Origin of the sequence: Arthrobacter sp. ISL-69, from assembly GCF_018613775.1 — a bacterium.
Classification (GTDB): domain Bacteria; phylum Actinomycetota; class Actinomycetes; order Actinomycetales; family Micrococcaceae; genus Arthrobacter.
This window is the reverse complement of the sequence record NZ_JAGGPO010000034.1, coordinates 32759-84226: the sequence shown is the minus strand read 5'-3', so window position 1 is coordinate 84226 and position 51468 is coordinate 32759. Positions and strand designations below refer to the sequence as shown.

Genomic DNA, 51468 nt, shown 5'->3' with positions numbered 1-51468 from the left:
TGACGCCGCCCTTGAGCATCTCAGCCATGCCGCGCTTCACGCGGCTGCCGCCTGTGATGACAGTGTGCTCGTATGGGAGTGGTTTTCTGGTCATTTCTCGCTCCAAAGGGGCCGGACGCCTGGCCAGGCAGTTATGTTTGCGGTAAAAAGCCCCGGGCATCCATGGAAACCCGGGGCTACAGGTACTTCACCGGTTCAGCACTCGATCACATTCACAGCGAGGCCGCCCCGTGAGGTCTCCTTGTATTTGACCTTCATGTCGGCGCCGGTCTCCCTCATCGTCTTGATGGCCTTGTCGAGGGACACCTTGTGGCTGCCGTCGCCGTGCAGGGCAAGGCGGGCGGCGTTGATGGCTTTGACGCTGGCGATCGCGTTCCGTTCGATGCAGGGGATCTGCACCAGGCCGCCCACGGGATCGCAGGTTAGGCCGAGGTTGTGTTCGATCCCCACTTCGGCGGCGTTTTCCACCTGCTCGGGCGTCCCGCCGAGCACCTCACAGAGGCCGGCGGCGGCCATGGAGCAGGCAGAACCCACCTCGCCCTGGCAGCCCACTTCGGCGCCGGAGATGGAGGCGTTGATCTTGAAGAGAATCCCGACGGCGGCCGCCGCCAGCAGGAAGCGGACAACGCCGTCGTCGTTGGCCCCGGGAACGAACTTCACGTAGTAATGCAGTACCGCCGGCACGATCCCGGCCGCGCCGTTGGTGGGGGCCGTGACGATCCGGCCTCCGGCGGCGTTTTCCTCGTTGACGGCCAGCGCGAACAGGTTGACCCACTCCATGGCCCGGAGCGGATCGGTGACGCCGGTGTCCGCGGTCAGCGTGCGGAACAACGACGGCGCCCGTCGCCTGACGTTCAGCCCGCCGGGAAGGATTCCTTCCGCGGCACAGCCGTTGTCCACGCATGCGCGCATCACCGCCCACAGTGCCAGCAGCTTCTCGCGGAGTTCCGCTTCGCTGCGCCACACTAGTTCATTGGCGAGCATCACGTCGGAGATGGACATGCCTTCGCGGCGGCAGATGGCCAGCAGTTCGTCGGCGGTGGTGAACGGGTAGGGCAGGACGGTGGCGTCGGCCACCACCCGGTCGCCGCCGTCGGCGTCGCCGTCAACGACAAAGCCGCCCCCAATTGAATAGAAGCTCCGTTCGCTGAGGACGGCGCCGGTGTGGTCGAGTGCCCGGAAGGTCATCCCGTTGGGGTGGGCCGGGAGGGACTTGCGGCGGTGCAGCACCACGTCCTCGTCCCAGTTGAAGTCCACCCGGTGGTGGCCGCCGATCCGGAGTTCGGCGTCGAGGGCTGCCGCGGCCACCTGGTCGTCGGCCGTGGAGGTGTCCACGGTTTCGGGGTCCAGGCCCTGGAGGCCCAGCACCACGGCCTTGTCGGAGCCGTGGCCGCGCCCGGTGGCCCCGAGCGAGCCGAACAGTTCGGCCTGGACCCGGACGGTGGAGCTCAGATGGCCATCACCTTTGAGCCCGTCCGCGAACAGTTTCGCTGCCCGCATCGGGCCGACCGTGTGTGACGACGACGGCCCGATGCCAACGGAGAACAGGTCCAGGGCGCTGAGGGCCATTAAGGGACCTCAGGGGAGGCGTATTCCCGCATGGCATCGAGGAGCCAGCGGCCCAGGAACTCTGCGAACGAGGCCCGTGGGAACAGCCGGAAGCTTTCCTCCCCGGTCTTCAGCAGGGTGACCGGGATGTTGCCGACTTCCGTCGTCAGCGCCGTTCCCGGCGTGAAGCTGCGCGGGTGCAGGTCCAGGGCGCAGCCTTTTTCCAGCACTGCCCGCGCCCGCGGGCCGGAGAGTTCAAAGGTGGTGCGGTTGGCGGAGAGGTCCACCACCTGGCCTTCGCCGTCGGCCAGCGCTTCCCGGAGTGCCTGGATCAGGTCGCCGCCGAGGGACTCGTGGGCTTCCAGGGGTGCCACTACCAGGAATTCCTCGGGTCCAAGCCACAGCACGGAGGTGTCGCCGGCACCGCTTACGGCGCCACACGTTGCGGGCAGGCCGCCGGTGACTGACGCGATCCGATGCCCGGCGTCGGTGTCCCGGCCAACCCGGATGCCCACCATGGTCAGGAATGTGATTTCGCTCAGTTCCACGGTTCCGCGGACGGAGCCGGTTTCAAATGCTGCCCTGAGCAGCGCAGCCGGGCTGGTGCGGAGGGCGAGGTTGGTCTCGTGGGAGGTTTTGGGTGCTGCTGTGTTAGCCATCTTTGCGGGTCCCTTCGGGGTCAAAAAGTACGGTTTCGGCGACGATAACGTCGACGAGCTGGTCTCCGGCGGCGGCCACGAGGGTCTCGCCGATCCGGTTACGGCCGTTCTTGATCAGCGCCAGGGCGAACGACCTGCCAAGCGCGGCGCTGTGGTAGCTCGAGGTCACGAAGCCCTGCATCGGGACGGGTCCGTAGGCGGGGTTTGTGGTGATCCCCTTTTCCACGAGCTGGGTGCCTTCCGGCAGCCGCAGCGTTCCGTCCACGGGAAGGACACTGACCAGGTGCTTGCGGTCCTCGCGCCGGGCGTCGGCCCGGGCGTAGGAGCGCTTGCCGATGAAGTCCTTGGCCTTGGAGACCACCCATTCCATCCCGGCGTCCTGCGGGGTGACGGTGCCGTCGGTGTCCTGCCCGACGATCGGGTAGCCCTTTTCGGCCCGGAGCACGTGCATGGTTTCGGTGCCGTACGGGGTGATGTTGAATTCGGCCCCCGCGGCGGCCACAGCTTCCCACGTGTTCAACCCGTACCAGGACGGCACGTTGATCTCGTAGGCCAGTTCACCGGAAAACGAGATCCGGCAGATCCGCGCCTGCACGCCGGAGGCGAGAGTGGTTTCGCGGAAGGTCATGAACGGGAAGGCTTCCGCCTCCAGCCCGCCGCCGGCGGCGAGTTCCGGTGCCACCTTGGCGATCACCGCACGGGATTTAGGCCCGACGACGGCAATGGTGGACCACTGTTCGGTCACCGAGGTGCAGTGCACGTCCAGTTCAGGCCACTCGGTCTGCAGCCATTCCTCCAGCCAGTCCAGCACCTTCGCGGCGCCGCCGGTGGTGGTGGTCATGAAGAACCGGTCCTCGTCGAGGCGGAGGGTCACGCCGTCGTCGAAAATCATGCCGTCCGCCATGCACATCACGCCGTAGCGGGCGGACCCCGGGGCGAGCTTCTTGAACGCGTTGGTGTAGATCCGGTTGAGGAACTCACCGGCGTCCTTGCCCCGGATTTCGATCTTGCCGAGCGTGGTGGCGTCCATGAAGCCGACGGAGTCGCGGACGGCGCCGCACTCGCGCAGCACGGCCGTGTCCATGTCCTCCCCGTCCTGCGGGTAGTACCAGGGGCGCTTCCACTGCCCGACGTCCTCGAACAGCGCGCCCTGTGCCACGTGCCACGGGTGGATCGACGTGACGCGGGCGGGGTCGAACAGTTCGCCGCGCTGGCGCCCGGCGAGTGCCGCGAAGGCCACGGGGGTGAACGGCGCCCGGTAGGTGGTGGTGCCGATGTCGCCGATGCCCCGGGACGCTTCGCCGGCCTGCCGGAGGGCCGCGGCGATGACACCGATCGCGTTGACGCCGGACGTCTTGCCCTGGTCGTTGGCGGTGCTGATGGAGGTGTAGCGCTTGATGTGCTCCACGGACCGCATGCCGGCCCCGGTGGAGCGGAGGACGTCGGCCACGGACTGGTCCCGCTGGAAGTCGACGAAGTGGTGGTGCCAGTCGTCCGGCGTGCCGGCCTGCCCGGGAACCAGCCACAGCTGGCGGGTGGGGCCTAAGGCTTTCGGCTCGCCGAAGACGGACGGCTTGATGGCGGATTCGAAGCCCGCGGCGATGGCGGCCGAGGCTCCGGCGGAGATGCCTTCGGCGAGGCAGTCCCCGAGTTCGAAGCTGCCGCGGCCGGAGCCAATGGTCTGCTGGTTCGGGACCACGGTGCTCGGCACGAAGGCCGCCAGGTCCTCGTCCCAGCGCAGCTTTCCCTGCCGCTGCGAGTGCAGGTGCACCAGCGGGCTCCAGCCGCCGGAGACTGCCAGCAGGTCGCAGGCGATCTCTTCGATGCCGGAGGTGAGTTCACCGTCGTCGTTGATGCTGCGGACGGTGACGGAGTTCAGCCGGCCTGTGTTTGTTCCGGCCGCACCGGACCCGGCAGAGGCGGTGTTGGCCACGGCACTGCCGATCAGCACCCGTGTCCCGGATTCGACGGCGGCGGCAGCCACCGGAGAAATGCCGGGGCGGGCGTCGACGACGGCGGCGACCTTGACGCCGGCGGCCCGCAGGTCCGCAGCCAGGGCATAGGCGCTGTCGTTGGTGGTGCTGATGACCACCCGCTGCCCCGCGGCGACGGCGTAGCGGTTGAGGTAGCTCCGGACGGCCGAGGCGAGCATGATGCCCGGGCGGTCGTTGTTCTCGAAGACCAGCGGGCGTTCGTGGGCGCCGGGAGCCAGGACAACCTGGTTGGCACGAATGTGCCAAATACGCTGCCTCGACACGCCGGGGGCGGCGGGGCTGGACAGGTGGTCCGTGCGGTTCTGGACGGCGATGACGTAGTTGGCGTCGTAGGCGCCGAAGGCCGTGGTCCGGTTCAGGACGGTGCACTCGGCCGCGGAAACGAGTTCGGCTTCGACGTCCGCCACCCATTCCAGGGCCGGCTTGCCCTCGATGGTCTCGGCCAGGCCCGGGGCCGTGGAACCGGAGAGGAGCGTGCCGCCCAGTTCGGGCTGGTCGTCCATGAGCATCACCCGGGCGCCGGTGCGGACGGCTTCGCGGGCCGCGGCAAGGCCGGCGGGGCCGCCGCCGATCACCAGGACATCGGTGTGCAGGTACTTCTTGTCGTACTCGGCGCGGTCTTCCTCCGGGTCCAGCCGGCCCAGGCCGTTCAGCAGGTCAGCCTTCAGGCCGTCCACCAGGGTGACAGTGGTGGCGGGAAGCATGGACTCGGCCACGTCGCCCGGGAACCGCGGTTCGACCCGCACCAGCGCGTTGGGCTCTTCCACGCCGGCGGCCATGATGCCGCGGGGGCGGTTCTCGTAGAGCGAATTGCCGGCGGCCACCCGGCCGTTGGCGAGCAGGGCCGAAGCGATCGTGTCACCGGGGTGTCCGGTGAATTCCTCTCCGTCCACGGTGAAACGCCAGGAGATGCTGCGGTCGATGCGTCCGCCGGCGGCGAGGCGGGCGTTCTGGGAAGTCACTTGGTTGCTCCTTCCGGGGCGGTGGTGCCGGACTGGGTCGTGCTGGTGGCGGTGATGCTGGTTGCCGAGGTGCTGGGGGCGGCGTCCCCGGTGGTGGTGCTGTCAGCCGCGAGACTGGCAGTTCCGGATTCGGCCGCGTTGGGGGCAGCAGTTGCAGGCCGCGGCGTGCCCATCGGGTAGACGGCCTGAATGTCGTAGGTGACGGTGTCGCGGAGCATGTTGAACCACTGGCGGCAGCCGGTGCTGTGCAGCCAGCGCTCGGCGAAGATGCCCTTGGTGTTGTCCCGGTAGAACAGGAACTCGGCCCATTCGCGGTCGTTCAGCTCATTCGGGTTCTCCGGGTAGGGCACGTGGGCCTGGCCGCCATAGTGGAACTCGGTCTCGTCGCGCGAGCCGCAGTTGGGGCATGAGATAAGCAGCATGTGCGTCTTCTTTCTGATGGACGGCGGCTAGTGGGCGACGGCGGCTGCGCCGTGTTCATCGATCAGGGCCCCGGTTTCGAAGCGCTCAAGCGCAAACGGCCTGTTCAGCTCGTGCGGCGTGCCCGTGGCGATGGTGTGCGCGAACGTTAGCCCGGCAGCCGGAGTGCCCTTGAAGCCGCCGGTCCCCCAGCCACAGTTGACGAACATGTTCTCCACCGGGGTGGTGCCCACGATCGGGGAGGCATCCAGCGTCGTGTCCACGATCCCGCCCCAGGTCCGGAGCACATGCGCCCGGGCGAAAATGGGGAAGAGTTCGACGGCGGCAGCCATCTGGTGCTCGATCACGTGGAACGAACCGCGCTGGCCGTAGCCGTTGTAAGAGTCCACTCCGGCGCCCATCACCAGTTCGCCCTTGTGCGCCTGGGAGACGTAGACGTGGACGTGGTTGGACATCACCACCGTGGGGTGGACCGGTTCGTGGAGTTCGGACACCAGTGCCTGGAGCGGGTGGGACTGGATGGGCAGCCGGAAGCCGGCCATTTCGGCCAGGACCGAGCTGTGCCCGGCCGCGCACAGGCCCACCTTTTCGGTGTGGATCGTGCCCTGGTTGGTTTTGACGCCGACGACGCGGTTCCCGTCCTTGAGGAAGCCGGTGACCTCGCAGTTCTGGATGATATCCACGCCCAGCTCATCGCATTTGCGGGCGAAGGCCCAGGCCACGTGGTCGTGCTTGGCGATGCCCGCCCGCGGCTGGTAGGTGGCGCCCATGACGGGGTAGCGGATGTTATCGCTGATGTTCAGGATGGGGCACAGTTCCTTGACCTGGTCCGGCTCCAGCCATTCAGCGTCCACACCGTTGAGCTTGTTCGCTCCCACGCGCCGGATGCTTTCACGGACATCACCGAGGGTGTGGGCCAGGTTCATCACGCCGCGCTGGCTGAACAGGAAGTCGTATTCGAGCTCTTCCGGCAGGATTTCCCACAGCTTCAGGGCGTGCTCATAGATGGCCGCGCTCTCGTCCCAGAGGTAGTTGGAACGGATGATGGTGGTGTTGCGGGCCATGTTGCCACCGGCCAGCCAGCCCTTTTCCAGGACGGCGATGTTGGTCATCCCGTGGTTCTTGGCCAGGAAGTACGCCGTGGCCAGGCCGTGCCCGCCGCCGCCGACAATCACGGCGTCGTAGGAGGACTTGGGCTCCGGGTTCCGCCAGAGGAAATCCGGGTGCTCCGGAAGCAGATCGCCCATCATGCCACCTCGTTCGCGTCAGAGGAAAGGTTGGGGTAGAGCGGGAACTTTCCGGCCAGGATTTCAACCCGCTGCCGGAGTTCCGCCACGGTCTCGTCGCTGAACTCGCGCTTGAGTGCTGCGGCGATAATGTCCGCGACCTCGGTGAATTCTGCCTTCCCGAACCCACGCGTGGCCAGTGCCGGCGTGCCGATCCGAAGACCGGAAGAGACCATCGGCGGACGCGGGTCGAAGGGCACGGCGTTGCGGTTGACCGTGATGCCGATCCGGTGCAGGCGGTCTTCGCCCTGCTGGCCGTCCAGTTCCGAATTGCGCAGATCCACCAGGACCAGGTGCACGTCGGTGCCACCGCTGACTACGGTCACGCCGGACTCTGCAACGTCGGCAGACAGCATGCGTTCTGCGATGATGCGGGCACCTTCCAGGGTGCGTTCCTGGCGGTCGCGGAACGCCGGCTCAGCAGCGAGCTTGAAGGCCACAGCCTTCGCGGCAATGACGTGCTCCAGCGGGCCACCCTGCTGTCCGGGGAACACCGCGGAGTTAACCTTCTTGGCGATGTCGGCGTCATTGGTCAGGATCACACCACCGCGCGGGCCGCCGAGCGTCTTGTGGGTGGTGCTCGTGACGATGTGGGCGTGAGGCACGGGGTTGGGGTGAAGCCCTGCGGCCACCAGGCCTGCGAAATGGGCCATGTCCACCATCAGGTAGGCGCCCACCAGGTCCGCGATGCGGCGGAATTCGGCGAAGTCCAGCTGCCGGGAGTAAGCGGACCAGCCGGCGACGATCAGCTTCGGCTTGTTCTCAACCGCCAGGCGCTCGACTTCAGCCATGTCAATTAGCATGGAGTCCTCGCCGACTCCGTACGGGACCACTTTGTAGAGCTTGCCCGAGAAGTTGATTCGCATCCCGTGCGTCAGGTGCCCACCGTGTGCGAGGTTCAGCCCCAGGATGGTGTCGCCGGGCTGGATCAGGGCGAACATCGCCGCTGCGTTGGCCTGGGCGCCGGAGTGGGGCTGCACATTGGCGAATTCGGAGCCGAACAATGACTTAAGACGGTCGATGGCCAGCTGCTCGACCACGTCAACGTGTTCGCAGCCGCCGTAGTACCGCTTGCCCGGGTAGCCTTCGGCGTACTTGTTCGTCAGGACGGAGCCCTGCGCCTCCATGACGGCACTCGGCGCAAAGTTTTCGGAGGCGATCATCTCCAGCGTGCCCTGCTGGCGCAGGAGCTCCTGCTGAACGGCTGCGTGGATCGCAGGATCGGTCTCTGCGAGCGTACGGGTCAGAACGTCGACCATCTTTTCTCCTCTGCCATCTAATATCCTGTTGATATATTAGTTTCGTGACTCAAGTATGCTATCCAGGCCGGTGGGTGTCAACAGATTTTTCAGGCCGTCCCAGAGGTGACCCAGAGGCGCCAAAAGCGCGGCTGGAAGGGCCGCGCTTTTGGTAACACATGGAGGGGTGGGGCTCAGATCAGGTGAAGAGCGCCTTGCGGACGGCATCCTCGAAGCCACTGACGTGACTCCTCGCCAGGTCACCGGCCCGCGCCTCATCGCCGTCGATCACTGCGCCGAGCAGGTCCAGGTGCTCGTGCACATGGCGGGAAAGATCGGGAAGGCGATCCAGCACCATGCACCAGATGCGGGTGGCGAGATTGTCGTACCGGATCAGCACGTCCTCGAGGTGGGGATTGGCCGCAGCCGCGTAGATGCCTTGATGGACGCGCGCATCAAGGCGCAGGGTTTCAACGACGGAGGCCGCATGGGTATCGAAGGATTCAACAGCCCGCATCACAGCCCGCAGCTGCTCCCGCTGCCGTTCCGTGGCCACCCTGGCGGCACGGGACGCTGCGAGCGGTTCAAGCTGTGTCCGGATTTCTGAAATGAAAGCAAGGTCGGTCACCTCCACGCGGGTGGCAAAGGTGCCCCTGCGCGGATACGAAACCACCAGGCGGTCAAGCTCAAGCCGCTTCAAAGCTTCCCGCACCGGAGTCCGCCCCATGCCGAGGTCCTTGGCGAGGTGGTCGTCGTTAAGGAGAGCGCCGGGTTTGATGTCAAGCATCAGCAGCCGGTCGCGGATGCGCTCGTACGCCACGTCCGCCAACGACTTCTTGACCGCATCTTCCACGATCGCCAACGCCTCTGCTGCCATAACCTGGACCCCTTTCCATTCAAGCCAAACAGGCTATTGACCTCGCCCACTGACCAGTATACGCTGATCCCAGCCCTAATATATCAGTTCATGATCTGAGAATATATCTAACGGGAAGATACCTAAAGGAGGAGACATGACCCTTGTGGCAACAGACTCATCAACCAGCACGCTGACTCAGAACGACCCCCGCGTGAAGGACCAGGCCCAGAAGTTCGTACTCACACTGTCGTGCGTCGAACGTGCCGGTATTGTCCAGGCGGTCACCACTTTTCTCTTCGAACGTGGCTTCAACATCGACGAGCACCAGCAGTTCGACGACGGGCTCCGCGAGACGCTGCACCTGCGCACCGCATTCTCGGGTTCCCCCGAGTACACGCCGGAGCGGCTCCAGGAGGAGTTCAGCGCCATTGCGGACCGTTTCGACATGAAGTTCAGCTTCCATGACCAGACCAAGCAACGCATCCTCGTGATGGTGTCCAAGTTCGGCCACTGCCTGAACGACCTGCTCTTCCGCTGGCGCGGGGGAAGCCTCGGCGGCGACATCGCCCTTATAGTTTCCAACCATGAAACGCACCGGGCCATGGCCGAGGCTGCCGGCCTCCCCTTCATCTATCTCCCGGTAACCCCTGAGACGAAGTCAGATGCTGAACGGCGCCTGCTGGAACTGGTTGACGAGCACAACATCGACCTCGTCGTGCTCGCCCGGTACATGCAGGTACTGTCCGACGACCTCTGCCGCTCCCTGGAAGGCCGGGCTATCAACATCCACCACTCCTTCCTCCCGGGATTCAAGGGTGCACGCCCTTACCACCAGGCGTACGACCGTGGAGTCAAGCTGGTGGGCGCAACGGCCCACTACGTGACCGCGGAACTGGATGAAGGGCCAATCATCGAACAGGAAGTCATCAGGGTCGACCACAGTTACGGACCGAACACCCTTTCAACAGTCGGGCAGGACGCCGAAGCCCTGGCGCTCTCCCGCGCCGTGCGGTGGCACTGCGAACACCGTGTGCTCCTGGACCAAACCAGCACCGTAGTGTTCCGCTAAGCACCACCACCCGCCAGCAGAGACAACACACGAAAATCAGCAGGAGAAACCACATGGCATCGACGCCAAGCATTGTCATTATCGGAGCTGGAATCGTCGGCACAAACCTGGCCGATGAACTGGTCAGCCGGGGTTGGAACAACATCACCGTCCTGGACCAGGGTCCGCTGAACATGCCCGGGGGCTCCACGTCCCACGCCCCCGGTCTCGTCTTCCAAACGAACCCTTCAAAGACCATGGCTACCTTCGCCAAGTACACCGTTGAGAAGTTCTTGTCCCTGACCGAGGACGGCGTCAGTTGCTTCGACCAGGTCGGTGGCCTCGAAGTCGCCACCACCGAGACCCGCCTGGCGGATCTGAAGCGGAAGCTCGGATACGCCGCCGCGTGGGGAATCGAAGGCAAGATCCTTTCCCGCACTGAGTGCAAGGAGCTCTACCCGCTCCTGAACGAGGAAGACATCCTGGGAGGGCTCCACGTCCCCAGCGACGGCCTGGCACGTGCCGCCCGCGCCGTCCAGCTGCTGATCAAGCGCACGGAAGCCGCAGGCGTCAAGTACCTGGGCAACACTACGGTCACGGGCATTGAGCAGTCCGGCCGCCGCGTCACCGGTGTCGAGACCTCCGAAGGCGTCATCCCCGCCGACATCGTGGTCTCCTGCGCAGGCTTCTGGGGCGCCAAGATCGGCGAAATGATCGGGATGTCCGTCCCCCTTCTCCCCCTGGCCCACCAGTACGTCAAAACCACTCCGGTGCCGGCACAGAAGGGACGCAACGAACTTCCCAACGGGGCTTCCTTGCCGATTCTGCGGCACCAGGACCAGGATCTCTACTACCGCGAACACGGCGACCGCTACGGCATCGGCTCCTACGCGCACCGTCCCATGCCCGTGGACCTTGCGGACCTTGACTCCTACGACGCCAACAGCATCAGCGAGCACAACATGCCCTCCCGCCTCGACTTCACCCTGGAGGACTTCCTCCCGGCGTGGGAGGCCACCAAGCAGCTGCTTCCAGCGCTGCGGGAAAGCGACATCGAGGACGGCTTCAACGGCATCTTCTCCTTTACTCCCGACGGCGGGCCCCTGGTGGGCGAGTCCAAGGAGCTCGATGGCTTCTTCGTCGCCGAAGCCGTTTGGGTAACCCACTCGGCCGGCATCGCCCGGGCTGTTGCCGAACTCCTGACCACCGGAAAATCCCAGACCGACCTTGGTGAATGCGATATCCACCGTTTCGAAGAAGTCCAGCTGACCCCGGAGTATGTCAGCGAAACTTCCCAGCAGAACTTCGTAGAAATCTATGATGTCCTGCACCCCCTGCAGCCCAAGCTCTCCCCCCGCAACCTTCGCGTCACCCCTTTTCACGCCCGCCACAAGGCACTGGGCGGATTCTTCTTGGAGGGAGGCGGATGGGAACGCCCATACTGGTTCGAAGCCAACGCAGAATTGCTGAAGGAGATGCCGGCTGAGTGGCAGCCCCCGGCCCGTGATGCCTGGTCCGCGATGTTCAGCTCGCCCATTGCAGCCGCTGAAGCTTGGAAGACCCGCACCGCGGTGGCCATGTACGACATGACTCCGCTCAAGCGCCTCGAGATTTCCGGCCCGGGAGCACTGAAGCTGCTGCAGGAGCTCACCACAGCGGAGATGGACAAGAAGCCCGGGGCAGTCACCTACACCCTCCTGCTGGACCACGCCGGTGGCATCCGAAGCGACATTACCGTCGCCCGGCTGAGCGAGGACACCTTCCAACTCGGTGCGAACGGAAACATCGACACCGCCTACTTTGAGCGGGCCGCACGCCACCAGACGGAAAGCGGAACCGCCAGCGACTGGGTCCAGGTGCGCGACACGACTGGCGGCACCTGCTGCATCGGTTTGTGGGGGCCCCTCGCCCGGGACCTGATCAGCACCGTCAGCAGCGACGACTTCTCCAACGACGGTCTCCGCTACTTCCGGTCCAAGAAAGTTGTCATCGGCGGCGTCAGCGTGACCGCGATGCGCTTGTCCTACGTCGGCGAGCTGGGCTGGGAGCTGTACACGAGTGCAGACAACGGCCAACGCCTCTGGGATGCCCTGTGGAAGGCCGGTCAGCCTCACGGCGTCATCGCCGCGGGCCGGGCTGCCTTCAGCTCGCTGCGTCTTGAAAAGGGTTACCGCTCGTGGGGCACCGACATGACCACCGAGCACGACCCGCTGGAAGCGGGACTCGGTTTCGCCGTGAAGATGACCAAGGAAAACTTCGTCGGCAAGGCAGCACTGGAAGGCCGGACCGAGGAAAACTCCGCCCGCCGCCTTCGCTGCCTGACGGTCGACGACGGCCGCAGCATCGTGCTGGGCAAGGAACCTGTCTTCTACAAGGACCAGGCAGTTGGCTACGTCACGAGCGCCGCTTATGGCTATACCGTGGCCAAGCCAATTGCCTACGCGTACCTGCCCGCCACCGTCTCCGTGGGTGACGCGGTTGAAATCGAGTACTTTGGCCGGCGCATCCAGGCCACGGTCACGGCCGATCCACTGTACGACCCCACGATGACCCGGCTCCGCGGCTAACAGCCGCCGGGCCATTCAAAGGCACGCGGCCCGGACTCATTTCCTCGCAACCAGAGTCCGGGCCGCTGCTTTTCCATGGCCCGTCCCATGCCCCAGGCCAGTCGAGTAGAGCTTCAGCCCAGGAAGACACATGATCAGTTCAGAAACAATAAACGACTACCTCGCCAGGCTTGCCTCGCGCGCACCCACCCCAGGCGGCGGCGCAGCCGCGGCACTCCACGCCGCCCAGGGGGCGGCACTTGTCGCCATGGTGGCCAGGTACACCACCGGCACGAAATACCAACAGCACGCCGAACTCGTCACCAGGATCATCAGCAGCGCCGACGGACTGGTGGCCCAGGCCCTGCGCCTCGCGGACGCCGACCAGCACGCGTTCCAAGGCGTCATTGATGCCTACAAGCTCCCCGCCGGTACCGACTACCTCAAGGCCGAACGGACATCATCCATCCAGGACGCGCTCGTCCAGGCTGCGGAAACACCGGCACAACTGATCCTCCTTGCCCGCGCCATCGTGGATCTTGCCACGGAACTGTTCGAGGTGGCCAATGTCAACGTGATCAGTGACGTCGCCGCCGCCGTCGACGCAGCCCGGGCAGCCGCCACCACTGCACGGGTAAACATCGACATCAATGTGGTGGCCATCAAGGACACCGAGGCACGTTCCCGGCTGGCTGAGCAGACGGACGGCCTTGAGGAAAAGGCCGTCCTGGCAGCCGACTCGCTCGTGAAGCGCGTGCGCGAAAGGATTCTCGGTTGAGTACCACACTCCTCTCTGGACGAAACCTGGCAAAGCTCATTCAGAAGAATGCCCACGATGAAGCCCGGAACCTCGAAACTGAAGGCCTGCGCCCCACCCTTGCAGTGGTTGTGGCCACCGACGACGGCTCCACGCTCTGGTATGTGCGGTCCATCGAACGGGCTGCAGAAAGCGCAGGCATCAGTTGCCGGATCGTGGACCTGGGCCACGACGCGACAGGACAGGTGCTCGCCTCAGTCCTGAAGGACCTCAGCGACGAGCCATCCGTCAACGGCATCATCCTGCAGACGCCATTGCCTCCCGGCGTTGACGCAGATGCGCTGGTTGGGCACATCGCCCCCGAGAAGGACATCGACGGCGCGAACCCTCTGAGCCTTGGCCGGCTGGCTGTGGGCCAGCCCTCGTTCGCCCCTGCCACTGCACGGGCGGTCACCGAGATCCTGGACCACTTCGACATCCCTGTGGCAGGCCGGAACGTCGTCGTGATTGGACGCTCAGCCGTCGTCGGAAAACCGCTGTCCCTGCTGCTGCTGGAACGCGACGCCACCGTCACCGTCTGCCACTCCAGGTCAGGGGCGCTGGAGAAATACACCAAGACGGCCGACGTCGTGGTGGTCGCCGCCGGGCGTACCGGCCTGCTGAACGGCGGCCATATTTCCTCCGGGGCTGTTGTGATCGACGTCGGCACCAACGTCCTTTCCGACGGGTCCCTCGTGGGGGATGTGGACGAAGCCAGCGTCCGGGGCATCGCCGGGGCGCTGACACCCGTTCCGGGTGGCGTCGGCTCAGTCACCACGTCCCTGCTTCTCCTGCACACCACCGAGGCCGCGCGGGAACAGTCACGTGCCTTGGTCCGGGGAACAACCGTGTGACCCACGGCAGGCACCCCTGCTTCGCTTAGGCCCAGTTGTTGTCTTCGCTCCCGTGCAGATCCACGCGATCTGCACGGGAGCGAAGGCCGTGTCCTGCCAATGGGCTACAGGACGGCCCTGATGAGGTTCTCAAAGTCCGTCACATGCTTGGTGGTCAGCCGCGCAGCAGCTTCGGAATCCCCTTCCGCGATGCACTCGAGCAGCTCAATGTGCTGGGCAATATGCTCGGATACCGGAGGAAGTTTTTCCAGCACAAGGCTCCAGATCCGCGTCGCCAGGTTGTCGTACCGGATCAGGACATCCTCAAGATGCCGGCTCCCTGCCGCCCGGTAGATCATCCGGTGTACCCGCATGTCCAGGCGCATCAGGTCCCGCTGGGAGTGCATTACCGGCAGGAGCTGCCCGACTTCCCTGGCAAATTCCTTGATCTCTTGCCGGAGCTGCGGCGATGCCATCCGGGCAGCCCGTGCTGCGGCCGCAGGCTCCAAAAGCTGCCGGATTTCGGAGATTTCAGCCAGATCCGTGATATCAACCCCTGCGGCGAATGTTCCCCGGCGGGGATATGCCACCACCAGATGGTCGCTCTCAAGGCGCTTCATGGCCTCCCGGATGGGTGTCCTCCCCACTCCGAGCCGCCTGGAAATCACTTCGTCATTCAATGGTTCGCCAGGCTTGATGTCCAAAACGATCAGTTCATCGCAGAGCACCCTGTAGGCGAAGTCGGCGAAGGACTCGTCCTCCTGCCTCGTTGGCAGGAAGGGCCCCCCAACTTCCGACGGTAGTTCTCCACCGCTTGTCATTTCCAAGTCTCCTCCCGATCCACGGCTGAGCCTTGACGCGAAGGCCTCCTGTACATAGTATTCCTAGAACTGATATATCAATATCCCATCAAAAAAATGTCACCCTCCGGTGCATGCTCGTTGGAGAATGCGCTCCGGCAGGCAGTGTTGCGGTGATGCCACGAACGGAGAGCAATGAGCACAGAGGCTGTTGCAAGGATACGGCTGGAAGTGGTTCCGTCTGCCGATCTGCTCACGCAACTCCCAGCAGCCTTTGACACCACGGGATCCGTCAGCGTGACGTGCCTCCCGCACCACGGGCCTGGACGGACCGTGGAGGCGTCCGTAAACCTGGCGGGCTTGGGTTACCACACCGTTCCCCATCTCGCAGCCCGCAGCATCACGGGTGAGGCAGAACTCCATTCGCTGCTGCTGCAGCTGCAGGAGGCCGGTGTCTCGGAACTGTTTCTCGTTGCCGGTGACCGGCGCAAGCCCGCAGGTCCCTACGCCTGCAGCGGACAACTCCTTAAGGCGGTCAATGCGTATTCAACCGACTTCTCCATAGGCATCGCCGGTTACCCGGAAGGCCACCCGCAGCTCAGCGAGGAACAACTCAGCAGCAGCCTCGAGATCAAAGCGCCACTGGCGTCCTCCATGGTCACACAGATGTGCTTTTCCGCCGAGGCGATCAGCCGGTACGTCCGGACAATCGGCAAAGGCGGCATAGAGCTACCCGTGTGGGTTGGAGTCCCCGGCACGGTGTCCATCAGGAAACTGGTCTCCCTGGGAGCACGCCTCGGGGTCGGCCGCTCCCTCAAGCTCGCCCGCGGGACCGGGATGGCGGGAGCCCTCTGGCGACGGGACGACTTCCTGAGCTACGACAGCGGACGCCTGATCCGCGAGGTCCACCAGGAGTTGGCGGGCGATCCCCTCTTTGCCGGGTTCCATGTCTACACCTTCAACGACCTCGGCCGCGTGCCTGGCCTCATGGATGATCTGCGGACACTGCAGCCAACCACCACGCTGGCCCCAGGCAGCACCTCCATTCCACTATTTCCTGCCAAGATCTGAAGGGAAGATCACATGGCTTCAAAAGCCCCCAAGCAGAATATCGACGAGTCAAAACTGACCCTAACGAAGCCCAAAACAACTGCCGTCGGCCTTCCGGCTGTAGCGAACGCGCTGAAAATTTCCCTTGAGCAGATGGGCCCGCTGCGCAGCATCCAGACACTCATGGCTGTCAACCAGGTTGACGGCTTTGACTGCATGGGCTGCGCCTGGCCCGAACACGAAAAGCGCAATGCTGCGGAATTCTGCGAGAACGGCGCCAAGGCAGTGGCCGAAGAAGCCACGCTCCGCCGCGTCACGCCTGAATTCTTCGCGCAACACTCCATTGCGGATCTGAAGACGCGCGACGACTACTGGCTGGGCCAGCAGGGCCGGCTGACGCATCCGATGCTCCTCGACGAAGGCGCAACCCACTACAAGCCCATCGAATGGGACGACGCTTATGAGCTGATCGCCCAGGAGATCAGGGACATGGAGCACCCCGACCAGTCAGTGTTCTACACGTCCGGGCGGACATCGAACGAGGCGGCCTTCGCCTACCAGCTCCTCGTTCGCGGCATCGGGACGAACAACTTGCCCGACTGCTCCAACATGTGCCACGAATCGTCCGGCTCTGCCCTGGTCGAAACGATCGGCATCGGCAAAGGCTCCGTTAGCCTCACGGACCTGGAGACGGCTTCGCTGATCTTCGTGGCGGGTCAAAATCCCGGCACCAACCACCCGCGCATGCTCAGCGCGCTGGAGAAGGCGAAGAAGAACGGCGCTGTCATCATCTCCGTGAATCCGCTTCCCGAAGCCGGGCTCCTGCGGTTCGAAAATCCGCAGAACATTTCCGGCATGGTGGTGGGCACACAACTGACCGACGACTTCCTCCAAATCCGCGCCGGCGGCGATCAGGCCCTCTTCCAGGGGCTTGGCAAATACCTTCTCGAAGCCGAAGCCCAGGGGCGCAAAACGCCCGGCCTCCCCACCGTGCTGGACCATGAGTTCATCAAGGACCACACCGTTGGCATCGACGAATACCTGCGGTACCTCGAAAAGGCGGAATGGGACGACATCGTCGAAGCGACCGGACTGACACTGGAACAGATCAAGTCCACAGGCGAGCGCCTCCTGGCGTCGAGCGCCACCATCGTCTGCTGGGCCATGGGCCTGACCCAGCACAAGCACTCGGTTCCGACCCTCCGCGACGTGGTCAACGTACTGCTTCTCCAAGGCAACATCGGCAAGCCCGGCGCCGGCGTCTGCCCCGTCCGCGGCCACTCCAACGTCCAGGGCGACCGGACCATGGGCATTTTCGAGAAGATGCCGGAGAGCTTCCACGACCGGCTTGACCACGAGTTCCAGTTCCACTCCCCCCGGGCGCATGGCTTCGACACCGTGGCCGCCATCCGCGCCATGCGGGACGGCAAGGTCCGCGTATTCATCGGCATGGGCGGCAACTTCGTGCGGGCAGCCCCGGATTCCGAGGTCACGGAACAGGCCCTGGCCAACACACGCCTGTCGGTACAAATCTCCACGAAACTGAACCATTCCCACGTATCGACGGGTCGACGTGCGTTGATTCTTCCGACGCTGGGACGCACCGAGAAGGACACCCAGCGCACCGGCGACCAGAGGGTGACCGTGGAGGACTCCATGAGTGCGGTCCACGCCTCCCGCGGACGTCTGAAGCCCGCAAGTGAGCACCTGCACTCCGAGGTGGCCATTGTATGCAGCATCGCCCGCAAGATCTTCACCGGCAGCGAGAACCTCCCACTGCCCAATACGCCCAAAGCCGACTGGCTCGCCATGAAGGACGACTACTCCATCATCCGGAAACACATCGAAGCGGTCCTCAGCGGCTTCGAGAACTTCGAGGAGCGGATCCAGAACCCTGGAGGGTTCGTCCTTCCCCACCCGCCCCGGGACGCCAGGAAGTTCGATACCGCTTCGGGCAAGGCCCACTTCACAGGCAACGAACTGGAATTCATCAGGGTCCCCGCGGGACGGCTCGTCCTCCAAACCCTGCGTTCCCATGACCAGTACAACACCACCATCTACGGCAAGGATGATCGCTACCGCGGCATCCACGGCGGGCGCCGCGTAGTCCTGATCAACGCCGACGACATTACTGAGCTGGGGTTCACGGACGGGGACATGGTCCATCTCATCTCCGAATTCCAGGGGACCGAACGACGGGCCGAAAACTTCCGCATCGTTTCATACTCGACGCCCAAGGGTTGTGCGGCGGCCTACTACCCGGAAACCAACGTCCTCGTGCCACTTGACTCCGTAGCCGACACCAGCGGCACGCCGACCTCCAAGTCCGTTATCGTGCGGCTTGAGCGGGCCGAAGCGTGAGCTCCGTCCTGACGACGGAAGCGACCATCACCCAGGGTGTTGACGGGCCCAGGGTGGAACGGGCTGTCCGCGAATACCTCCTGGCCATCGGGGAGGACCCCGAAAGGCCGGGACTGGCTGACACCCCGGCCCGTGTAGCCCGCGCCGCCGCGGAAATGTTCGGCGGGCTCCATGAGGATCCCGTGGCAGTCCTGGACAAGACCTTCGACCTCGGCCACGGTGAAATGGTCATCGTTAAGGACATCCCGTTCTATTCCACCTGCGAACATCACCTGGTGCCGTTCCATGGCGTGGCGCACGTGGGCTACATCCCCTCCGCTGAGGGACTCGTGACCGGCCTCAGCAAGCTTGCCAGGCTGGTGGACGTCTTTGCGCGAAGGCCGCAGGTCCAGGAGAGGCTCACCACCCAGGTGGTGGAGGCGTTGGTCACATCGCTGCGGCCACTGGGCGCCATTGTAGTGATCGAGTGTGAGCACCTGTGCATGTCAATGCGGGGCATCCGCAAGCCCGGGGCAAAGACCATCACGTCTGCAGTCCGCGGTGAACTGCGCCTGCCGGCCGCCCGGGCCGAGGCGCTGAGCCTCATCCACGGCCGCTAAAAAATCTCTGGACATGCCCGCGCGGCAGCCATTCGTCAGCGGACACAATTACCCACGCCGCCGCGCCGGTCACAGCCTTCCTGGTCGGATACGCAGCTGGCTTGCGGGGATTGGATGCCTTCGACTCTCTCGCCAGCACTGCCGGCGTCGCGTCCACCTTGTGCGACAGCCACAATAGACGCCATCACACAGGGGAATGACAGGGCGTCGCCCTTGGATGGGTGCTGCCTACCGTCTCTGCTTCTCTACTACTGCGGGGTAGAGAGTCTGTAAGGCTTGCTCGGCGTCCCGCAATAGAAGTCAAATACCGCGAACTCTCTCCGAGCTAAAGGAGGTGGATAAAAGCCACCCCCTGGGACCCGGACTGCGGGATCGCCATGATAATCAGGCCCTTGGAGCCGTAATGGCTGAACTGGTCCGGCAGGGACGCCCAAACGGACCACGTTGGCCAACTCAGCCAGGGCAAACAGGGCCAGGCGGCCGCAATGGCGCTCGGCCCGTTCCTCCAGAGCCTCCGCAATCGCCACGGTCAGCGCGGTAGTCGGGGCGGCAGAGCCGGCGCCTTCCTTGGCGCGATGTAGATCGTTTCCCGGGAAGAGGCGAAGGCTTTGGGATTAAACTGCCGGCGAGAATCTGTGACGACGGTTGTCCCGGTCTCCGGTGCGGCCCAGCGCAGGGTGTTGCGGCTTTTGAGGCATTGGACCATCTTTTCGGCAGTGCCGAAAATACCGTGCCGCTGTTTGTCGGAGAGCTTCAGCGTCGACTCCAGGCCGCCGCTGCAAGCCCCTAGCTGTTCGAAGGTGACTCTCTAACTGCCAGACTCTGAAACTCTGTCGAAGAGACGCCGATAGCTGCGCTTACGTCCAACTAAGTGGACGAAAGGTCCATTGTCGGCACTAAAAGATTGACCGGGAGAGGCTCCGAGGAACCAATCCTGGGCGGCCCATCGGGGCGGGCGTACTGTCAACACGAAGGTTCTCAGTGCGTCAGGCAACCGGAAGTGCCCTTGCCGATGGGGCTCTCCGCGCACACCCGTTCATGGTCAAATGGGAGGGTTGCACCGGCTGCCCGAGTCCGACCACGGCCTCGGCCATATGGAAGGAAGCACATGACCGATCCACAGGAAAACCCCCCGGTCCCCACCCCCGGAAGCGCCCAGGGCCGCGACAGCAATGTTGAGGGTGGATGCCCGGTGGCCCACGGCAGCGTGACCTCGCACGGCAGTGAGAGTGAGAACCCGGCTATCGATTCGCCGCAGCCCAAGGCGCACCGGCCGCGGACCGTCGCGGACTGGTGGCCGAACCAGCTGGACCTCAGCGTTCTCCACACCCACAACCAGGCGGGCAACCCGCTCGGGCCCTCGTTCAGCTACCGTGACGAGTTCCAGAAGCTTAACGTCGAGGCGCTCAAGCAGGACATCATCCAGGTGCTGACCACCTCCCAGGACTGGTGGCCTGCGGACTTCGGCCATTACGGCGGCCTGATGATCCGGTTGAGCTGGCATGCAGCCGGCACCTACCGGGTCCATGATGGCCGCGGTGGTGCGGGAGACGGCAGCCAGCGGTTCGCGCCGCTGAACAGCTGGCCGGACAACGCCAACCTCGACAAAGCCCGGCGGCTGCTGTGGCCGGTCAAGCAGAAGTACGGCCAGAAGCTCTCCTGGGCCGACCTGATTGTTCTGGCAGGCAACGTGGCCCTCGAGTCCATGGGCTTCAAAACCTTCGGCTTCGCTTTCGGCCGCGAGGACGTGTGGGAGCCCGAGGAAATTTTCTGGGGCCCGGAGGACACCTGGCTGGGCGACGAACGCTACATCGGGGAAGGCCAGATGGCGCAGGAGGTCGGCTCCACCGAGATGGGGCTGATCTACGTCAACCCCGAGGGACCCATGGGCAACCCGGACCCGCTGGCGGCTGCGGCGTTCATCCGCGAGACCTTCAAGCGCATGGCGATGAACGACGGAGAGACCTTCGCGCTGATCGCCGGCGGCCATACCTTCGGCAAGACCCACGGCTCCGGTGACGCCGACGCGCACGTGGGCCCTGAGCCTGAGGCAGCCGACTTCGAGGCGCAGGGCCTGGGCTGGCTCAGCACCTACGGGACCGGCAAGGGCCCGGACACCATCACGTCCGGCCTCGAGGTCACCTGGACGGACCAGCCCATCCAGTGGAGCAACCGCTTCCTGGAGATCCTGTTCGAGTACGAGTGGGAGCTGGTCAAGAGCCCCGCCGGCGCCCACCAGTGGGTCGCCAAGGATGCCCCGGAGATCATCCCGGACGCGCACGACCCGGAGAAAATGCACCGGCCGACCATGCTGACGACGGACCTGTCGCTGCGCGTCGACCCCATCTACGAGGAAATAGGGCGGCGGTTTCTGGAGAACCCGGACGAGTTTGCGCTCGCGTTCGCCAAGGCCTGGTACAAGCTGCTGCACCGTGACATGGGCCCGGTAGGCCCGCACATGCTCGGACCGTGGGTTCCGGAGGCCCAGCTCTGGCAGGACCCCGTGCCGGCAGTAGACCACGAGCTGATCGACGAGCAGGACACCGCATCATTGAAGGCCACGCTCCTGGACTCCGGCCTGTCCGTCTCGCAGCTCGCGGGCACCGCGTGGGCCGCTGCGTCCACCTACCGCAAGACCGACAAGCGCGGCGGGGCCAACGGTGCGCGCATCCGGCTGGAACCGCAGCGCGGCTGGGAGGTCAACGAGCCCGAGCAACTTTCCGTTGTTCTGCAGGCGATTGAGACGGTCCAGCAGCAGTTCAACTCCGCCCAGAACGGAGGCAAGAAGGTCTCACTGGCAGACCTGATCGTCCTCGGCGGCTGCGCGGCGGTGGAGAAGGCAGCGCAGGATGCCGGCATCGCCGTAACGGTGCCATTCCGGCCCGGGCGCGCCGACGCATCCCAGGACCAGACCGACGTCGAGTCCTTCCAATACCTGCAGCCGCGGGCAGACGGGTTCCGCAACTACGTACGCCCCGGCGGGAAGCTCCAGCCGGAGACCCTCCTGCTCGACAAGGCGTACCTGCTGGACCTCTCCGCGCCGGAGATGACAGCGCTCGTCGGCGGTATGCGTGCCCTCGGCACCAACATCGGCGGCTCCGGCCACGGCATCCTCACCGACAGGCCCCAAGTCCTGACCAACGATTTCTTCGTCAACCTGCTCTCTCCGGGCACCCGGTGGAAGGCGTCGGAGTCGGAGGAGGACGTCTACGAGATCAGCGACGTCACCACCGGCGAGCTGAAGTGGACCGCCACACCGGTGGACCTGGTCTTCGGCTCCAACTCCCAGCTCCGGGCGCTGGCCGAGGTGTACGCGAGTGACGATGCCGGGGAGAAGTTTGTCAACGACTTCGTGGCGGCCTGGGTCAAGGTCATGGAGCTCGACCGCTTCGACCTGGACTGACCGATGCCTCCAATCCGGCCGCAGATGCAAGCATGTGAACTGCTGCCCGTGTCCTACGACGCGGAAAGTTGCCTACAGTCTAGATGAGGCCGCTGCCCGAGTCGGATGCAGTACTAAGCTCCTGCGGCGCCAAATCGCAAACAGCTATCTGGTAGCGCGCTACGTCAATTCGAAACTACTCATCGCCCATGAAGAATTGGTCGCGTGGCTCAATAGCCTGCCGACAGAGGCCCAGTCGCAGTGGGGACCCGTATCTCAACGACGAAACGCCCCGCCCTCCGTAGGTGGAGGGCGGGGCGTTGGTGTTTGGCTTATGCGGGTACGCGGCCAGGGCGTCTGGATCTGGGTAAGAGCTTCGCTCATTCGTCGCCAGGCTGTCCCAGAGCGCTCCAATTCTTGGCGGCCCAGCTCAGTGAGTGTGAAGTGCTTGCGGCCCGGACCGGCCTGGTCGTGTTGCCATGTGTGCTCGACGAGGCCCTGGTCGTCGAGTCGATTCAGGAGCGGGTACAGCGTCCCGCCTTTGATGCGGGTGAAGCCGTGCGGCTGAAGGAGCGCGGTCACGCGATTTCAGAGATCGTCCTCGGGTCGGGCGGCGAGGATCCGATTGGCTCTGGCCTGCAGGATGCCGAGCGACTCCTGGATCAGGGGCGATGCGATGCTGCCCCTGCGCACCGCAGCGACAATACGGCGCGAGGGCTTCCCCTTGCCAGTAATGCGCAGTCGAACCACATTTTCGGCACTGCGCAGGGGCGCCAGTCGCGGCAGCAGGCCCACGCCCAGCCCCGCACCAACGAAGGCGATCTGGGTTTCCCATTCAACGGCCTCATGGGCAATCCGCGGTGTCACCCCCACTGCCGTGAACGCCGCAGTGAATAGGGAATGGTAGGTGGAACCGGCGGCCTCGGTGATCCAGGGTTCCGACGCCAGCTCTTCGAGCGTCACCGTTTCCCGCGATGCCAACGGATGGTCGGCAGGAATGATCACGTCCAGGGGATCATCAAGCAGAACGGTCTGCTCGAAGCGCGGATCGTCCTCAACATAGGTGTCGGACTGCATGGCGACGATGACAGCGAGGTCGATTCGCTCTGCAACCAACAAGTCGAAACAGCGGGCCGGGTTGGCCTCGAGTACCTGCACCTCCAGCAGGGGGCGTGTTGAGCGCAGGGTGGCGGCCAGCGGCGCGAGCAACTGGGCGGCCGCCGTCGAGAATCCACCGAGGCCAAAACGGGACTGCACCTGGTCGCCGGCCTCCATGGCCGCGGCGCGCAGGCTCTCCCATTCCGCAATGAGGGTGTCTGAGCCGGACACGAGAAATCGCCCCGTGGCGGTGAGGCGCACACCCCGGCCGTCCTTCGTCAGCAGCTGCATTCCAAGCACGCGCTGGAGCTCGCGCAATTGCGCGGAGACCGCGGAGGGGGAATAACCTGTGAGCTCCGCGGTTGCGCCAATGGTGCCGCACCGGGCAAACACCCGAAGTGTGATGAGCCTCGCATCGATCATGCATCTATTGTGCACGGTTATCTTCCAAATCTTGCGCTTTTGTTGCGGTTCAATCATCCCTAATCTCATGAGTACAAGGTTTTTCGACAACGCCGCTCGCACCCACGCAGCCGTGGTCCCGACGAAACACACACTTACCCACGCCTCCCGGGAGGAAACACATGTCTGCTCCAGTCTTGCCCCTCAACTCACGCGGAAAACTCGCTTCTTCCTTGCCTGCAGAGCAGCTGGCGGAAATCAGCGGGTTGTTCGAGTTCCGGCGCAAGGGATATTCCCTCGATGCCCCCTTCTACACCGATCCCACGATTTTCAAAATCGACATGGAAGCCATTTTTGGCCAGCACTGGATCTTTGCCGCCAGCATCGCCGAACTGCCGGAGCCGGGCGACTACGTCACCGTCGATTACGGGCCCTACTCCCTGATCGTGCTGCGCAACGACGACGGCGGCGTGAACGTCCTGCACAACGTATGCCGCCACCGCGGCGCCCGTGTCCTGACCGAACCCGCGGGGTCAACAGGAAACCTGGTCTGCGGCTACCACTCTTGGACATACTCCCCCGACGGCAATCTGATCCACGCCTCGGCACCGGGGGAAACGAAGTTCGACAAGGGCTGCTTCGGCCTCAAGCGTGCCCACAGCCGCGTGGTCGCCGGACTCATCTTCGTCTGCATTGCGGACGAACCGCCGGCGGATTTCGACGAAACCGCTAAGATCTTCGAGCCTTACCTCGCACCCCACGATCTGTCGAAGACGAAAATCGCCTACCAGCAGAACATTATCGAGGAGGGCAACTGGAAGCTCGTCATGGAGAACAACCGCGAGTGCTACCACTGCGACGGCCACCCGGAGCTCGCCTGTTCCCTCTTTCCCACCTGGGGCCTGACGGAGGGCCTGATCCCGGCCCACCTCGAGGAAGTGTGGGACCGCAACAAGGAGGCACAGTCCTCGCTCGAGGAGCGTTGCCGCCGCTATGGCCTTCCCTATGAGGTGGTGGAGGAGCTTGATACGCGCATAGCGGGTATCCGCATCTCACGGGAATCGCTCGATGGTGACGGCGAATCGTTCTCGCCCGATGGCCACCGGCTCTCCAAGAAGCTGCTCGGCGACTTGCGGGACTTCCGCCTCGGCCGCTGCTCGATGCACCTGCAGCCCAACAGCTGGTTCCACTTCCAGAGTGACCACGTCATCACGTTCGGCGTCTTCCCCGTCAACGAGCACCAGACCCTGGTACGCACCACCTGGCTGGTAGCTGACGACGCCGTGGAAGGCGTCGACTACGACCTGGACAAACTCACCTACACCTGGAAGCAGACCAACCTCCAGGACAAGGCGTTCGTGGAGCTGTGCCAGACGGGCGCCGGCAGCCCCGCCTACGAGCCCGGCCCGTACATGAAGAGCGAATACCAGGTGGAGGCGTTCATCAACTGGTACGTGCAGCGCGTGCAGGAGCACTTGGCATGATCGAAGTCCTCACTGAGACGGCAGTCCAGGAGCCACAGCGCATTCGCGGTCTTGAGATGCCGTGGAACAGGGTGATGGGCAGCACCGAGGGACCCGCCGGTGCCGCCCGTGCCTTGGGTCCCTGGCATCCGCAGGAGTTCATGGCCGAATGTGTCGAGGTTGTTCCCGAGGTGGGCGGCATGATGACCTTCGTGTTCCGTCGCTCCGACGGTGCGCCCCTGGCGTTCCGTGCCGGCCAGTACGTGAACGTTGCCTTCCCCGTGAACGGCGAGGACCAGGATCCGGTGGACCGCAGCTACTCGCTGTCCAGTTCGCCCACCAAACCGTGGACCTTCGACATCACAGTCAAATGCGATCCCACGGGACTGGTCTCGCCGTGGGTGCACGAGAACGTCAAACCCGGCACCGTCCTCGAGATGCTCGGACCGGTCGGGGCATTCCACCTGCCCGACGCCGACCGGCGGGCAAGGTACCTCTTGCTGGCCGCCGGCGCAGGCATCACCCCCATCATGTCGATGGTGCGGACTATTCACTCCCTGCCCGGACAGGCCGATGTGGTGGTGCTTTACCACGGAGCGGAGGCCGGAGGCTTTGCCTTCCACAAGGAGCTGGCCTACATCGCATCCGTGGACTCGCGCGTCAAGGTCTTCTACTCCTTGGGCGACCGCAGCATACCCGAGGGGTGGGAAGGGCTCACCGGAAGGCTGACGGCAGCCATGCTCGACGAGGTGGCCCCCGATGCCAACGGCCGTCAGGTCTATGCCTGCGGCCCCGAGGGTTACCTGAACACCACCACGGAGCTCCTGGGGAAGGTGGGTGTCGACGACACCTCCATCTACATGGAATTCTTCTCGGGAGACCGCCAGACGATCCTTGAATACCAGGCGGAGCTCGCGTTTGCAGTGGACATTGCGGAGGAAATCGCCGAGGAAATCGCCGATTCCGCCGAGGACTACTACGAAAGCCAGCCCGCCGCGTTCGGGCTCTACGAGCCCGGCTACGACGCCGAGGGAACCCTGAAGGCCACGGGGCTGCCGCTGGAAACCGTCGACCCGGAAGCGCCCAGTCCTGAAGCCCCCGACGGCAGTCCGGAGGTGGGGCCGGAGGCAGGGACCCCCGATGCCTCGAGCTTCGACACGGTCGGAACGGGAAGCCTCACCCTGGCCTTCATGCGCACCGGCATCAATGTGCGCATCGACCCCGCCGAACATATCCTCGGGGTGGCCCAGCGTGCGGGCGTCAGGATCGGTGCGAACTGCAAGGAAGGCATGTGCGGCTCCTGCAAGGTCGTCAAGCTTTCCGGGGAGGTGGAGATGAACCACCAGGGCGGGATCCGGGCACGGGAAATCGATGCAGGCAAGTTCCTGCCCTGCTGCTCCACCGCACGGACCGATTTGGTGATCGATGCCTAGCCGCTTCCAGCTGCTCTAGGCCGGACAGCATCTGCGATTGTTTTCACGGCAAGAATACAAGTGCGAGGATGCCACGCGTGGCGTTCCCTGCCCCCCAAACCCCCATCCATCGCCACAGTCAGCCTGAACGCCTTCGTTGCCGCGTAGCGGTATGCGCTGCAGGTATCAATTGACCCACTTGCTTCACGGAAACTGACAACAATTACCTCACAGACAGTCTGATGCGACCAACATCACCGTGAGGGTTCGATCGCCAACCCATAGGAGCCATTCAATGTCAGGTAACAAAGCCGTTGCATACAAGGCGCCGGGGATCGTGGAAATCATCGATACCCCGTTTCCCACCTTTGAACTGCAGGCCGGCCCCGGCGTCAATCCCGTCAACGTCGGCCGGAAGGTCCCGCACGGGGTCATCCTGCGCACCGTGAGCACCAACATCTGCGGCTCGGACCAGCACATGGTTCGTGGCCGCACGACCGCCCCGGCCGGTCTCGTCCTGGGGCACGAGATCACCGGGGAAGTCATCGAGACCGGGCCCGACGTTGAGTTCATCAAGGTCGGGGACATCGTCTCGGTCCCCTTCAACATCTCCTGCGGGCGCTGTCGGAACTGCAAGGAGGGCAAGACCGGAATCTGCCTGAACGTGAAACCCGGACCGTCCCGGGTCCGCCTACGGCTATGTCGACATGGGCGGATGGGTCGGCGGGCAGGCGGAGTTCGTCCTGGTCCCCTACGCGGACTGGAACCTGTTGCGGTTCCCTGATCGGGACCAGGCCCTGGAGAAGATCATGGACCTGACCATGCTCTCGGACATCCTCCCGACCGGTTTCCACGGGGCCGTCACGGCAGGTGTCGGCGTCGGGTCCACCGTCTATGTTGCCGGGGCCGGTCCCGTGGGGCTTGCCGCGGCGGCCAGCGCGCAACTGCTGGGGGCCGCGGTGGTCATCGTGGGGGATCTCAATGAGGATCGCTTAGCCCAGGCCCGATCCTTTGGCTGCGAAACCGTCAATGTGGCCAACGGCGACCCGGCTGACCAGATCGAGCAGCTCCTCGGCGTCCGGGAGGTCGATGCCGGTATCGACGCGGTCGGTTTCGAGGCCCGCGGACACGGACACGGTGCCGGGGCCCAGGAGGCGCCGGCCGCCGTGCTCAATTCGCTGATGGACCTCACCGCCGCCGGCGGGTCCCTGGGCATTCCCGGCCTTTATGTGACCGGGGATCCGGGTGCCGCGGACGAGGCGGCCCAGAAGGGCAGCCTGTCCCTGTCCCTGGGCACCGGCTGGGCGAAGTCCCTCTCCTTCGCGACCGGCCAGTGCCCGGTGATGAAGTACAACCGGCAGCTGATGATGGCGATCCTGCATGACAGGATCCAGATCGCCAAGGCGGTCAACGCCACGGCCATTTCGCTCCAGGATGCCCCGCGGGGGTACGCGGAATTCGATGCCGGGGCCGCCACGAAGTATGTCCTGAACCCGAACGGCTACCTCAGCAACTAGTCCGAGGAAATGTGTTGATCCCTGCGGAACGATCGGAGGCTTCCGGCCTTCACCTAAGCAAACCTGATCCCTGACCCCAAAGAGGTGCCCCATGCACAAGGCCCGCACGCTCAGTGAACTTGCTCCCAGGGCGGCGCTACGGCTCGATACTGCTCCGCCAATCGCCGTCTTCCATATTTAAGCCGGCGAGATCTTCGCCATCGATGACACGTGTACCCACCAGGATGTCTCGCTGGCCGGTGGCTATGTAGAGGACTGTTGGGTCATTGCCCGCTTCAGGCCTCCAGGTTCAACCTCCGCACCGGAGCCCCGGATGCACCCCCGGCCAAACTGCCGGTCCGGACGCACGAAGTGCAGATCGTCGACGGCAACATCATGGTCCTTGAATCGGAGGAGGCCCCCAACCTTCCCCCGGGCTCACCCCTCAAGCCCATGTCTTAACCGCAAGCCCATCATCCGCCGAGCAAAGGATTCGCTCATGGCTATAAGCAATGACTTAAAACCCTTAACCCCCGAGGAGTTGCCTGCCGACAACGCTTTGGCAGCAACTCCCCCCAACGAAAAGCCCGAAAGTACGCGAAACACCAAAACAGTCATTGGTGTCCCCTCGGGAGAAAACACCAACCCCGCTGTCCTCGATCCGGAGGACGGAGCCGCAGAGGGCCTGCCGGATTCTGAAGAGTACGAACAGATCCTGGAAGAGCTTCGAACTGCCAGGACCGAGCAGGCCGTTTCGGCACGCCGGAACCATCGGCTCATTCTCGACAAGGTCACGTTCGGGATCACAGGCGTCATCGCCATTGCCTTTGTGGTCTGGGGCTTTGTCGGCCGGGACAGCCTCGCCTCGTCCTCTACGGTTGCCCTGAACTGGGTCATGGAGTACACAGGATGGCTGTTCATGCTCCTGGCCTCGCTCTTCGTGGTCTTTGTCCTGTGGCTGGCCCTGGGCAAGTTCGGCAACATCCCGCTGGGCAAGGATGGCGAAAAACCCGAATTCCGTACCGTCTCCTGGGTGTCCATGATGTTTGCCGCCGGCATGGGCATCGGGCTGATGTTCTACGGCGTGGCCGAACCCCTCTACCACTACATCTCTCCCCCGCCCGGAACCGTGGACGGACGGACACCCGAAGCCATCCAGACCGCCATGGCCACCTCCATCTTCCACTGGACACTGCACCCCTGGGCCATGTACGCAGTGGTCGGCATCGCCATGGCCTACGGCACCTACCGCCTGGGCCGCAGGCAACTGATCTCTGTCGCCTTCACGTCGCTCTTCGGCGTCAGGAGGGTCGAAAGGCCAATCGGGAAGTTCATCAACATCCTGGCCATTTTCGCCACCTTGTTTGGTACCGCTGCATCGTTGGGCCTGGGCGCCCTGCAGATCGGCAGCGGCATGACCTCCAACGGCTGGTTCGGCGAAATCGGCACCCCCGTGCTCGTGGCGATCGTCGCGGTCCTGACCTTATGCTTCGTCGCTTCGGCCGTCTCCGGCATCAGCCGCGGCATCCAGTGGCTCTCCAACATCAACATGGTCCTGGCCGTCGTCCTCGCACTCATCGTCTTCATCGCCGGCCCCACCCTGTTCATCCTCAACCTGATCCCCTCCGCCGTCGGCGACTACGCCCGCGACCTGGCCGAAATGTCATCCCGGACCGAAGCGGTCGGCGATGAGGCCCTTCGGAGCTGGATGACCAGCTGGACCATCTTCTACTGGGCCTGGTGGATCTCCTGGACGCCCTTCGTAGGACTTTTCATCGCCCGCATCAGCCGCGGCCGCACCATCCGCCAGTTCGTCACCGGTGTGCTGCTGGTGCCCAGCGTCGTCAGCGTGATCTGGTTTGGTATCTTCGGCGGAGCCGCTTTCCATGTCCAGCAGGAAGCCGATAAGGCAGGCACGCCCGGGCTGGTAACAACGGTCGACGGCGTCCCGTCCGTCAACTTCGACGGTGCACTCTTCGACCTGGTCAAGAACCTTGGCATGCCCGGCTGGCTTACTGCTGGTGTCATCGTGCTGGCCATGGTCCTAGTGGCGATCTTCTTTGTCACCGGCGCCGATGCCGCGTCCATCGTGATGGGATCGCTCAGCTCCAACGGCGCCGAGCACCCCCGCCGCGGAGTGGTCATCTTCTGGGGCAGCCTCACCGGCGCCGTGGCGGCGGTCATGCTGCTGGCCGGCGGCGACGAACCCTCGGAAGCCTTGGCCGGCCTACAACGCATCACCATCGTCGCAGCGCTACCGTTCGTCGTCGTCATGCTCCTGCTCTGCTTTGCCCTCACCAAGGACCTGCGCCGCGATCCCCTGTCCCTGCGACGGCGCCTGGCCACATCCGTCGTCGAACGGGCCATACGCACCGGCGTGGAACAACACGGCGGCATTCAATTCGACCTCGTCACCAAGCATGACTGCGCTGATTCATGCCCGGACCCGGACTCCCACCAGGGCGGCACCCATACGGGCAGCATCCCCACCGTCAAGGCCCGGCAAGCGGACCGGGACAGTAAATAGACTCACCCTCAGTCGCAACCGCCCCGGTGGCACGCGGCTTCCTAGCCCGTGCCACCCGGGCACACCCACCTCCAACCCATAACAAAGGCTACCTACATGTCCCAGCACCACGACCAAGAACAGACTCTCCGGATCAGCAGCGAAGGGAAGGAGTCCGTGGATATCCAGATGCAGTCCTCAAGTCCAGTGACCGTTCGGCTACAGCTGGATGGGGGCTGCAACTGCCACCACGACAACGGAAACCGCCCCGGCTCGTATATTGACAGCGACCTTGGTCCCCGCTGACGGCGGCGGCACCGCCACGCTGCATCAGCCATAAAACCCACGACCGTTCAACTGGGCATCCCAGTACTGCGCCTTGCCAGGAACAACAATCAAGGGCCCGCACCTACATCACGCCCGGCCGGACTGCCTTCGAAGTTGCTGGACCGTTTTGGCCGCCAAGCAACCGACATGCAGCTGTCCGTCACAGACAAATGCAACCTTCGCTGCACCTAGTGCATGCCGGCAGGTGGCATGCAATGGCTACCGAAGGAAGCCGTCATGACAGCAGGTGAGATCGAGAGAATCGTGGGCATCGGCGTCGAGCGCCTGGGTGTGAGGGAACTCCGAATCACTGGAGGAGAGCCTTTGGTCAGACCGGACCTCGTCGAGGTCATCGCCACACTTCGGGCGCGTCACCCCGGGCTCCCCATGTCCATGACCACCAACGGCGTCGGGCTCGATACGAAGGCGGAGGCGCTCGAGGAGGCCGGGCTTACCCGGGTCAATGTTTCCCTGGACTCCCTGCATGAGGAGGTTTTTACCCAACTGACCCGGCGCCCCTTCCTCGGCAAAGTGCTCGCCGGCGTCGAGGCAGCCCGCGCCGCGGGCCTTGGACCGGTCAAGATCAACGCAGTGCTGATGCGCGGTGTCAACGACCAGGAAGCCCCGGAACTGTTGGAGTGGGCCTTACAGCGAGACATTGAGCTGCGCGTCATCGAACAAATGCCGCTGGACGCGGAACGCGGCTGGACTGAGCACGGGATGATCACGGCCCCTGAGATACACGCCCCGCTGTCCGCAGACTTTGTTCTGGAGCGGGATCGCCGCCAGCGGGACGGAGCACCAGCCGAACGGTTTGAAGTACGACGACGGCACGTGGCTACCGGCGAAGCGTCCGGAACTGTTCTGGGAACCGTAGGGATCATTGCATCTGTCAGTGAACCTTTTTGTTCGGACTGCCGGCGTACCCGCGTCACGGCTGAGGGAAAGATCATGAGCTGCCTGTTTTCACGGGAGGAGTTCGACCTCCTGGCGCTCCTGCGGGCTGGTGCGCAGGACGACGAACTGGTGCACCTTTGGCAGGATGCCATGTGGAAGAAGCCGCGAGCGCACGGCATGGACCACGCTGGTCTCGGAACTGAAGACTTTGTGCAGCCTGACCGCAGCATGAGCGCCATCGGAGGATAAGACCAATGCTCGTTCGATATTTCGCCGCCGCCTGCGCAGCGGCCGGCGTCGAAGAGGAACACCTCGATGTTCCCGACGGCACCACCCTGGACGGACTCATCGCAGTCATGCTGACCGTAGACCGTGGGATAGCGGGAGCGGCTGGCACCCCTCTTTCGCTGGCCGAAGTCATCACCCGGAGCACGTTCCTACGGAACGAGGTCGCACTGCGGGACCGCGGTGCGGCGCTTAGTGCGGGAGATGTGGTGGATGTCCTGCCGCCCTTCGCTGGCGGTTAGTGCATCAAAACCTGCAAGGGTCACACCGGGGACGAGCGCAAACTTGCCCTCCGCCTAGCGCCGCCCGTAGCTGGTTGCCAGTGCTATTGCTTCCGTACGCGAGCTGACGCCCACCTTCCGGAAGATGTTTCCCACGTGGAATTTCACCGTATTTTCACTGATGTTGAGGGCGCCCGCGATTGACCTGTTCCGCTGACCCGACGCCAGATGCTGCAGCACTTCCAGCTCACGGCTGCCCAGGTTCCATGCACTTACGTCGCCAGGAGCAGTCTGCGGGGCGTCCAACGGAAGTGTCACGGACACATCGGCCCCCCCAGCCGGGCATGACATCCACCTGCATTCTTCCATCAAGGGCCTGGACCCTGCGGTCCAGCCTGCCCAAATTGGATGCGTCGGCGGACAGGGCGCCGCCTCCGTCGTCGCGGACATTGATCAGCAAATTTTCGCCGTCGCAGTCCCACTGTGCCCGGACTCTGCGAACCTCGGGCTGGTCCTCGCCAACTGCTTCGTCACGGCCTTTCGCTCAGCCATCGTCAATCCCATCCACCCGGCGTAACCCGGCCCCGCCCACCCGGCAACCCCGAACCAGCCGGAGGATTATTTATGAGGCAGTATGCCACTTCGCGGAGGTTATTTACGAGTCAACGCGCCCACTGGTGTCAGTGGTGCGACCGGCGTAGCGTCGGTTACATCCAAAAGCAGGCGGCAGCGGTCGCGTCAGCCGGTGCACGCCTCAATCCACTGGGGCGCATTCGCTGAAGGAGCCGGGAATGGCTGGATGGAACGCGGACACGGCGGCTGGCCCCCTGGGGGCAGGCACGGTCACCCTCGTTGAAGGCTCTTCGTTCTGCATTTCCTCGTCCAACGGGGACATCTACGCGGAGCTTCCGCACGGGGTCTTTTACCGGGACACTCGAATATTGTCCCGCTGGTTTTTGACCGTCAACGGGCAACCGCTGGAACCTCTGGCGGCACAGACCAAGCAGCCTTACCGGGCACTGTTTGCCGGACGCGTCCCCCGTACGGACGGATACGCGGACAGCCCATTAATCGTGGAGCGGCTGCGCGAAGTGGGAGCCGGGATCCTGGAAGAGATCACCATTCGAAACTACTCGTTACATCCGGCCGAGTGCGAGATCACGTTGGTCGCCGAAGCGGATTTTGCCGATCTGTTCGAAGTAAAGGAGGCCCGGACCCCTCAGCGCTGGGACCAGACCCGTGAACATCGTGGCGACTCGCTGGAAATACGCGCTGAATGGCAGGGCATACGGAAGGGCGTCGTCATCAAGGCTGAGGGTGCCAGCGCCACCTCCAAGGCCGTCACGTTCGGAACCACGATTCCGCCCTTCGGGAAATGGAGCACCCACGTCAGTGTGGTGCCGAATTTTGAAGGATTCGGACCCACAGCACCGTTTGCCCATCCTGCTCCTGGCGAAATGTCGCCCCGCGATCGGCGCCGCCAGGAGTGGGTGGCGAAGATTCCCGCACTCCAGATTGGCAACCGCTCCATCGAACGCACGCTCCGGCGCAGCTACGAGGACCTTGGGGCGCTCCGGATCCAGGATCCGGATTATCCGGAACGGGTGGTGGTGGCTGCCGGGGCGCCCTGGTTCATGACCCTGTTTGGCCGGGACTCCCTGTGGGCATCAGAAATGGCGCTGCCGGTTGACCCCTCGCTGGCGCTGGGCACCTTGCGCACGCTGGCAGATCGCCAGGGAACGGTGGTGGAAACGATGAGCGAGGAGGAACCGGGCAAGATCCTCCACGAGGTCCGGCTCGATATCTCCAGTGGTCTGGCCCTGGGCGGAAGGTCGGTTTATTACGGCAGCGTTGATGCCACGCCGCTCTTTGTGGTGGTCCTGGGATCGGTTAGCCGCTGGGGATTTGATAGGGAGATCATCTCCGCCCTGCTCCCTAACGCCGACCGGGCGCTCTCATGGATCCGCGACTACGGTGATCGGGACGGTGATGGCTTTGTGGAGTACGGGCGTCCCAACGAGCACGGGCTGATCAACCAGGGATGGAAGGACTCCTGGGACGGCATCAACTTTGCCGATGGCACCATTGCAGAGCCGCCCCTTGCGCTGTGCGAAGTTCAGGCGTATGTCCACGGCGCCTATATGGCGCGCGCCTGGATGGCATACGACGCCGGCGACCTCGCCTTGGCTGCGGAGCTTCGGGACCGCGCGGCCACGCTGAAGAAGCGGTTCAACGAAGAGTTTTGGCTCCCGGACAAGGGCTATTACGCCGTCGCATTGGACCGCGACAAGCGGCCCGTTGATGGCTGCGCCTCGAACATGGGTCATTGTCTTTGGTTTGGCCTGGTGGATGAGGACAAGGCACCGCTGGTGGTGGAGCGCTTGATGTCCCCCGAGATGTTCAGCGGCTGGGGTGTACGAACGCTGGCAAGCAACATGGGCGCTTACAACCCGGCCAGTTACCACAACGGTTCGGTTTGGCCACACGACAATGCACTAATTGTGGCCGGGCTGCTCCGCTACGGGTTCATAGAGCAGGCACAACAAATCTCCACAGCACTCCTGGAAGCCGCTGAATACTCCGGAGGTCGCCTGCCTGAGCTCTTTTGCGGCTTCGACCGGGAACAATATGCCGAGCCCGTCCCTTATCCCACGGCCTGTTCCCCGCAGGCATGGGCCGCCACCACCCCGATCCATCTGATCACGAGCTTAATGCGCTATGACGCGCACATTTCTCTCGGCGGACTGTGGCTGGACCCGGTGGTGCCGCCGTCCTACGGGGACCTGCACATCAGCAATGCACCCATGGGCAGCGGCCGGATCACCATCGACGTCTCGGGATCGGCTTACACCGTACATGGCATGCCGGAAGGTATAAAGGTCCACCACGGGCAGCGGCCATGGATTACCGACCTCGTGGAACAGGCACACCTGCATCCTCCGGGAAAATAGGACGGGCAGGGTTCAGGCCCAAATCTGATATCCGGTGGATTTGTCGAACAGCTTCAGCTTTCGCGTATTGGCTCCTACTCGGGCTATCCAGAGGACCGAGTCATCGTCGGCGGCTTGATCGACGACGCCGGTAACGATGTGCTCCCCCAGGAGCCACACCTCCACGGTGCGGCCTGTCAGCTGTGCCCAGTCCTTGCGCAGGCCACGTGGCGATAGGCGCGGCCGCAGAAACCGAACTGCCCCGCCGAGTTGGCGGACTCCCCCGTCATCAGCCGGCACGTCTACCGCAACAGAGCGCTGAGCTAGGCTGAATGCGCAGATTCTCGTGAGTCCGCATTAGGGAGGGAAATGAGCAGCTTCGACAATGGGAGCTTGGGCAGTGATCTGTTTGGGAACAGCGGCGGTACTGGGGCCGTGAGCTGTCCTGCGGTACTCGGGCGTTCAAGAATCAGACGGGCCTTGCTGTGCATCGGCGGGCTGATGAGCGTTGTGCTCGGGTTGAGCATTCGCACGCTCAGCGATGCGGCGTGGACCGGCCCTGCCGGTGATGGCCTGTACGCGGTTCTGGTCTATATTCTCGTGGCCCTCCTGATTCCGTCGAAGTCCAAGGCACTGATTGCGGCCGCAGCCCTTACGGTCTGTATGGTGATCGAGCTGTTCCAGCTCACTGGTCTTCCAGCCGAACTCGGAGAATCCTGGCCACCCCTTCGCCTGGTCCTTGGAACCACGTTCGGCTCCGCGGATTTGTTCGCCTACGCCGGCGGTGCTGCCGTCGCTTACGCGGTGGATCGGACGACGGGCACGGTGGTGAACAGCACTCGCCATCACTAGGTGCCCTGCTGTTCCGCCCCGGGGAGGACAACCACCCAACGAAGGTCCTGGCGGTCATGCGACAGCTATACCCGGATCCTAGGTCTACGAAACTTCACGATGCCCTCGACCACGACGTCGCTGCCACGTTTAGACGGGAAGGATCTCCGTTAGCAGGAACCGTCTCCATAGCTCAGCTGGACGGAGCAGCCCCCACTAGGGCAGGTCGCAGGTTCAAATCCCGCTCGGGGCACCAATGTTCATGACGGCAGAGCTCACTGAGTACCGGCTTCCAGGACGTCATGCAGCCCGCCTCCGAGCCACCATGAACAACCGGAAGCATGTTCGCTGTTTGTCATTCTGATCCCCATCATCGCCGGGCGGGCCCTCCGCGCAACCAGAGCGCTACGCGCCGCTCACGGTCCAAAATTTCGTTCGGCGCTCCTTCGTCGCTTATTTCCTCGCGAAATTTTGGACGGCTCCCGGTTCCACAAGTTGCACCACGGACCCTCAACCCCAGCGGTGACTCCGTTATCAGAACGACGCCGAAATCTGACAGACACACCCGGTGCCCGCCAGCTGCTGAAGGAGAAGGAACATGGAACCGCTCACCATCAAGACAACTTAAGCGGTTGACTAGCAGCAGACCCCCAACCACGCCCGCCCTGAAGTCCACAAAGAAGGCGACAGGCAATGGGCGGGAGCTAGTCCTTCTCCCCCAGCCCGATCAGGTCATGTTGCCCAGCCCCTCAATGACCATGAAGGAGTAGAAGCCAGACCCTTCCCCGAACCTGAGGAGAGCCACCCGGCCACACAACCGGCCTCCCAACAAAAATAGGCCCCGGAGGGCCCATCAAAAGTAGTTTTGTCCACAGTCAGCGGCCCAAAGGGCCCCTGACCTGCGGAAACACTGTGCCCGAGGTGGGACTCGAACCGGACTCCCGCCCCTGCAAACACTGGGAACTCCTGAAACATCCCCGATCCGGCCCAGTCCGACCGATGTACGACCCGATCCGAGATGTGATGTCGGGTCTGTCAGATTAACGGTGGGTCTGGCCTGGCTTGTGGTTAGTTGATTCTTCCCTCGAATGCGATCGCGAACGCGTTCAAGGCCGGCTTCCACCTCGTGGCCCATCGTGCCCGGCCCTGCCCGGTGGGGTCAAGGGAACGGGTCACGAGGTAGAGGCACTTCAGCGCCGCGGCGTCGTTGGGGAAGTGGCCTCGCGCCCGCACCGCTCGCCGGTAGCGGGCGTTGAGGGACTCAATGGCGTTAGTCGAGCAGATCACCCGCCTGATCTCCGCGTCCCAGTCAAGGAACGGCGCGAACTCGGCCCAGGCGTTGCGCCAGAGCCGTCCAATCGCCGGGTATTTGATCGCCCATTTAGCCTCGAATTCTCCGAAACGCTCCTTCGCAGCGGCCTCGGTCGGGGCCGTGTAGATGGGCTTAAGGTCCCGGGAGAGCTCATCCCAGTGCTGGCGCGGCGCGTAGCGGAAGGTGTTGCGGATCAAATGGATCACGCACGTCTGAACCGTGGCCTGCTCCCAAACCGTGGTGATGGCCTCGGGCAGGCCCTTGAGCCCGTCGCAGACTGCGATGCACACGTCCTCCACACCGCGGTTCTTGATCTCCGTCAGGACCCCGAGCCAGTACTTCGCTCCCTCCCCACCGTCTCCGGCCCAGATCCCGAGGATGTCGCGTTCGCCGTTCACGGTGACGCCCAGCACGACGTAGAAGGGCTTGTTGCGAACCTGCCCGTCACGGACCTTCACGTGGATCGCGTCGATGAAGACCACCGGGTAGACGCGGTCCAGGGGCCGGTTGGCCCATTCGGCCATCTCCTCCGAAACCTTCTCGGTGATCCGGCTGATGGTGTCCTTGGAGACCGTGGCGCCGTAGACGTCGTCGAAGTGCGCCGCGATCTCCCCAGTCGTCAGGCCACGGGCAGTCAGAGACAGAACGACCTCGTCGATCCCGTCCAGGCGGCGCTGGCGTTTCTTCACAATCTGCGGCTCGAAGCTGCCCTCCCGGTCTCTGGGAACATCGATCTCAACGGGGCCGATCTCGGTGAACACGGTCTTGGATCGGGTCCCGTTACGGACGTTCCCGCTCTCGGCCGGCCCGTGCCTCTCGTGACCAAGATGCTCCGTGATCTCCGCTTCCAGCGCGGTCTCCAGCACGTTCTTCGTCAGGCCGGCCAGCAGCCCACCCGGGCCCAGCAAGCTCACGCCCTGCTCGCGTGCCTGCTCCAGCAGCGCCTCAGCGAGCTCCTTCTGATCAATGATTTCTCCCGTCATGGGATCGATCATCTCTGCGGTCTCCGTCATAGCCTTGCCTTTCGGTCAGGCCACGCCGTTCCCACCGTTTTTCTTACAGTCCCCGGTCGCGGCCGTGGACCAGGCGTATCGGCGACTTCGTCTGCCCACTGTCCGGGTGGTCCTGGATGAAGCCCTGACCGTCGCGGCGAAGGAACAACTCTCCTATCAGGGGTTCCTGGCCGAGCTGCTGCTGGCCGAGTGCGATGACCGGGACCGGCGCTCCTCGATCCGACGCGTCAAAGCGGCTGGGTTTCCACGGAACAAGTGGCTCGGGGACTTCGATTTCGACGCGAACCCCAACGTCAACCCCGCCACCATCCATACACTGGCCACCGGAGACTGGACCCGAAAAGGCGCGCCCTTGTGCCTGATCGGGGACTCCGGCACCGGCAAATCCCACCTGCTTATCGGGCTCGGCACCGCCGCGGCCGAGAAAGGCTACCGGGTCAAATACACCCTAGCCACCCGGCTGGTGAACGAACTCGTCGAAGCCGCCGACGAAAAGATGCTCGCCAAAACCATCGCCCGCTACGGGCGGGTGGACCTGCTGTGCATCGACGAACTGGGCTATATGGAACTGGACCGCCGCGGCGCCGAACTCCTCTTCCAGGTCCTGACCGAACGCGAAGAGAAAAACTCCATCGCGATCGCAAGCAACGAGTCGTTCTCCGGCTGGACCAAGACGTTCACCGACCCGCGCCTGTGCGCCGCGATCGTGGACCGGCTCACCTTCAACGGCACCATCATCGAAACCGGCACCGACTCCTACCGCCTCGCCCACAGTCTCGCCCGGACCGGGCTTTGAACGGCGGCTGATTGACCTGCCGCGTCGACCGGTGCCAGGACCGCGGCGACGGGAAGAAGAATGCCGCTCTGACGTGATGCCGGACGAAGCCGGCGGGTTTAGCTTTGTTGTAACGGTGATGGATCCCACCGGGACCGGTTGATTTGCCGGTTCGGACCGCCGACCTGGCTGATGGTTCCTGCCCCGACTGTGAAGGGCAGGATGGTCGCCATGGCTGGAACCCGGAGCGGGCCGGGCATCCCGGCAACGCCGGACAGGGATAGGCTCACCGGCGTCCTGGCGCCCGTCGGCCCATTGGAACTATCCGTGGAGGAAGTGCGCCAACTCTGGTCGTTCATCCATGGAGACATCATGGACGGGAGCATGCGCCGGTTGCTGCGCGCTTCCCTCGGGTTGTGTCCCCGGCACACCTGGGCCTACGCCGTCGTGGAGGTTGAGCTGTGGCAGGCAGGCGCCGGAGTCCGGGGAGGCCACCAGCCCTTCGACGTCACGGTCCTTTACGAGGACCTTCTGGAACACGTCGCAGATGGGCTGGACCTGAAAACCTCGCTGTTGCACCGGCATCCGGACGAGGTGCTTCTGCCGCTCGGGCCCTGCCGGATCTGTGAGGACATGGCCTCCCCGAACCTGCCGGGTTTGCGGATGGGCTATGCGAACTCCAACACCGAAGCCCTCACCGTTGAAGCAAACGGGCTCGCGCACACCACGGCGTGGTGCCGGGAAACACTCCCGCTTTGGCGGGACCGGGCATGTCCCGACTGTGAGCCCGGCACAGCGGAAGGAGCCGGTAATCCGGTGCTGTTGTGCCGTTTCCATTTGGCCGCACGCCGTCCCCTGCCGGAGCATCTGCGGAACGCGGTGGCGTCGCGGCTACGTGAAGTCCGGGGACGGATGAGGCACCTGACCGAATCCATGACGGATTACGGGGCACCGAGTGGGGCCGAGGAAAATGCGTCCTGGATCGAGGCCCTCGGCTTCTTCGCGGGCTGGGGGCTGCCCCTGTACCTGGCCGCGGGCGCCACGGAAGCGGGGCCCGAAACGGACAGCACAGGCGCCGGGCGGAGAGACTGACCGCGTCATAGTGTGGCGGCCGTCGCCGCTGTCCCTGTAGTCTCTGTTCACGGTGATGGATCCCGCCGGAACAGCCCGCGCTTAAGGCGCGGGGCGTTCGAACCGCCTCCTGGCTAATGGTTCCTACCTTTGCTGATACGAAGGTAGGTGACTCATGCCCGCACCCGGCACGCTCGTCCTGCTCCGCCACGGCCAGAGCGTCCTGAACGCCCAGGACCGGTTCACTGGACTGCTCGACCCGCCCCTGACCCCGCTCGGGGAAGACGAAGCTGCCTGCTCCGGAGCCTTGCTGGCCTCATCGTCCTTTTCCCCCGGCACCGTCTACACCTCCACGCTGACGCGCACCCGGGCCACCGCCCGCATCGTCCTGGACGTCCTTGACGCCCCTGGCGTTCCGGTCCTTGCGGCGTGGGAGCTGAACGAGCGCAGTTACGGCTCCCTGACGGGCAGGGCCAGGAGGGAACTGCTCAGCGAGCTCGGGCCCGACGTCTTCCGTTTCTGGCGGCGCTCCTATTACGGGGCACCCCCGCCGATGTCACGGTCCGAGCTGGGCGCGATCCGGCGCAGCCGGGCGTTCGCGGGGCTGCCGCCGGAAGCGGTCCAGGCCACCGAATCCCTGTGCGGGGTGGTCAAGCGCGTCCGGATTTTCTGGCACCAGCACCTTCGCCCGAGGATCCGTGCCGGCGAGGACGTGCTGGTGATCGGGCACGGCAACTCGCTGCGGGCGTTGTGTCTTGTCCTGGACCGGCTCTCCCATGCCGAGGTCGAGGCCCTGAACATCCCCACCGGACACCCGCTGGCCTACCGCTTCGCCCCCGAGCTGGTGCCGCTGGTGCGGTGCGGGGTGTATCTGAATCCGCTGGCGGCGCGGACCGCCGCCGCACTGGTCGCCGCCGCCGGCGGGACCTGAGACAAGGAACGGAGAAAGTCATCATGTATGAACTACAGATCACCGGGGTCCGCGCCCTGCAGATCCTGGACTCCCGGGGCTATCCCACTGTGAAGGTCTGGCTCACGGCAGCGGAGGGCACGGTATCGGTGGCGTCGGCGCCGTCGGGGGCGTCCACCGGCGCGCATGAGGCGGTCGAGCTGCGCGACGGCGGCCAGGAGTATTCCGGCCGCGGCGTGCAGAAAGCCGTCACCAACGTCCGTGGTGAAATCAGCGAGCTGCTCACGTCCCGGAGCTGGAAGACTCTGGCGGACGTAGACCAGGCACTCCTCCGGCTGGACGGGACACCGGGCAAGTCGAGGCTGGGCGCAAATGCCATTGTCGCAGTGTCGATGGCCGCTACCCGGGCCTTCGCCACGGCGGCCGGGCTGCCACTGCACGTCTGGGTCGCCCAGACCCTCGGCCGGGCCGGGCGGCTGCCGATTCCGCACTTCAATGTCCTCAACGGAGGCCAGCACGCCGCGAACCCGCTGGAATTCCAGGAATTCATGATCGCCCCCGCCGGTGCACCCTCCTTCACCGACGGGCTCCGCTGGGGATCGGACGTCTACCACGCGCTGTCCCGGCGCCTGCGCCAACAGGGCCTTGCGACCGGTCTGGGCGATGAGGGCGGGTATGCCCCCGCCATCGCCCGCCCTGAGGAAGCACTGGACTTGATCGTGGCCGCCATCGAGGACGCCGGCTACACGCCGGGCCGGCACGGCGTCGCGATCGCGCTGGATCCTGCTGCGAACTCCTTCTACGCCGACGGGACTTACACGGTCGCCGGCAAGGCCCACACCCCGGAACAGATGATCTCCTACTACGAGAAGCTCATCACCGATTACCCGATCTGGAGCCTGGAGGACCCGCTCGCCGAAGAAGACACCGGCGGGTGGCCTGCCCTCACCGCGGCCCTCGGGAACAGGGTGCAAATCGTCGGGGATGACCTGTACGTCACCTCCGCGGACCGGGTACGGGACGGCATCCGGGACCGGTCCGCGACAGCGGTGCTGATCAAACCCAACCAGGCCGGAACCGTGAGCGAAACCTTCGACACGCTCACGGCCGCCTCGGAGGGCGGATTCGGCGCGATGGTCTCCCACCGCTCCGGGGAAACCGATGATACGTTCGTCGCGGATCTCGTCGTCGGATCGGGCTGCGGGCAGCTGAAATCCGGGGCGCCGGCCCGCGGGGAACGCGTCGCCAAATACAACCGGCTCCTGGAAATCACCGACGAGGACCCCTTACTGCCTTATGGCCCTACCGGCACCCACCTCAACGACCAGTGAGTAAACACCAGCCCGAACAGGAGCGCCCATGAATGAGCCAGAGAACGAGTCCCGCCCCGTCACAGGACAGACACCTTATGTTCCGCGCCGGATCACGGGATCCGTGCTGATGGGTGTGGTTCCCGGCCAGCCCTTGGCGGTCGCGCACCGGGCCGCGGAACTGGCCTACAGCCTGAACGTCAAACTGATCTGCGCGTACGTGGACGTCACCAGCTACCTGGCCGAGGAACCGGATGGCAGGGTCGAAGCCTTGCCGATTGATCCGGACGGGATCGATGACGACATAGAAGGGATCAGCGCCGGCATCAGGGAACGCCTGCAGGAGGCCCTGGACGGTAGCGGGGTCGGCTGGTCCTTCGTGACCCTCTCCGGTGACCCGGCCCGGGCCCTGGGGCGGCTGGCCGATTCGGCGGACGCTTCCGTCATCGTCGTGGGCACCCGCGAACGTGGCCTCGGAGCCCGGTTCGAGGAGCTGCTCGTCGGTTCCGTCGCGGTCCACCTCACCCACCGCCAGCATCGGCCGGTTTTGGTCGTCCCGCTCGCCAGGCACCACCGGCAGGAGGGCCACTGATGGAACCGCCTACCCCCGAGACCACAGCAACCGCCGGTGCTCCCGAAAAAACCGGCTCCGCGAGCACGGAGCGGCTGCCCATCGACAGTGACCCTGCAGGGACCGCAGCAGACGACGCGGACGCGGGGACGCTCGGCGAGGTGCGGGGCCACCGTCCGGTGCACCTTCACCCCGGGTTCGTGCTGGTCGTCATCACCGGGGGCGTGTTCGGCGCCTTGGCCCGCTACGGGCTCGGCACTGTCCTGCCGTCCCCGGGAGGGTGGCCGCTGCCGACCCTGATCATCAACCTGGCCGGGGCGTTGCTGCTCGGTGTCCTGCTGGAGGCCCTTGTCCGCCGCGGTCCGGACGCCGGACGGCTGAGGTTGATCCGTCTGCTCGCCGGGACCGGGTTCATGGGCGCCTTCACCACCTACAGCACCCTGGCCCTGGAAACGAACGCCCTCCTTGGGGCTGGACGGACCACCGACGCGGTGATCTATGTCGCCGCGACGGTGATCGGCGGAGCCGCGGCAACAGTGGCCGGGATCCGGGTCGCCGCCGGATACCACAGCAGGATGACCGCCCGGCGACGGGACGCGACCCTCCGCCCCGACCGACAGGAGAGCAACCGGTGAATGCCCTGACCATTCTCTTGCTCGGACTCGCCGGCGGATTCGGCGCCGGAACCCGCTTCGTTGTCGACGGGCTGGTCCGCTCGAGGCTCCGCACCGCCCTGCCCGTGGGCACCATCGCCATCAACGTCACCGGATCCTTCCTGCTGGGACTGGTCGCCGGGGCCGTGATCGTCCACGCGGCACCCGTCGAACTGCAGGCCATCGCCGGCACCGGGTTCCTTGGCGGTTACACCACGTTCAGCACGGCCAGCTTCGAGACGGTCCGGCTCGTCCAGTCCCGCCGCACCGGACTGGCCCTCCTGAACGGAATCGGCGCCGCGGTCGCGACGGTCGGTGCCGCCGCGGCTGGCCTGGCGCTGGCCAGCCTGCTGTGAGGCCAGGCATCGGCCTGGACGTGTCCATCAACTGCAGCAGGGAGCAGCCATGCCGGATATGAACGAACAGCGCCTGAACGTGGATCGGACAGATACTGCCAGGAGGAACAGGCTTGGACCGATGGGGTTCGTGCTGACCTTCGGTGTCGTGAGCATGCTGGCCGACGTCGTCTATGAAGGGGCCCGGTCCATCACCGGCCCGTTCCTGGCCGCCCTCGGCGCTACAGCGGTCATGGTCGGCTTCATCACCGGATTCGGGGAAGCGGTGGCCCTCGTCATGCGCCTGGGCACCGGCCCCTTGGCTGACAGGACCCGCAAGTACTGGCCTCTCACGATCGCCGGGTACGCCCTGACCGTGATAGCCGTCCCGCTGCTGGCCCTGGCAGGCTCCTTGTGGCAGGCATCGGCGCTGGTCATCATGGAGCGGTTCGGCAAAGCCGTCCGCACCCCCGCCCGGGACACCATGCTTTCCCACGCAGGGGCAGAAATCGGCCGGGGAAAGGCCTTCGCCATCCACGAAGCCCTCGACCAATCCGGCGCACTCCTGGGCCCGCTGCTCGTCGGACTCATGATCGCCGTCTCCGGCTACCAGCTCGGATTCGGCGTCCTGGCCACCCCCGGCGCAGTGGCCCTCGTTGCCGTGCTCCTGCTCCGCAGGGCCGCGCCGGACCCCGCACGCTATGACACACATGCTGTCAGCGAACCCGCGGCCGTGCCCGGCCAGGCGGCGGTGCGTGTCCCCTTGCCGGCCCGGTTCTGGTGGTACAGCGCATTCACCGCCGTATCTATGTTCGGGTTCTCCACCTTCGGCGTCATCTCCTACCACCTGGAAGTCCAGAAGGTGGTGCCCTCGGCGCTGATCCCAGTCACCTATGTCGTCTCCATGGGCGCAGCCGCCCTGGCTGCCCTGGCCTCGGGTGCCCTTTACGACAGGACGGGCTGCGCGGCCTGCTCATCGCGCTGCCGCTTACCGCCGCCGTCCCGTTCCTGTCCTTCACCACATCCCCCGGCCTGGTCTGGACCGGTGCCGTGGTCTGGGGAGCGGCCCTGGGCATTCACGAATCCACGCTCCGCGCCGCAGTCGCCGACCTCGTCCCGGCTGTCAGGCGCGGGACCGGATACGGGATCTTCACCGCCATCTACGGCATCGCCTGGCTGGCAGGGTCCACCATCATCGGCGCCCTCTACTCAGCCTCCCTCACAGGACTCATCGTCTTCACCGTCGTAACCCAGCTTGCCGCGCTGATCGCATTCATCCCCCTGCTCAAACCCGCTCCAGCGCAAGGCCACGCCACCTAGCCGGGTCTAGAACTGACCGGCCATGGTCATCACGGTGGCGGATCCCGCGAGAGACACGAACAGCGTTACCAGCAGATGCACCGCCGGCGCGACGGGTGCATGTCCCACGTCTTTCTGCCCCATCCATGACACCGCGAAAGCCGTCCCGGCATAAGCTGCCAGCGCGGTAAGCGCACCAAGCCCAAACGGTGACAGGGCCAGCCCAGATCCCGTAACAAGAACAACCCCAGCCAGCAGACCCAGCCCGAACGCAAGAGCGGCTTCCATAATCCACGACCGCCGGGAGCCGGCAACCGCATCGGGCCTGCGGTAAAGAATGAAACGGATCGATGCGCCCGTAACTGCCGCGACCGCGACGGCGAGGAAGTTACTAGGGTTCATCGCGGTCCTTCAAGAAAATTCATGACAAGCCCCATCGACATCAGATCCGCCGCCGTCCGGGTGGACCGTTCATGCCAGAATAACCGCTTCGTGGGTCGCTCAGGTGGGTACCGTTCGGACCGTCCTACTGGGCTCCGTTCAAGTTGACACAATCGGTGGAGGGAGTCATGCAGGGCGAGGCCGGCGTCAATGTCGTCGTTCGAGAAGCGACCTCCGACGCTGGTCAGGAACATCTCGACGACGATCTGGAACCATACCCAGTTGATGGGCGGGTACTCCTCACCTATTACCGTTTCGAACCAGGCAATCAATTGTTCCTTGACCCGTGGCGGTAGCTTTTCCCAAAGCACTTCGCGTGTGAGGGCCAGGCCCACGGCCAGTGAGGCGGCCTCCACTTTGGCCTGTTGCACTTCCCGCGGCGTCGGCCAGCGGTCCGGGTTTGCCGGGTTGGTGCCGGCGTCAAGGCCCGCAGCGTACCAGTCGGCGATCCATCCGGTTCCTTCCGGATCTCCCGCGATTCTGAAGGAGGCCAACAGAAAAGTCCGGGCGAAGCCTTCCAGTGAATCACTGTGAGGGCCATAGTGACTGTTCGCGCCGGGCAGATACAGGTTCGCGTGGTCGTCGGTGGCATAGCGCTGGACCGAGCGGAGCAGGTAGTCGGCGTAGGCGCACCAGTGCTCACGGGTCAGGCCGGTGTAGGGGAGAGCTTACGGTCGAGCGGAGGCAGGGCCAGGGCACGGGGCAGGGCTGTGGACGTCATGGTTTCCTTGGTTGTGTCAGACGGCAGTGAGCCAGTCGATGGCGCGCAGCAGGAGCTCGCGGTGCTCTGGAGATTCATAAGAGGCAGCGTCGTGACCCAGTGCGTCGTAGAACGTCCGGCCCGTCCTGCCACCGGCGGAAGGCCGCTCGAGGGACCACAGCACAGGATGCTCTTGCCCTTCGTAGTTATGGTGTGCGCGGACCCGGATGCAGGGGGACGTCCGGAGGTAGCTGTAGCGCTCATCCATGACTTCGAAATTCGGAATGCCCTGGACGATGGGACCGGATTTAACCGCGATGGACGCCGGGCCGTATTCCGGATGCATCGAGGTGCCGCGCACCCAGCGTCCCCCCCAGAGCTTCTTCCCAGGCCTACAGGTCAAGAAAGCTCGGGAGCTGGAGTGGCTCACCAGCAGCGGCCGGTTCGAATCCAGCCACCGGGTCAGCCCGGCGGCAGCGGCGGGCGTTCCCGGCTAGGGCCCGCCGTCTCTTGGCAAACCTACGTTGACCACCAACAGGGCGGGCAGGTCTGCTGCTTCTGCGCGCGAAAGGCTGGCTAATGCCCCGTCGACGTCGCCGTGAACTTTTACCCTTAATGCTCTCTCCCGGAGGAGGCCCGCCAATGCTTCGGAAGTCTCGTTGAAGGGATGCCAGGGGTCCGAATAGCGGCCACTGCCGCTGAGCAGCATGGCAACCGGTCCGGTGGCTGGGGTTTTGCCGTCGTGCAGTTACATTCACGACAATTCCTGCAGGACGTGAGGTGCACGCGGGGCGACTCGAGAAGATTCCCGAAGAATCAACTCGGGGTTGAGCTCGATCCGGTGGACAGGGCGGGAGGAGCCCTCTGCAAGCCGGGCAGCCATCAGCTGCACAGCCACTTTTCCTACGTACTGTTTGGGTGGTCGGACAGCCGAAATTGCGGGTTCGCCCAGATATGCCACCTCGTCGTCGTCTTGAGAGCGACGTCGCCGCGAATCAGATTCAGCGCCTCGGACACGCGCAGGCCGCACCCATAGAGGAGCCTGATCAAGACCGGGAGCACAACTGGCATGACCGAGGGCGCTCTGGCCTCAAGCCGGTCGAAGGAGGCGAAGAGCTAGTCCAGCTCGCGCCGGCTGAAAACGTATGGTGTGAACGAGTTCCGGTCGCCGCGACGCTTCGGGGTCTGCGGCAAGGCCACCGGGAAGTCCTGTGCGGCCAAGGTAGTTGAGGAATTGGTTCGTGTATGCAACTCGGTTGCGCTGGTTGCTGGCCAGTTCATTGGGCCGTCGGTGGCACCATTGGTCGACGTGCTCCTGACGGATCGCCATCTCGGTTTGGCCTGTGGAGGCGATGAATCTGGACATCGCCCACAACGTCCGGGGCACGGCGGTATAGCTCAGGCCTATGCGCGCTTGTATCGGACGAAGGCGGCCATGTGCTCGGCGAAGACGGACTCGTAGTATGACGCCTGCTCATCAATCCTCATCGTCGTCACCGCCAAGGCTGACGAGATAGCTCTCGTGGAGGCCGGGCACGTCCAGAGCGCACTCGCGCAGCTGTCCCAGATCGATCTTCAGGTAGATCGCCGTCGAACCGGTGCTGGCGTGCCCGAGTGCCTCAGAGATCGCCGGGAGCGGCACTCTTTTCTCCAGCAAGGCTGAGGCAAGCGAGTGTCGAAGGGCGTGTGGACCGTGCTTCTTTCCCGCCGGGATCGCAACCCCTGCGGCTTTCAATCGTGCATAGACCACGGCGTGGATCGATACCGGCAGCATCGGCTCGCACGGGCCGTGCAACTTGAGGAACACGTACTCGGAGTCCGAGTGCGGTCTGGCGTTGCGCAGGTAGTCGATGATCGCTTCACCAACATCGTTGAGCAGGGGCAGCGTCAGGACCTGGCCGGTCTTCTGCTGGATGACGGGCCGGCCCCAACCAACAAAATGCTGCCAGCGACACCCACAGCCACAGCCACGCCCATGGTGAAGCGCATACACCTACCCCAAACCGATGTAAGAAGAAGAAATCCTCAGATGAGCATAGTGCCGGCAGGTCTGCCGCCACTCGTCTCGGGCAATGTACACAAGGCTGATGTCTGGCTCCTGAGCGGACTGCGGGAGAATCGGGAGCAGCTTCTTTGGCCGCTAAGTATGCAGACATCCCTCAGCGGGCCATTTCGAGCCGTCCATGACACTGAGAGCGAGCAATTGTGGGTATCTTCAAGAGGAAGTCTCCGGAAGCGGAGACAGCTGACTCCGATCTGACGTTCTTCACGCATTCCAAGGCAGATGAGTTTCGGGCGATCGCGCGCGAAGTTTTCGCCGAGATGGGACTGGAAGTTCAGGTCCACCCTGGTCATGCTGTCGATGACTCCGGACGGGAGTTCGGCTTCTGGAACGTTGGTGCCATTTGTTATGAGCAGCCCCAGTCCGCGTGGCGCGGGGTGATCGGCGAACATCTTCAACGCGTGCTGGCGAGCTTCGATGCACCCGATCCCTTCGACGTCCTTGCCCCTCAGGACGTAGCGAGGCTGACCTTCGCACGACTTTATGACGAGGCAAGCATCCCAGGGATCGACGGCTACCCACACAGGGAGCTCGCACCGGGTATCGTCGAGATGCTTGCGCTGGACCTTCCAGACACCGTTGCGGTTTTCAACCATGACAATGCGAAGAAGTTCGGTGGATGGGAAGCCCTCCAAAGGCAGGGAATCGATAACCTCCGCGAGTTGGAAACGGAACGCCCCAAAACGCTCCCCGCGCCCGGAGGGGGGACCTTCAATGTCCTCCTGGGTGAATCTGTTTACACCGCGAGCCGGGCCCTGCTTCTTCCCGACTTGGCCACAGAACTCACGGGTCAGCGCGTTCGAGAAGAGTTCGGGTGGCTCATGAGCGTCCCGAACCGGCACCAAGTTGTCTGGCACGTCATCGAAGACGCCGCCGTCGTCTCAGCGCTTAACGGAATGGCCCGCTTCACCGCCATGGGATACGCCGATGCACCCGGATCGGTGAGTCCACACATCTTCTGGTGGAACGGCACGAGCTATGAACAACTTACCCACGTGCGCGAGGACGGCTCGCTGACGCTTCGCGTCAGTCCAGGGTTCCAGGCCGTTCTTAACTCGATAACTGCGAACAGATAGCAACGGCCCTACATCCAGCGCGGCCAAGAGGCCGCTTTAGGATCCCTTACCGGCTGCGCAAATAGCGCTGTAAAAAGGCCGCCATATGTCGCTGAAAGTCACACGGCGAGGCTTTTGATGAACGCTTCATGGGACTGAATAGCGGCCGGTGGAGGTCCGACTAACGGGGCGCGTGAAGGCGATGATTTTAGGGATATGGAAATCCCGAACCGGGTGTGTTTTGTTTAGGCCGCCGACGCCTTGGATTGTCCTGAGACACTTCAAGCATGACGAATCGCCAGTTCCCCTTCGCCCCAAGAACCAGCAAAGATTTGGAGCAGGGCGACATCATTGCTGTTCCTTGTGGGGCCTGCCTTCATGTCGTTGAGCTTCAACGCGAAGGAGTTGGCGCCCGCTCCACCTTCGTGGTTGGACCCTTACCTTGGAGTGGGGCAGAGCCACCGACGGAACGAGATGTGACGGGTCTGGCAGTCACAGAGCAAGGACTTACGCGGATTGAGCTTTTCACACAGGGAGGTCTGCAAGTCGTCGCGAACAGCCCTCTTGTGCCGACCGCCTTCGCGTCGAACTACCGAGACTTTGAGGTGGGCACTAAGCACCTTGTTTGGGGATGGAGGGCGGCAATCCGCAAGGCGACGGCAGCAGCTGCTGCCACCTGACCGAATGGCCTGGTTGGTGATGGTCCAACGGGCGGCTTTGGTCAACCTTCGCGGCCCAAGAGCTTCCTGGCGAAGTGAAGGAGCTCGGAGGCCGTCTGCTCGTGACGCTGCGGCATGTCGCCCCAGACGTCCAAGAGGTACACGAGCTCGTGCAGCTCCATTGGCTGGCCTAGTGGGAACCAGCCTGCCCGGTACATGAGCCTCGACCCGGGGAGGACGTCGATCCGCCCTTCGACGATCTCCTGAGCCCAGTACTTAAGGAGAAACCTCGCCCCTTCCTCTTCGTCTTCGTGCCGGACGCTGAGTTCATCGCGGACTACATTCCACATGTCTGCCGAGTCGGCCCGGTCTCCTGTCGGAAGGCCTGCCAGTTCACGAAGTGAAGGGGCGTCGTAGCCCAGGACGAGGAGCTCAGCGGCATAGTCAGGCAGCTCGTGAGGCGGGATCAGCCCCGTCTGCTCACAAAGGAAGATTGCTCGCGCCCTCAGGTTGGCCTGACTATCCATAGTGGAAAATATAGCGGGGCGCGGACAGGCCCTCCTCACTGTCCCGGTAAGGGATCCCTCACCGGACGCTTGTAAGCCGGCTCCGTAGTGGCTGCGGCCCGCCTGCCGCTTGGGTGTCCTGCAAGGTAGGTTTCGGGCCAACCGCAAAAGGCGACCTAGCTCAGAGCGCCCCAAGGCGATTTGACGAGATTTCGGAGAGTGGTTATATTTTTTTCTCGTAAGAAAAAGAGAACGGAAGTTCCCCCGCTTAAAGTAGCTGTAGTTGCCTGTTTGGGGGAAGCACCGTTGCAGTAATACCTGGTCGTCGGACAGCTTGAGACGGCCAGAGCAACACCAGCAGTACCTGGTCGTCGGACAGCTTGAGACGGCCAGAGCAACACCAGCAGTACCTGGCCGTCAAGCAGTAGGAGACGGATGCAGAAATACCAGTAACACCTGGTCGTCGGACACAGCAGTACCGGGCCGTCAAGCAGTAGGAGACGGATGCAGAAATACCAGTAAAACCTGGTCGTCGGACAGCTTGAGA

41 protein-coding genes, 1 tRNA gene, 3 pseudogenes and 2 riboswitches are annotated in these 51468 nt (G+C 64.2%); of the genes and pseudogenes, 27 read left to right on the top strand and 18 right to left on the bottom strand.

Translation table 11 applies throughout. From position 1 onward, the window contains the following. Window positions 1-195: 195 nt before the first annotated feature. From J7I79_RS20780 to J7I79_RS20750, 7 genes are all read right to left on the bottom strand, one after another. Window positions 196-1569 (bottom strand): L-serine ammonia-lyase, encoded by a 1374-nt coding sequence (locus J7I79_RS20780; RefSeq protein WP_214956551.1) that lies wholly within the window; start codon window positions 1567-1569, stop codon window positions 196-198. Beyond that, complete coding sequence (locus J7I79_RS20775) at window positions 1569-2207, bottom strand: sarcosine oxidase subunit gamma (RefSeq protein ID WP_214956543.1); 639 nt, start codon at window positions 2205-2207, stop codon at window positions 1569-1571. Before J7I79_RS20775 ends, J7I79_RS20780 begins: the two co-directional genes overlap by 1 nt. Beyond that, entirely contained in the window at window positions 2200-5163 is a 2964-nt protein-coding gene (locus J7I79_RS20770) for a sarcosine oxidase subunit alpha family protein (RefSeq protein ID WP_214956541.1), read from the bottom strand. Before J7I79_RS20770 ends, J7I79_RS20775 begins: the two co-directional genes overlap by 8 nt. Then, window positions 5160-5585, bottom strand: a complete 426-nt coding sequence (locus J7I79_RS20765) for a sarcosine oxidase subunit delta (protein WP_214956539.1) — start codon at window positions 5583-5585, stop codon at window positions 5160-5162. The genes J7I79_RS20770 and J7I79_RS20765 overlap by 4 nt, the downstream gene beginning before the upstream one ends. Window positions 5586-5612: 27 nt before the next feature. Beyond that, window positions 5613-6830: a sarcosine oxidase subunit beta family protein gene (locus tag J7I79_RS20760; RefSeq protein WP_214956538.1), complete on the bottom strand. Its 1218-nt coding sequence runs from the start codon at window positions 6828-6830 to the stop codon at window positions 5613-5615. Continuing rightward, window positions 6830-8128, bottom strand: a complete 1299-nt coding sequence (gene glyA / locus J7I79_RS20755; protein WP_214956536.1) for a serine hydroxymethyltransferase — start codon at window positions 8126-8128, stop codon at window positions 6830-6832. The genes J7I79_RS20760 and glyA overlap by 1 nt, the downstream gene beginning before the upstream one ends. Window positions 8129-8306: 178 nt before the next feature. Further along, entirely contained in the window at window positions 8307-8984 is a 678-nt protein-coding gene (locus J7I79_RS20750; protein ID WP_214956534.1) for a GntR family transcriptional regulator, read from the bottom strand. 136 nt (window positions 8985-9120) lie between these two features. Between J7I79_RS20750 and purU the strand changes: the two genes are divergently transcribed. From purU to J7I79_RS20730, 4 genes are all read left to right on the top strand, one after another. Continuing rightward, window positions 9121-10035, top strand: a complete 915-nt coding sequence (purU, locus tag J7I79_RS20745; protein ID WP_214956532.1) for a formyltetrahydrofolate deformylase — start codon at window positions 9121-9123, stop codon at window positions 10033-10035. 53 nt (window positions 10036-10088) lie between these two features. Next, window positions 10089-12581, top strand: a complete 2493-nt coding sequence (locus tag J7I79_RS20740; RefSeq protein WP_214956530.1) for an FAD-dependent oxidoreductase — start codon at window positions 10089-10091, stop codon at window positions 12579-12581. A 130-nt stretch (window positions 12582-12711) separates the two neighbouring features. Beyond that, on the top strand, window positions 12712-13338 hold the full coding sequence (locus J7I79_RS20735) for a cyclodeaminase/cyclohydrolase family protein (RefSeq protein ID WP_214956523.1): 627 nt from the start codon (window positions 12712-12714) through the stop codon (window positions 13336-13338). Continuing rightward, complete coding sequence (locus J7I79_RS20730; protein WP_214956521.1) at window positions 13335-14210, top strand: bifunctional 5,10-methylenetetrahydrofolate dehydrogenase/5,10-methenyltetrahydrofolate cyclohydrolase; 876 nt, start codon at window positions 13335-13337, stop codon at window positions 14208-14210. The genes J7I79_RS20735 and J7I79_RS20730 overlap by 4 nt, the downstream gene beginning before the upstream one ends. A 104-nt stretch (window positions 14211-14314) precedes the next feature. Here J7I79_RS20730 and J7I79_RS20725 read toward each other — a convergent pair whose 3' ends face one another. After that, entirely contained in the window at window positions 14315-15010 is a 696-nt protein-coding gene (locus J7I79_RS20725; RefSeq protein WP_214956519.1) for a GntR family transcriptional regulator, read from the bottom strand. Between the two features lie 174 nt (window positions 15011-15184). On the opposite strand from J7I79_RS20725, the gene J7I79_RS20720 reads away from it, so the two are divergent. From J7I79_RS20720 to katG, 5 genes are all read left to right on the top strand, one after another. Then, window positions 15185-16060: a methylenetetrahydrofolate reductase gene (locus J7I79_RS20720; RefSeq protein ID WP_214956517.1), complete on the top strand. Its 876-nt coding sequence runs from the start codon at window positions 15185-15187 to the stop codon at window positions 16058-16060. A gap of 12 nt (window positions 16061-16072) precedes the next feature. Continuing rightward, a complete protein-coding gene (locus tag J7I79_RS20715; protein ID WP_214956514.1) occupies window positions 16073-18400 on the top strand; it encodes an FdhF/YdeP family oxidoreductase in 2328 nt (775 codons plus the stop codon). Further along, complete coding sequence (gene folE / locus J7I79_RS20710; RefSeq protein WP_214956507.1) at window positions 18397-18999, top strand: GTP cyclohydrolase I FolE; 603 nt, start codon at window positions 18397-18399, stop codon at window positions 18997-18999. The genes J7I79_RS20715 and folE overlap by 4 nt, the downstream gene beginning before the upstream one ends. Before the next feature lie 47 nt (window positions 19000-19046). Next, window positions 19047-19199 (top strand): DUF6457 domain-containing protein, encoded by a 153-nt coding sequence (locus tag J7I79_RS24380; protein ID WP_311380632.1) that lies wholly within the window; start codon window positions 19047-19049, stop codon window positions 19197-19199. A gap of 908 nt (window positions 19200-20107) precedes the next feature. Further along, window positions 20108-22402: a catalase/peroxidase HPI gene (gene katG / locus J7I79_RS20705; RefSeq protein WP_214956505.1), complete on the top strand. Its 2295-nt coding sequence runs from the start codon at window positions 20108-20110 to the stop codon at window positions 22400-22402. A gap of 255 nt (window positions 22403-22657) precedes the next feature. Here the strand turns inward: katG and J7I79_RS25015 are convergent, their stop codons facing one another. After that, window positions 22658-22963, bottom strand: coding sequence for a PadR family transcriptional regulator (locus J7I79_RS25015; RefSeq protein ID WP_214956496.1), 306 nt, complete (start codon window positions 22961-22963; stop codon window positions 22658-22660). A 6-nt stretch (window positions 22964-22969) separates the two neighbouring features. Then, on the bottom strand, window positions 22970-23902 hold the full coding sequence (locus J7I79_RS20695) for a LysR family transcriptional regulator (protein ID WP_214956568.1): 933 nt from the start codon (window positions 23900-23902) through the stop codon (window positions 22970-22972). Window positions 23903-24063: 161 nt separating this feature from the next. Here J7I79_RS20695 and J7I79_RS20690 point away from each other — a divergent pair, with 161 nt between their 5' ends. The 6 genes and pseudogenes from J7I79_RS20690 to J7I79_RS20665 all read left to right on the top strand — a co-directional run bounded on the left by J7I79_RS20690 (window position 24064) and on the right by J7I79_RS20665 (window position 32509). Further along, the gene (locus J7I79_RS20690; protein ID WP_214956494.1) at window positions 24064-25365 is read left to right on the top strand and encodes an SRPBCC family protein; all 1302 of its coding nucleotides are present in this window, start codon (window positions 24064-24066) and stop codon (window positions 25363-25365) included. After that, a complete protein-coding gene (locus tag J7I79_RS20685; RefSeq protein ID WP_214956492.1) occupies window positions 25362-26777 on the top strand; it encodes a ferredoxin reductase in 1416 nt (471 codons plus the stop codon). Before J7I79_RS20690 ends, J7I79_RS20685 begins: the two co-directional genes overlap by 4 nt. 274 nt (window positions 26778-27051) lie before the next feature. Beyond that, window positions 27052-28273 (top strand): annotated as a pseudogene (gene fdhA, locus J7I79_RS20680) (formaldehyde dehydrogenase, glutathione-independent). Window positions 28274-28751: 478 nt separating this feature from the next. Beyond that, complete coding sequence (locus J7I79_RS20675; RefSeq protein WP_251043091.1) at window positions 28752-30779, top strand: BCCT family transporter; 2028 nt, start codon at window positions 28752-28754, stop codon at window positions 30777-30779. A gap of 408 nt (window positions 30780-31187) precedes the next feature. Further along, window positions 31188-32231, top strand: a pseudogene (moaA, locus tag J7I79_RS20670) (GTP 3',8-cyclase MoaA). A gap of 5 nt (window positions 32232-32236) precedes the next feature. Beyond that, window positions 32237-32509 (top strand): MoaD/ThiS family protein, encoded by a 273-nt coding sequence (locus tag J7I79_RS20665; RefSeq protein WP_214956490.1) that lies wholly within the window; start codon window positions 32237-32239, stop codon window positions 32507-32509. A 54-nt stretch (window positions 32510-32563) separates the two neighbouring features. Here the strand turns inward: J7I79_RS20665 and J7I79_RS20660 are convergent. Continuing rightward, window positions 32564-33002 (bottom strand): annotated as a pseudogene (locus J7I79_RS20660) (LuxR C-terminal-related transcriptional regulator); the annotation flags it as partial. A gap of 277 nt (window positions 33003-33279) precedes the next feature. Between J7I79_RS20660 and J7I79_RS20655 the strand changes: the two are divergent. The 3 genes from J7I79_RS20655 to J7I79_RS20645 all read left to right on the top strand — a co-directional run bounded on the left by J7I79_RS20655 (window position 33280) and on the right by J7I79_RS20645 (window position 36505). Beyond that, window positions 33280-35439 (top strand): glycogen debranching N-terminal domain-containing protein, encoded by a 2160-nt coding sequence (locus J7I79_RS20655; RefSeq protein ID WP_214956488.1) that lies wholly within the window; start codon window positions 33280-33282, stop codon window positions 35437-35439. A gap of 348 nt (window positions 35440-35787) precedes the next feature. Beyond that, a complete protein-coding gene (locus J7I79_RS20650; protein ID WP_214956486.1) occupies window positions 35788-36270 on the top strand; it encodes a DUF2809 domain-containing protein in 483 nt (160 codons plus the stop codon). A 167-nt stretch (window positions 36271-36437) separates the two neighbouring features. Then, a tRNA-OTHER gene (locus J7I79_RS20645) sits at window positions 36438-36505 on the top strand. 812 nt (window positions 36506-37317) lie between these two features. Here J7I79_RS20645 and J7I79_RS20640 read toward each other — a convergent pair. Further along, a complete protein-coding gene (locus tag J7I79_RS20640; protein WP_396020224.1) occupies window positions 37318-38574 on the bottom strand; it encodes an IS256 family transposase in 1257 nt (418 codons plus the stop codon). Here J7I79_RS20640 and istB point away from each other — a divergent pair. The 8 genes from istB (at window position 38573) to J7I79_RS20600 (ending at window position 45448) form a co-directional block, all read left to right on the top strand. Continuing rightward, window positions 38573-39370, top strand: a complete 798-nt coding sequence (gene istB, locus J7I79_RS20635) for an IS21-like element helper ATPase IstB (RefSeq protein ID WP_214956563.1) — start codon at window positions 38573-38575, stop codon at window positions 39368-39370. The genes J7I79_RS20640 and istB overlap by 2 nt on opposite strands. 105 nt (window positions 39371-39475) lie before the next feature. Next, window positions 39476-39558, top strand: a riboswitch (Fluoride riboswitch). A gap of 22 nt (window positions 39559-39580) precedes the next feature. After that, a complete protein-coding gene (locus tag J7I79_RS20630) occupies window positions 39581-40441 on the top strand; it encodes a hypothetical protein (protein ID WP_214956479.1) in 861 nt (286 codons plus the stop codon). A gap of 42 nt (window positions 40442-40483) precedes the next feature. Next, a riboswitch (Fluoride riboswitch) is annotated at window positions 40484-40574 on the top strand. A gap of 21 nt (window positions 40575-40595) precedes the next feature. Then, window positions 40596-41351, top strand: coding sequence for a 2,3-diphosphoglycerate-dependent phosphoglycerate mutase (locus tag J7I79_RS20625; RefSeq protein WP_214956477.1), 756 nt, complete (start codon window positions 40596-40598; stop codon window positions 41349-41351). A gap of 23 nt (window positions 41352-41374) precedes the next feature. Next, window positions 41375-42661: a phosphopyruvate hydratase gene (gene eno / locus J7I79_RS20620; protein ID WP_214956475.1), complete on the top strand. Its 1287-nt coding sequence runs from the start codon at window positions 41375-41377 to the stop codon at window positions 42659-42661. 28 nt (window positions 42662-42689) lie between these two features. Next, on the top strand, window positions 42690-43232 hold the full coding sequence (locus tag J7I79_RS20615; RefSeq protein WP_214956473.1) for a universal stress protein: 543 nt from the start codon (window positions 42690-42692) through the stop codon (window positions 43230-43232). After that, window positions 43232-43846, top strand: a complete 615-nt coding sequence (locus J7I79_RS20610; RefSeq protein ID WP_214956471.1) for a CrcB family protein — start codon at window positions 43232-43234, stop codon at window positions 43844-43846. Before J7I79_RS20615 ends, J7I79_RS20610 begins: the two co-directional genes overlap by 1 nt. Window positions 43847-43851: 5 nt before the next feature. Next, window positions 43852-44220: a CrcB family protein gene (locus J7I79_RS20605; protein WP_214956561.1), complete on the top strand. Its 369-nt coding sequence runs from the start codon at window positions 43852-43854 to the stop codon at window positions 44218-44220. 49 nt (window positions 44221-44269) lie between these two features. Continuing rightward, complete coding sequence (locus J7I79_RS20600) at window positions 44270-45448, top strand: MFS transporter (RefSeq protein WP_214956469.1); 1179 nt, start codon at window positions 44270-44272, stop codon at window positions 45446-45448. A 77-nt stretch (window positions 45449-45525) separates the two neighbouring features. On the opposite strand, the gene J7I79_RS20595 is transcribed toward J7I79_RS20600, so the two are convergent. The 5 genes from J7I79_RS20595 to J7I79_RS20575 all read right to left on the bottom strand — a co-directional run bounded on the left by J7I79_RS20595 (window position 45526) and on the right by J7I79_RS20575 (window position 48632). Further along, window positions 45526-45900, bottom strand: a complete 375-nt coding sequence (locus tag J7I79_RS20595; protein WP_214956467.1) for a hypothetical protein — start codon at window positions 45898-45900, stop codon at window positions 45526-45528. Continuing rightward, complete coding sequence (locus tag J7I79_RS20590; protein WP_251043103.1) at window positions 45897-46553, bottom strand: DUF2264 domain-containing protein; 657 nt, start codon at window positions 46551-46553, stop codon at window positions 45897-45899. Before J7I79_RS20590 ends, J7I79_RS20595 begins: the two co-directional genes overlap by 4 nt. A gap of 123 nt (window positions 46554-46676) precedes the next feature. Further along, window positions 46677-47105 (bottom strand): ThuA domain-containing protein, encoded by a 429-nt coding sequence (locus tag J7I79_RS20585; RefSeq protein ID WP_214956559.1) that lies wholly within the window; start codon window positions 47103-47105, stop codon window positions 46677-46679. A 288-nt stretch (window positions 47106-47393) separates the two neighbouring features. After that, on the bottom strand, window positions 47394-47600 hold the full coding sequence (locus J7I79_RS20580; RefSeq protein ID WP_311380630.1) for a substrate-binding domain-containing protein: 207 nt from the start codon (window positions 47598-47600) through the stop codon (window positions 47394-47396). A gap of 516 nt (window positions 47601-48116) precedes the next feature. Then, window positions 48117-48632: a tyrosine-type recombinase/integrase gene (locus tag J7I79_RS20575; RefSeq protein ID WP_214956465.1), complete on the bottom strand. Its 516-nt coding sequence runs from the start codon at window positions 48630-48632 to the stop codon at window positions 48117-48119. A gap of 212 nt (window positions 48633-48844) precedes the next feature. Between J7I79_RS20575 and J7I79_RS20570 the strand changes: the two genes are divergently transcribed. Then, window positions 48845-49777, top strand: coding sequence for a hypothetical protein (locus J7I79_RS20570; RefSeq protein WP_214956463.1), 933 nt, complete (start codon window positions 48845-48847; stop codon window positions 49775-49777). A gap of 700 nt (window positions 49778-50477) precedes the next feature. On the opposite strand, the gene J7I79_RS20565 is transcribed toward J7I79_RS20570, so the two are convergent. Next, window positions 50478-50942: a hypothetical protein gene (locus tag J7I79_RS20565; protein WP_214956461.1), complete on the bottom strand. Its 465-nt coding sequence runs from the start codon at window positions 50940-50942 to the stop codon at window positions 50478-50480. Between the last annotated feature and the right edge of the window lie 526 nt (window positions 50943-51468).

Excerpts from the sequence above, each read along its gene's own strand:
- J7I79_RS20735 (WP_214956523.1), top strand. The coding sequence starts at position 12,712 with ATGATCAGTTCAGAAACAATAAACGACTACCTCGCCAGGCTTGCCTCG.
- J7I79_RS20640 (WP_396020224.1), bottom strand. The coding sequence starts at position 38,574 with ATGACGGAGACCGCAGAGATGATCGATCCCATGACGGGAGAAATCATT.
- J7I79_RS20685 (WP_214956492.1), top strand. The coding sequence starts at position 25,362 with ATGATCGAAGTCCTCACTGAGACGGCAGTCCAGGAGCCACAGCGCATT.
- J7I79_RS20750 (WP_214956534.1), bottom strand. The coding sequence starts at position 8,984 with ATGGCAGCAGAGGCGTTGGCGATCGTGGAAGATGCGGTCAAGAAGTCG.
- J7I79_RS20650 (WP_214956486.1), top strand. The coding sequence starts at position 35,788 with ATGAGCAGCTTCGACAATGGGAGCTTGGGCAGTGATCTGTTTGGGAAC.
- purU (WP_214956532.1), top strand. The coding sequence starts at position 9,121 with ATGACCCTTGTGGCAACAGACTCATCAACCAGCACGCTGACTCAGAAC.
- J7I79_RS20600 (WP_214956469.1), top strand. The coding sequence starts at position 44,270 with ATGCCGGATATGAACGAACAGCGCCTGAACGTGGATCGGACAGATACT.
- J7I79_RS20595 (WP_214956467.1), bottom strand. The coding sequence starts at position 45,900 with ATGAACCCTAGTAACTTCCTCGCCGTCGCGGTCGCGGCAGTTACGGGC.
- J7I79_RS20610 (WP_214956471.1), top strand. The coding sequence starts at position 43,232 with ATGGAACCGCCTACCCCCGAGACCACAGCAACCGCCGGTGCTCCCGAA.
- J7I79_RS20695 (WP_214956568.1), bottom strand. The coding sequence starts at position 23,902 with ATGATCGATGCGAGGCTCATCACACTTCGGGTGTTTGCCCGGTGCGGC.
- J7I79_RS20725 (WP_214956519.1), bottom strand. The coding sequence starts at position 15,010 with ATGACAAGCGGTGGAGAACTACCGTCGGAAGTTGGGGGGCCCTTCCTG.
- J7I79_RS20780 (WP_214956551.1), bottom strand. The coding sequence starts at position 1,569 with ATGGCCCTCAGCGCCCTGGACCTGTTCTCCGTTGGCATCGGGCCGTCG.
- J7I79_RS20765 (WP_214956539.1), bottom strand. The coding sequence starts at position 5,585 with ATGCTGCTTATCTCATGCCCCAACTGCGGCTCGCGCGACGAGACCGAG.
- J7I79_RS20740 (WP_214956530.1), top strand. The coding sequence starts at position 10,089 with ATGGCATCGACGCCAAGCATTGTCATTATCGGAGCTGGAATCGTCGGC.
- J7I79_RS20565 (WP_214956461.1), bottom strand. The coding sequence starts at position 50,942 with ATGGATAGTCAGGCCAACCTGAGGGCGCGAGCAATCTTCCTTTGTGAG.
- eno (WP_214956475.1), top strand. The coding sequence starts at position 41,375 with ATGTATGAACTACAGATCACCGGGGTCCGCGCCCTGCAGATCCTGGAC.
- J7I79_RS20675 (WP_251043091.1), top strand. The coding sequence starts at position 28,752 with ATGGCTATAAGCAATGACTTAAAACCCTTAACCCCCGAGGAGTTGCCT.
- J7I79_RS20615 (WP_214956473.1), top strand. The coding sequence starts at position 42,690 with ATGAATGAGCCAGAGAACGAGTCCCGCCCCGTCACAGGACAGACACCT.
- J7I79_RS20630 (WP_214956479.1), top strand. The coding sequence starts at position 39,581 with ATGGCTGGAACCCGGAGCGGGCCGGGCATCCCGGCAACGCCGGACAGG.
- J7I79_RS20655 (WP_214956488.1), top strand. The coding sequence starts at position 33,280 with ATGGCTGGATGGAACGCGGACACGGCGGCTGGCCCCCTGGGGGCAGGC.
- J7I79_RS20715 (WP_214956514.1), top strand. The coding sequence starts at position 16,073 with ATGGCTTCAAAAGCCCCCAAGCAGAATATCGACGAGTCAAAACTGACC.
- J7I79_RS20760 (WP_214956538.1), bottom strand. The coding sequence starts at position 6,830 with ATGGGCGATCTGCTTCCGGAGCACCCGGATTTCCTCTGGCGGAACCCG.
- katG (WP_214956505.1), top strand. The coding sequence starts at position 20,108 with ATGACCGATCCACAGGAAAACCCCCCGGTCCCCACCCCCGGAAGCGCC.
- J7I79_RS20720 (WP_214956517.1), top strand. The coding sequence starts at position 15,185 with ATGAGCACAGAGGCTGTTGCAAGGATACGGCTGGAAGTGGTTCCGTCT.
- J7I79_RS20665 (WP_214956490.1), top strand. The coding sequence starts at position 32,237 with ATGCTCGTTCGATATTTCGCCGCCGCCTGCGCAGCGGCCGGCGTCGAA.
- glyA (WP_214956536.1), bottom strand. The coding sequence starts at position 8,128 with ATGGTCGACGTTCTGACCCGTACGCTCGCAGAGACCGATCCTGCGATC.
- J7I79_RS20690 (WP_214956494.1), top strand. The coding sequence starts at position 24,064 with ATGTCTGCTCCAGTCTTGCCCCTCAACTCACGCGGAAAACTCGCTTCT.
- J7I79_RS20625 (WP_214956477.1), top strand. The coding sequence starts at position 40,596 with ATGCCCGCACCCGGCACGCTCGTCCTGCTCCGCCACGGCCAGAGCGTC.
- J7I79_RS20775 (WP_214956543.1), bottom strand. The coding sequence starts at position 2,207 with ATGGCTAACACAGCAGCACCCAAAACCTCCCACGAGACCAACCTCGCC.